This is a genomic window from Streptomyces sp. NPDC127114, from assembly GCF_042677525.1.
Lineage (GTDB): Bacteria > Actinomycetota > Actinomycetes > Streptomycetales > Streptomycetaceae > Streptomyces.
In genome coordinates this window covers 57,547-113,071 of record NZ_JBHXTJ010000019.1, presented here as the reverse complement: position 1 = coordinate 113,071, position 55,525 = coordinate 57,547, and the positions used below count along the sequence as shown (strand labels likewise).

52 protein-coding genes (2 of these 52 running past the window's edge) are annotated in these 55,525 nt (G+C 72.7%); 32 read left to right on the top strand and 20 right to left on the bottom strand.

Going from position 1 to position 55,525, the window contains the following annotated elements:
- The 4 genes in view from ACFVGS_RS20640 to ACFVGS_RS20625 are tightly spaced (at most 46 nt apart) and all read left to right on the top strand, a layout consistent with a single transcriptional unit that may run on beyond the window.
- A protein-coding gene (locus tag ACFVGS_RS20640; RefSeq protein ID WP_384418855.1) for a sugar kinase crosses the window boundary here: on the top strand, positions 1 to 946 show its 3' portion. The gene continues 62 nt to the left of window position 1, outside the view; the window shows 946 of its 1,008 coding nt (coding positions 63-1,008); its start codon lies off the left edge, out of view; its stop codon occupies positions 944 to 946.
- Entirely contained in the window at positions 943 to 1,716 is a 774-nt protein-coding gene (locus ACFVGS_RS20635; protein WP_384418786.1) for an IclR family transcriptional regulator, read from the top strand. Before ACFVGS_RS20640 ends, ACFVGS_RS20635 begins: the two co-directional genes overlap by 4 nt.
- Positions 1,713 to 2,123, top strand: a complete 411-nt coding sequence (locus ACFVGS_RS20630) for a RidA family protein (RefSeq protein WP_384418783.1) — start codon at positions 1,713 to 1,715, stop codon at positions 2,121 to 2,123. Before ACFVGS_RS20635 ends, ACFVGS_RS20630 begins: the two co-directional genes overlap by 4 nt.
- A 46-nt stretch (positions 2,124 to 2,169) precedes the next feature.
- Positions 2,170 to 2,748, top strand: a complete 579-nt coding sequence (locus ACFVGS_RS20625) for a hypothetical protein (RefSeq protein ID WP_385693271.1) — start codon at positions 2,170 to 2,172, stop codon at positions 2,746 to 2,748.
- Here the strand turns inward: ACFVGS_RS20625 and ACFVGS_RS20620 are convergent.
- Both ACFVGS_RS20620 and ACFVGS_RS20615 read right to left on the bottom strand, forming a co-directional pair.
- A complete protein-coding gene (locus ACFVGS_RS20620; protein WP_384418777.1) occupies positions 2,745 to 4,088 on the bottom strand; it encodes a M14 family metallopeptidase in 1,344 nt (447 codons plus the stop codon). The two genes, ACFVGS_RS20625 and ACFVGS_RS20620, sit on opposite strands and share 4 nt — an antisense overlap.
- A 232-nt stretch (positions 4,089 to 4,320) precedes the next feature.
- Entirely contained in the window at positions 4,321 to 6,003 is a 1,683-nt protein-coding gene (locus tag ACFVGS_RS20615) for a chitinase (RefSeq protein ID WP_385693270.1), read from the bottom strand.
- Between the two features lie 278 nt (positions 6,004 to 6,281).
- On the opposite strand from ACFVGS_RS20615, the gene ACFVGS_RS20610 reads away from it, so the two are divergent.
- The 13 genes from ACFVGS_RS20610 (at position 6,282) to ACFVGS_RS20550 (ending at position 17,076) form a co-directional block, all read left to right on the top strand.
- Positions 6,282 to 7,142 (top strand): hypothetical protein, encoded by an 861-nt coding sequence (locus ACFVGS_RS20610; protein ID WP_385693269.1) that lies wholly within the window; start codon positions 6,282 to 6,284, stop codon positions 7,140 to 7,142.
- A 62-nt stretch (positions 7,143 to 7,204) separates the two neighbouring features.
- Positions 7,205 to 7,909, top strand: a complete 705-nt coding sequence (cpaB, locus tag ACFVGS_RS20605) for a Flp pilus assembly protein CpaB (protein WP_384418769.1) — start codon at positions 7,205 to 7,207, stop codon at positions 7,907 to 7,909.
- Positions 7,910 to 7,915: 6 nt separating this feature from the next.
- Positions 7,916 to 9,175, top strand: coding sequence for a CpaE family protein (locus ACFVGS_RS20600; protein ID WP_384418766.1), 1,260 nt, complete (start codon positions 7,916 to 7,918; stop codon positions 9,173 to 9,175).
- Positions 9,176 to 9,177: 2 nt separating this feature from the next.
- Positions 9,178 to 9,669 (top strand): TadE/TadG family type IV pilus assembly protein, encoded by a 492-nt coding sequence (locus ACFVGS_RS20595; RefSeq protein ID WP_385693268.1) that lies wholly within the window; start codon positions 9,178 to 9,180, stop codon positions 9,667 to 9,669.
- Positions 9,666 to 10,052: a TadE/TadG family type IV pilus assembly protein gene (locus ACFVGS_RS20590; RefSeq protein ID WP_385693267.1), complete on the top strand. Its 387-nt coding sequence runs from the start codon at positions 9,666 to 9,668 to the stop codon at positions 10,050 to 10,052. Before ACFVGS_RS20595 ends, ACFVGS_RS20590 begins: the two co-directional genes overlap by 4 nt.
- Positions 10,049 to 11,395 (top strand): CpaF family protein, encoded by a 1,347-nt coding sequence (locus ACFVGS_RS20585; RefSeq protein WP_385693266.1) that lies wholly within the window; start codon positions 10,049 to 10,051, stop codon positions 11,393 to 11,395. The genes ACFVGS_RS20590 and ACFVGS_RS20585 overlap by 4 nt, the downstream gene beginning before the upstream one ends.
- A 13-nt stretch (positions 11,396 to 11,408) precedes the next feature.
- Positions 11,409 to 12,353 carry a type II secretion system F family protein gene (locus ACFVGS_RS20580; RefSeq protein WP_384418755.1) on the top strand — a complete coding sequence of 315 codons (945 nt, stop codon included), beginning with the start codon at positions 11,409 to 11,411 and terminating at the stop codon, positions 12,351 to 12,353.
- A 14-nt stretch (positions 12,354 to 12,367) separates the two neighbouring features.
- Positions 12,368 to 13,255 carry a DUF5936 domain-containing protein gene (locus ACFVGS_RS20575; RefSeq protein WP_384418752.1) on the top strand — a complete coding sequence of 296 codons (888 nt, stop codon included), beginning with the start codon at positions 12,368 to 12,370 and terminating at the stop codon, positions 13,253 to 13,255.
- A gap of 253 nt (positions 13,256 to 13,508) precedes the next feature.
- Positions 13,509 to 13,775: a Flp family type IVb pilin gene (locus ACFVGS_RS20570; protein ID WP_385693265.1), complete on the top strand. Its 267-nt coding sequence runs from the start codon at positions 13,509 to 13,511 to the stop codon at positions 13,773 to 13,775.
- A gap of 53 nt (positions 13,776 to 13,828) precedes the next feature.
- Positions 13,829 to 14,452: a hypothetical protein gene (locus ACFVGS_RS20565; protein ID WP_385693264.1), complete on the top strand. Its 624-nt coding sequence runs from the start codon at positions 13,829 to 13,831 to the stop codon at positions 14,450 to 14,452.
- 28 nt (positions 14,453 to 14,480) lie between these two features.
- Positions 14,481 to 15,062, top strand: a complete 582-nt coding sequence (locus tag ACFVGS_RS20560; RefSeq protein WP_385693263.1) for a hypothetical protein — start codon at positions 14,481 to 14,483, stop codon at positions 15,060 to 15,062.
- A 9-nt stretch (positions 15,063 to 15,071) separates the two neighbouring features.
- Positions 15,072 to 15,686 (top strand): OmpA family protein, encoded by a 615-nt coding sequence (locus tag ACFVGS_RS20555; protein WP_384418740.1) that lies wholly within the window; start codon positions 15,072 to 15,074, stop codon positions 15,684 to 15,686.
- A gap of 7 nt (positions 15,687 to 15,693) precedes the next feature.
- Positions 15,694 to 17,076, top strand: coding sequence for a hypothetical protein (locus tag ACFVGS_RS20550; RefSeq protein WP_385693262.1), 1,383 nt, complete (start codon positions 15,694 to 15,696; stop codon positions 17,074 to 17,076).
- Between the two features lie 81 nt (positions 17,077 to 17,157).
- On the opposite strand, the gene ACFVGS_RS20545 is transcribed toward ACFVGS_RS20550, so the two are convergent.
- Complete coding sequence (locus ACFVGS_RS20545; protein WP_385693261.1) at positions 17,158 to 18,093, bottom strand: endonuclease domain-containing protein; 936 nt, start codon at positions 18,091 to 18,093, stop codon at positions 17,158 to 17,160.
- A gap of 378 nt (positions 18,094 to 18,471) precedes the next feature.
- Between ACFVGS_RS20545 and ACFVGS_RS20540 the strand changes: the two genes are divergently transcribed.
- Positions 18,472 to 18,816, top strand: a complete 345-nt coding sequence (locus ACFVGS_RS20540; protein WP_384418732.1) for a hypothetical protein — start codon at positions 18,472 to 18,474, stop codon at positions 18,814 to 18,816.
- A 36-nt stretch (positions 18,817 to 18,852) separates the two neighbouring features.
- Entirely contained in the window at positions 18,853 to 20,043 is a 1,191-nt protein-coding gene (locus tag ACFVGS_RS20535; RefSeq protein ID WP_385693260.1) for a hypothetical protein, read from the top strand.
- Between the two features lie 166 nt (positions 20,044 to 20,209).
- Here the strand turns inward: ACFVGS_RS20535 and ACFVGS_RS20530 are convergent, their stop codons facing one another.
- Positions 20,210 to 20,617, bottom strand: a complete 408-nt coding sequence (locus tag ACFVGS_RS20530; protein ID WP_385693259.1) for a DUF192 domain-containing protein — start codon at positions 20,615 to 20,617, stop codon at positions 20,210 to 20,212.
- 38 nt (positions 20,618 to 20,655) lie between these two features.
- On the opposite strand from ACFVGS_RS20530, the gene ACFVGS_RS20525 reads away from it, so the two are divergent.
- Positions 20,656 to 21,393 (top strand): prepilin peptidase, encoded by a 738-nt coding sequence (locus tag ACFVGS_RS20525; protein WP_385693286.1) that lies wholly within the window; start codon positions 20,656 to 20,658, stop codon positions 21,391 to 21,393.
- A 24-nt stretch (positions 21,394 to 21,417) separates the two neighbouring features.
- The gene (locus tag ACFVGS_RS20520) at positions 21,418 to 23,094 is read left to right on the top strand and encodes a DUF2079 domain-containing protein (RefSeq protein WP_385693258.1); all 1,677 of its coding nucleotides are present in this window, start codon (positions 21,418 to 21,420) and stop codon (positions 23,092 to 23,094) included.
- Positions 23,095 to 23,428: 334 nt separating this feature from the next.
- Here ACFVGS_RS20520 and mgrA read toward each other — a convergent pair whose 3' ends face one another.
- On the bottom strand, positions 23,429 to 24,466 hold the full coding sequence (mgrA, locus tag ACFVGS_RS20515; protein WP_384418718.1) for an L-glyceraldehyde 3-phosphate reductase: 1,038 nt from the start codon (positions 24,464 to 24,466) through the stop codon (positions 23,429 to 23,431).
- A 110-nt stretch (positions 24,467 to 24,576) separates the two neighbouring features.
- On the opposite strand from mgrA, the gene ACFVGS_RS20510 reads away from it, so the two are divergent.
- The 5 genes from ACFVGS_RS20510 to ACFVGS_RS20490 all read left to right on the top strand — a co-directional run bounded on the left by ACFVGS_RS20510 (position 24,577) and on the right by ACFVGS_RS20490 (position 30,358).
- Positions 24,577 to 25,338: an isoprenyl transferase gene (locus ACFVGS_RS20510; protein WP_384418715.1), complete on the top strand. Its 762-nt coding sequence runs from the start codon at positions 24,577 to 24,579 to the stop codon at positions 25,336 to 25,338.
- A gap of 335 nt (positions 25,339 to 25,673) precedes the next feature.
- Positions 25,674 to 26,996, top strand: coding sequence for a PhoH family protein (locus ACFVGS_RS20505; RefSeq protein WP_384418712.1), 1,323 nt, complete (start codon positions 25,674 to 25,676; stop codon positions 26,994 to 26,996).
- A 373-nt stretch (positions 26,997 to 27,369) separates the two neighbouring features.
- Positions 27,370 to 28,065: a transglycosylase SLT domain-containing protein gene (locus ACFVGS_RS20500; protein ID WP_384418709.1), complete on the top strand. Its 696-nt coding sequence runs from the start codon at positions 27,370 to 27,372 to the stop codon at positions 28,063 to 28,065.
- Positions 28,066 to 28,190: 125 nt separating this feature from the next.
- Positions 28,191 to 29,657, top strand: coding sequence for an AI-2E family transporter (locus ACFVGS_RS20495; RefSeq protein WP_384418706.1), 1,467 nt, complete (start codon positions 28,191 to 28,193; stop codon positions 29,655 to 29,657).
- Entirely contained in the window at positions 29,654 to 30,358 is a 705-nt protein-coding gene (locus ACFVGS_RS20490) for a hypothetical protein (RefSeq protein ID WP_385693257.1), read from the top strand. The genes ACFVGS_RS20495 and ACFVGS_RS20490 overlap by 4 nt, the downstream gene beginning before the upstream one ends.
- An 86-nt stretch (positions 30,359 to 30,444) precedes the next feature.
- On the opposite strand, the gene ACFVGS_RS20485 is transcribed toward ACFVGS_RS20490, so the two are convergent.
- Positions 30,445 to 30,978, bottom strand: coding sequence for an alkyl hydroperoxide reductase (locus ACFVGS_RS20485; RefSeq protein ID WP_384418701.1), 534 nt, complete (start codon positions 30,976 to 30,978; stop codon positions 30,445 to 30,447).
- A gap of 2 nt (positions 30,979 to 30,980) precedes the next feature.
- Entirely contained in the window at positions 30,981 to 31,535 is a 555-nt protein-coding gene (locus ACFVGS_RS20480; protein WP_384418698.1) for a peroxiredoxin, read from the bottom strand.
- A gap of 152 nt (positions 31,536 to 31,687) precedes the next feature.
- On the opposite strand from ACFVGS_RS20480, the gene ACFVGS_RS20475 reads away from it, so the two are divergent.
- Positions 31,688 to 32,632, top strand: coding sequence for a hydrogen peroxide-inducible genes activator (locus tag ACFVGS_RS20475; protein WP_385693256.1), 945 nt, complete (start codon positions 31,688 to 31,690; stop codon positions 32,630 to 32,632).
- Here the strand turns inward: ACFVGS_RS20475 and ACFVGS_RS20470 are convergent.
- The 3 genes from ACFVGS_RS20470 to ACFVGS_RS20460 are packed head-to-tail and all read right to left on the bottom strand — an operon-like array spanning position 32,619 to position 36,168.
- On the bottom strand, positions 32,619 to 34,967 hold the full coding sequence (locus ACFVGS_RS20470; protein ID WP_385693255.1) for an FtsX-like permease family protein: 2,349 nt from the start codon (positions 34,965 to 34,967) through the stop codon (positions 32,619 to 32,621). The two genes, ACFVGS_RS20475 and ACFVGS_RS20470, sit on opposite strands and share 14 nt — an antisense overlap.
- A complete protein-coding gene (locus tag ACFVGS_RS20465; protein WP_385693254.1) occupies positions 34,964 to 35,647 on the bottom strand; it encodes an ABC transporter ATP-binding protein in 684 nt (227 codons plus the stop codon). The genes ACFVGS_RS20470 and ACFVGS_RS20465 overlap by 4 nt, the downstream gene beginning before the upstream one ends.
- Positions 35,644 to 36,168 carry a PadR family transcriptional regulator gene (locus tag ACFVGS_RS20460; RefSeq protein WP_385693253.1) on the bottom strand — a complete coding sequence of 175 codons (525 nt, stop codon included), beginning with the start codon at positions 36,166 to 36,168 and terminating at the stop codon, positions 35,644 to 35,646. Before ACFVGS_RS20460 ends, ACFVGS_RS20465 begins: the two co-directional genes overlap by 4 nt.
- Positions 36,169 to 36,430: 262 nt before the next feature.
- Between ACFVGS_RS20460 and ACFVGS_RS20455 the strand changes: the two genes are divergently transcribed.
- Positions 36,431 to 38,620, top strand: a complete 2,190-nt coding sequence (locus ACFVGS_RS20455; RefSeq protein WP_384418679.1) for a transglycosylase domain-containing protein — start codon at positions 36,431 to 36,433, stop codon at positions 38,618 to 38,620.
- Between the two features lie 95 nt (positions 38,621 to 38,715).
- Here ACFVGS_RS20455 and ACFVGS_RS20450 read toward each other — a convergent pair whose 3' ends face one another.
- The 3 genes from ACFVGS_RS20450 to ACFVGS_RS20440 all read right to left on the bottom strand — a co-directional run bounded on the left by ACFVGS_RS20450 (position 38,716) and on the right by ACFVGS_RS20440 (position 42,996).
- Complete coding sequence (locus ACFVGS_RS20450; protein ID WP_384423235.1) at positions 38,716 to 40,569, bottom strand: SpoIIE family protein phosphatase; 1,854 nt, start codon at positions 40,567 to 40,569, stop codon at positions 38,716 to 38,718.
- Positions 40,570 to 40,870: 301 nt separating this feature from the next.
- Positions 40,871 to 41,536 carry a DUF402 domain-containing protein gene (locus ACFVGS_RS20445; protein WP_385693252.1) on the bottom strand — a complete coding sequence of 222 codons (666 nt, stop codon included), beginning with the start codon at positions 41,534 to 41,536 and terminating at the stop codon, positions 40,871 to 40,873.
- A gap of 65 nt (positions 41,537 to 41,601) precedes the next feature.
- Positions 41,602 to 42,996 carry a class II fumarate hydratase gene (locus ACFVGS_RS20440; RefSeq protein ID WP_385693251.1) on the bottom strand — a complete coding sequence of 465 codons (1,395 nt, stop codon included), beginning with the start codon at positions 42,994 to 42,996 and terminating at the stop codon, positions 41,602 to 41,604.
- A 140-nt stretch (positions 42,997 to 43,136) separates the two neighbouring features.
- Here ACFVGS_RS20440 and ACFVGS_RS20435 point away from each other — a divergent pair, with 140 nt between their 5' ends.
- Positions 43,137 to 44,666 (top strand): ricin-type beta-trefoil lectin domain protein, encoded by a 1,530-nt coding sequence (locus tag ACFVGS_RS20435; RefSeq protein WP_385693250.1) that lies wholly within the window; start codon positions 43,137 to 43,139, stop codon positions 44,664 to 44,666.
- A 112-nt stretch (positions 44,667 to 44,778) separates the two neighbouring features.
- Here ACFVGS_RS20435 and ACFVGS_RS20430 read toward each other — a convergent pair whose 3' ends face one another.
- A complete protein-coding gene (locus tag ACFVGS_RS20430) occupies positions 44,779 to 45,468 on the bottom strand; it encodes a lipoprotein (RefSeq protein ID WP_384423227.1) in 690 nt (229 codons plus the stop codon).
- 96 nt (positions 45,469 to 45,564) lie between these two features.
- Here ACFVGS_RS20430 and ACFVGS_RS20425 point away from each other — a divergent pair, with 96 nt between their 5' ends.
- Positions 45,565 to 46,062 (top strand): hypothetical protein, encoded by a 498-nt coding sequence (locus ACFVGS_RS20425; protein WP_384423225.1) that lies wholly within the window; start codon positions 45,565 to 45,567, stop codon positions 46,060 to 46,062.
- A gap of 99 nt (positions 46,063 to 46,161) precedes the next feature.
- On the opposite strand, the gene ACFVGS_RS20420 is transcribed toward ACFVGS_RS20425, so the two are convergent.
- The 5 genes from ACFVGS_RS20420 to ACFVGS_RS20400 all read right to left on the bottom strand — a co-directional run bounded on the left by ACFVGS_RS20420 (position 46,162) and on the right by ACFVGS_RS20400 (position 53,501).
- Positions 46,162 to 46,803 (bottom strand): HAD family acid phosphatase, encoded by a 642-nt coding sequence (locus ACFVGS_RS20420; protein ID WP_385693249.1) that lies wholly within the window; start codon positions 46,801 to 46,803, stop codon positions 46,162 to 46,164.
- A 280-nt stretch (positions 46,804 to 47,083) separates the two neighbouring features.
- Positions 47,084 to 47,902, bottom strand: a complete 819-nt coding sequence (locus ACFVGS_RS20415) for an MBL fold metallo-hydrolase (RefSeq protein ID WP_384423222.1) — start codon at positions 47,900 to 47,902, stop codon at positions 47,084 to 47,086.
- Positions 47,895 to 48,767: an NAD-dependent epimerase/dehydratase family protein gene (locus ACFVGS_RS20410; RefSeq protein ID WP_385693248.1), complete on the bottom strand. Its 873-nt coding sequence runs from the start codon at positions 48,765 to 48,767 to the stop codon at positions 47,895 to 47,897. Before ACFVGS_RS20410 ends, ACFVGS_RS20415 begins: the two co-directional genes overlap by 8 nt.
- Positions 48,768 to 48,944: 177 nt before the next feature.
- A complete protein-coding gene (locus ACFVGS_RS20405) occupies positions 48,945 to 51,710 on the bottom strand; it encodes an AAA family ATPase (protein WP_384423218.1) in 2,766 nt (921 codons plus the stop codon).
- Positions 51,711 to 51,833: 123 nt separating this feature from the next.
- Positions 51,834 to 53,501, bottom strand: a complete 1,668-nt coding sequence (locus ACFVGS_RS20400; protein ID WP_385693247.1) for a fumarate hydratase — start codon at positions 53,499 to 53,501, stop codon at positions 51,834 to 51,836.
- Between the two features lie 230 nt (positions 53,502 to 53,731).
- On the opposite strand from ACFVGS_RS20400, the gene ACFVGS_RS20395 reads away from it, so the two are divergent.
- Together ACFVGS_RS20395 and ACFVGS_RS20390 are read left to right on the top strand one after the other, a co-directional pair.
- The gene (locus ACFVGS_RS20395; protein ID WP_384420014.1) at positions 53,732 to 54,430 is read left to right on the top strand and encodes a DUF1707 domain-containing protein; all 699 of its coding nucleotides are present in this window, start codon (positions 53,732 to 53,734) and stop codon (positions 54,428 to 54,430) included.
- 154 nt (positions 54,431 to 54,584) lie between these two features.
- Positions 54,585 to 54,962, top strand: coding sequence for a WhiB family transcriptional regulator (locus tag ACFVGS_RS20390; protein ID WP_385693246.1), 378 nt, complete (start codon positions 54,585 to 54,587; stop codon positions 54,960 to 54,962).
- A 181-nt stretch (positions 54,963 to 55,143) separates the two neighbouring features.
- On the opposite strand, the gene glpX is transcribed toward ACFVGS_RS20390, so the two are convergent.
- Positions 55,144 to 55,525, bottom strand: the end of a protein-coding gene (glpX, locus tag ACFVGS_RS20385; RefSeq protein ID WP_384420020.1) for a class II fructose-bisphosphatase. 650 nt of this gene lie beyond the right edge of the window; the window shows 382 of its 1,032 coding nt (coding positions 651-1,032); its start codon lies off the right edge, out of view; its stop codon occupies positions 55,144 to 55,146.

Here is a 55,525-nt window from a genome sequence, read left to right as displayed (position 1 = left end):
CGTCGGCGGCGCCGAGTCCAACGTCGCCTGCGCGCTCGCCGCCGCCGGACACCGCGTCCGCTGGGTCGGCCGGGTCGGCGCCGACGGCTTCGGCGACCACCTGCTCGCCGCCATCGCAGCGTACGGAGTCGACACCGGCGCCGTCCGCCGCGACCCGCACCGGCCCACCGGCGTCTACTTCCGCACCGACGCCGACCGGGCCACCGACGCCCACGAGGCCGTCTACCACCGGGCCGGCTCCGCCGCCTCCGCGATGTCGCCCGACACCGTGCCGTACGACTCCGTCACCGACGGCCGGATCCTCCATCTCACCGGCATCACCGCCGCGCTCTCCGGCGACTGCCGGGCGCTGCTGTACGAACTGACCGCGCCCCGCCCCGGCCGCCCCCTGGTCTCCTTCGACGTCAACCACCGGCCCGGCCTGTGGCGCGACGGAGCCGCCGCCCCCGAGGTCCTCCTCGACCTCGCCAACCGCGCCGACCTCGTCTTCGTCGGAGCCGACGAGGCCACGGCGCTGTGGGGCGTGAAGGGCATCCGGGCCGTCGGCGACCTCGTCGACCGGCCCGGGACGCTCGTCGTCAAGCTCGGCAGGGGCGGCGCCCACGTCACCGACCGCCGCCCCGAGGCCTGCGCGGGCATGGAGGACGCCGACGCCGTGGGCCACCTGGAGCGCCCGCCCCGCGTCGACGTCGTCTCGACCGTCGGCGCCGGCGACGCCTTCGCCGCCGGATTCCTCTCCGCGACCCTCCGCGGTCTCGACACGCGCGCACGGCTCCGCCACGGCCACCTCATGGCCGCCGCCGCCCTCACCGCCCCCGGCGACCTCGCCCGCCCGCCCCGGCGCGCCCACGCCGACCGGCTGGCCCGGCTCGACGACCGGGCCTGGGAGAGACTGCACCTCGGCCCCGGCTGGACGGGGGAGGACCAGGAGGTACGCACGCCATGAGCCAGACCGTCGACCGCGCCCTCAGCATCCTGCCGTTGCTCGCGCAGGGCCCCGCCGACCTCGGTCAGGTCGCCGAACGGCTCGGCGTCCACAAGTCCACCGCCCTGCGCCTGCTGCGCACCCTCCACGAGCACGGCCTCGTCTACCGCCAGCAGGACCAGCGCTACCGCCTCGGCGCCCGCCTCTTCGCCCTCGCCCAGGAAGCCGTCGAGAACCTCGACGTCCGCGAGATCGCCCACCCCCACCTCGCCGCCCTCAACGAGCGGACCGGCCACACCGTCCACCTCGCCGTCCACGAGGAGGGCGAGGTCCTCTACATCGACAAGGTGGAGAGCCGATACCCGGTCCGCATGTACTCCCGGATCGGCAAGCCCGTCGCCATCACCGTCGCCGCCGTCGCCAAGCTGCTCCTCGCCGACCTGCCCGAGGCCGAGCGCCGCGCCCTCGCCGCCAGGCTCGACTACCCGATGTACACGCCCCGTTCGACCCCGAACGCCGCCGCCTTCCTCGAGGAGCTGGCGACCGTACGCGAACAGGGCTGGGCCAGCGACCTCGGCGGCCACGAGGAGTCCATCAACTGCGTCGCCGCGCCCGTCCGCGGCGCGGACGGCCGGGTCGTCGCCGCCATGTCGGTCTCGGCGCCCAACGTCGTCGTCACCGCCGACGAACTCCTCGCGCTGCTCCCGCTGGTGCGCCGCACCGCCGACGACATCAGCCGTGAATACTCCGGAACGACCAGGACCGACCCCGAGGACAAGGACCGCGCATGACCGAGAAGACCGCCCTCACGCCGCCGACCCACACCGCCCCGCCCGCGAGGTTCTCCCACGGCGTCAGGAAGGGCAACATCCTCCAGGTCGCCGGTCAGGTCGGCTTCCTGCCGGCCGTCGAGGGCCGGCCCCCGACCCCGGCCGGCCCCACCCTGCGCGAGCAGACCCTCCAGACCCTCGCCAACGTCAAGGCGATCCTGGAGGAGGGCGGCGCGACCTGGGACGACGTGATGATGATCCGCGTCTATCTGACGGACGTCGACCACTTCGCCGAGATGAACGAGATCTACAACGCGTACTTCGACGAGCAGGAGCTCAAGGCCCCGGCCTCGGCGCGTACGACGGTCTACGTCGGCCTGCCCGCGGGGCTGCTGGTCGAGATCGACGCCCTGGCCGTACTCGGCTGACCGGGGCGGCTCGAACGCTCACAGGATCATCGGCCATACTTCCGCCGTGGAGCAGCGCACAGGACCCAGCATTCAGACGGTGCACGGCGCCGCGGCGGACCCGGCGTTCGTCCCGGGCATCACGGGAGTCACGGGCCTTGGCCCGGTGCCCCCGGTGGTGCCGGAGGAGCCGGCGGACGCCGAACCCCGGGACGCCGTCCCGGTGGACGCGGCGGGCGAGGCCGAAGTGGCCGGGGCGGAAGGCGAGTCGGAGGCGGACGCGCCCGAGGCCGATGCCGACGCCGCGCCCGAGGCCCAGGCGCCCGACGCCGATGCCGCGCCCGATCCCGACGGGCCCGTCTTCGAGGCCGCCGACCGGCGTTCCCGGATCGTCGCCGACGCCCAGGGCGTTCGTCTCGGCCTCGACGAGGAGAGCTGCGAGTTCCGCTGGGACGAGATCGGCGCGGTCGAGACCGCGACGGCCCGCTTCGGCAAGCGGTTCAGGGTGGTCGTGCACACCCCTGACCGGCGCTGGTACCCGATCGAGATCGACGCGCCGGCCAAGGCGCGCGTCCAGGAGTGGGAGTCACTCCTGGACGCGGTGCTGGACGCGTACTTCGACGAGGGCGGGAGCGAGCCCGCCTAGCAGTACTGCGCGGCCTTGCCGATCGAGCGGTACATGCAGTCGGCGTTCTCCATGAGCTGGAGGACGGCGTCCCGGTTGCGGGAGGTCTCGCGCTCGATCACCTCGTCGGGCGGGTAGAAGCCGCCGTTCCAGGACGAGGTCGGGTACATCTCGAAGGTGTACGCGAAGATCTTGTGTGCGCCCCAGAGGTAGTCGTCGATGGACCCGTCGGTGATGTACAGGTCGCTGGACTGCTCGGGGGTGTAGCCGTTGCTCGACGCCATCTTCTGGCCGACCGTGGCGAAGGCGTCACGGTCGTCCTGCGTCATGCCGGTCGTGGTGTCGGCGTTGGTGTAGCCGAAGGGCCACAGGACCAGCTCGCTGTAGGTGTGGAAGTCGATGCCGGCCGTGATCTGCTGCTTGCCGCCGACCACGCGCGAGCGGACGAAGTCGGAGACGACCTTCACCTCGGGCGCGGACTCGGGGGCGGTGCCGCGGTAGGTCTCGGAGCTCTTGGAGCCGGAGGAGCCGCCGCAGCAGCCCCACTTGTAGTCCCAGTTGCGGTTCATGTCCGTACCGACGTACGTGGAACCGGAGTTGGGCTGGCGGTTCTTGCGCCAGCTGCGGTAGGAGCCGCTCGCGATGTCGTACTCGCCGCCGTCCGGGTTCAGGTCGGGCACGATCCAGATCTCGCGGCTGTTCACCATGTTGGTGACGCGGCTGTCCGTGCCGTACCCGGCGCCGAGTTCGCGCAGCAGGTAGAGCGCCATCTCGACGGTGAGGTGCTCGCGGGCGTGCTGGTGGTGGGTGAAGAGGATCTCGGGCTCGGCCTCGTCGGTGCCGACGTTGTCGCTGATCTTGATGGCGACGATGTCGCGGCCCTGGTAGCTCTTGCCGATCACCCGCTTGCTCATGATGGACGGGTAGGCGGCGAGCCGCGTGTTGATCTCGGCGTTCATCTCCGCGTAGTTGTGGTACTTGGAGTCGGCGGAGGGGAAGTCGAGCGGTCCCACGGCCGAGGCGGCGGCCTTGCCCCGCTCGGGAGGGGCGGGCAGGGCGACCGGCCGGTAGCCGAGGCTCTTGAGGTGGGCCAGCTGGCGGGCGTCGGCGCTGACGACGACCGAGCGGGCGTCGACCTCGTCGATGGAGACGCCGGTGGCGGTGAGGGCGGAGCGTTCGGCGGCGGTGGCGGGTCCGGCGATCTCGTACTGCCGGATCACCTCCTCGCCGTCCCTGGCGGCGGCGGTCGGCGCCGGGTCGGCCCCGGCGGGAGTCGTGAGCGCGGAGACGGGCGCCGCGAGGGCGAGCGCCAGGAGGGCCGCCAGGGCGGCGGACCTCCGTCCGCGGGTACGAAGTCGCATGCTGTCTCCTGGGTGGGGAGTGTGGGGAGTGCGACAGACGGTCGTTCGTCGGAAATCGGACGTCGTACGGTGCTGACATGGTGAGGGTGTGACATGAACGGGTCAAGCAGTCAAGTTCGGCCACATTCTCCCGCTCCCGGCCGCCGGAAACGGCGCAGCGCCGCCGGGTGAGCGGCGGCGCTGCGAGGGGATTCCTCCGAAGGGCGTAGGGACGCCGGGCTCACGCGAGCGCTTACGGCAGGCCGTGGACGTGCGGGCCGACCGCGTTCGACCAGGCGTTGCCCGCCGTCGCGTCCCAGTTGGTGGACCAGGTCATCGCGCCGCGGATGTCCGGGTACGTCCGCGACGGCTTGAACGTGCCGCAGCCGGTGCCCTTGGCGAGGCAGTCGAGCGCGTTCTTCACGACCTGCGGGTCGACGTAGCCGCTGCCCGCGCCCCGCGTCGAGGCGGGCACGCCGAGGCCGACCTGCGAGGCGTCGAGGCCGCCCTGGAGCTGGATGCAGGCGAGCGCGGTGAGGAAGTCCACCGAGCCCTGGCTGTACACCTTGCCGTCGCAGCCGAGCATCGAACCGCTGTTGTAGTACTGCATGTTGACCACCGTGAGGATGTCCTTCACGGCGAGCGCGGTCTTGAAGTACTCGGTGCCGGTGTTCTGCATGTCGATGGTCTGCGGGGCCATCGTCAGGACCAGCGACGAACCGGCCTTGGCGGACAGCTGACGCAGCGCCTTGGTCAGGTACGTCGCGTTGATGCCGTGCTCCAGGTCGATGTCGACGCCGTTGAAGCCGTACTCCCGCATCAGGGCGTACGCGCTGTCGGCGAAGGCGGTCGCGGAGGCGTCGCTGTTGACGGTGACGTTGCCCTTCTCGCCGCCGACCGAGATGATCACGGACTTCCCGGCCGCCTTCTTGGCGGCGATGTCGGCCTTGAAGTCGGCGACGGAGGCGTAGCCGACGGCCGGGTCGAGGTTGAACGTGATCTGCCCGGGCGTGGCCGTCGAGTCCGCGAAGGAGACGGCGATGATGTCGTACTGCGACGGGACGTCGCGCAGCTTCTGCACCGTGGCGCCGTTGTCGAAGTTCTGCCAGTAGCCGGTCAGCGCGTGCTTCGGCACGGCCGGGCCGGGGCCGGGGTCGGTGACCTTCGCGGTGCGCGCGGTGACGGCGGCCGACTTCGCCGACTCGCCCGCGGCGTTGGCGGCCGAGACCTGGAACTGGTACGCGGTGTCGGCGGCCAGGCCGGTGACGGTGGCCGAGGTGGTGTTCACGGTCGTCGCGAGGGCGCCGTTCTTGTAGACCTTGTAGCCCGTCGCGCCGGAGACCGCGCCCCAGGTGAGCGAGACGGAGCTGCTGGTGACGGTGCCGGCGGCGAGGCCCGCCGGGGTGGCCGGGACGGTCGGCTCCGGGTCGGTGCCACCGCCGCCGTCGGGGCCGAAGACGCTCACGTCGTCGACGGAGTAGGCGGCCGTGCCGTACCAGCCGTGCGTGTAGATCTGTACCGAGGTGGTGTTGGCCCCGGTGGTGAAGGTGGTCGTCAGCTGCTTCCAGCTCGTGGAGTCCGGCGTCCAGGTGGAGACGTCGGTGGTGCCGGTGCCGCTCGCGCCGAGGTACGCGTAACCGCCCTGGACCCACGCGCTGAGGGTGTACGTGGAGCTCGGCTTCACGGTCACCGTCTGGGTGCACCGGGCGTTGTCGAGGCCGGCGGGGGTGGCGCGCAGGGCGCCCGCTCCGGTGCGTACCGGCGAGGAGACGACGGCGCCGCTGCCCGCCGAACAGGACCAGTTGGCAAGGCCGTTCTCGAAGCCCGCGTTCCTGGCGACGTTGACGTCCGCGGCCTGGGCGGTGCCGGCGCCGCCGACGAGGACGAGGCCGGCGCTCAGGGCCAGGCCCAGCGCGGCTCTGGTGGTGCGGTCCACTTGCTGCCTCCGGGGGTGGGGGATGGGAGGGGGAGGGGCGGGGAGGTGCTGAGCGGTGGCCACCGTCGGCAGACAAGTTGGTCCAGACCAATTGGGTTGTCAAGGCCTCTGGAAGGAAGCGCAGTTCAGAGCCGTCCGCGACGACCGAGAAAGTGACGGAGCTTGAAGGATTGTCTGTTCACCACCCCGGCCGACGTGGATAAAGTGCAGGGCGGCGGTAACGCTGCGAACGCAGCAAGTGATCAACGAGTGGTCAGTGAGGGATCGGGGGAGCCCGAGTGCCGACAGCGATTGCGGTCACCAGCGCCGACCTGGTGCTGCCACCGACCGACCCGCAGACACCTCCCGCCGCCGTCCTGCCCGACCCCGGGATCCGGCCGCTCGACGCCTCGCTCGCCGACGTCCAGCTCCTGCTCGACCGGTACGGTCATCTGATCGTCGTCTGCCCGGGACACGTGCCGCCCGCGACCGCCCGACGGCTCCACTCGGTACGGTCCCTGCTCGAATCCGACCGGATCGCGATCGTCAGGACCGCACTGCCGCCGCTCGGCGCCGCCGTACTCGTCCGCCAGCTCCGCCAGCTGTCCGCCTGCGACTTCAGCCCCGGCGTCCTCGCCTCCGCCGCCCGGCTGCTCGCCCACTACGTGTACGCCGGTGCCGTCCTCGGCTCCGTGGCCCGGCTCGACCACGTACCCGTCGGACTCACCTCCCACGTCAAGGGCTGGCTCCCCGGCGCCCAGTTCGCCGTGCTCGCGGGACCCGCGCCCCAGCTCGTACGGCTCGGGTCCGGCGGCTCCGAGGAACTGGCCGGGCCCGAGTTCACCACCGACCTCGTCCTCGCCCGCGGCCAGCTCCAGACCGAGTGGCCGACGACCGCCCTCGCCCCCCGCTGGCGGGTCCGCGCCGTCCAGGAGGCCACCCTGCCCGAGTCGTCGCCCGGCTGGTGGGGCACGGGCAAGCTCGTGGAGTTCGCCGCGTACCTGCCCGACCTGCCCGTCCTCTACCAACTCGTCGCCTCCGTACGGCGCGAGACCTGCCACTGGTGCCGCATGGAGCTCATCGGCGACCGCTGCGGCTTCTGCGGGGCGCCCCTGGCCGGTGCCGCGCCCGCCGAACCGGCCGCGTCAGCGACCGGCTGACCCGCGCTCCGCTCCCGCCCCGTCCGCCGCCCCACCCGTCCACGATCGAGGTAGTACGGCCCATGAACTCCCGTCAGCGCCGCGGCGTGATCCTCCTGCTGCTGTCCGTCCTGTGCGCGCTCGGCGCGTTCGCCGGCGTCCTCTCGGTGATCAGCGACGTGAACTCCAAGGTCGGACCCGAGGTGACCGCGTACCGGATCAAGGACGACATCGCGCCCTACACGCCGCTCGGGCCCGGCGACTTCGAGAAGGTCAGCATGCCCGAGCGCTGGCTCCCCGCCACCGCCGTCACCGACCTCGCCCGCACCCGCGGCAAGATCGCCGTCACCACCCTCAAGGCCGGCTCCCTGCTGCAGAGCGACATGATCGTCGACCGGCCCGCGCTCGAACCCGGCCAGCAGGAGATCGCCATCATGATCGACGCCGCCACCGGCGTCGCCGGCAAGATCACGCCCGGCTCCGCGGTCAACATCTACGCCACCTTCGCCGGCGAACGCGGCGGCCGAGCCGACCAGTCGAAGCTGATCGTCGCCGGCGCCCGCGTCCTCGCCATCGGCAAGCTGACGCCCGTCGAGGACACCGACGACCGTGGCGGCCGCGCCACCGCCGCCGTCCCCGTCACCTTCGCCCTCTCCACCGCCGACACCCAGCGCGTCGCCTACGCCGAGTCCTTCGCCGAGCACGTCCGCCTCGCCCTCGTCGCCCCCGGCACCACCACCGCGCCCGACCCGCGCGACCGCACCTACACGCTCGACAAGGACAAGTGAGGCCGAATGACCACGAGGATCCTGCCGGCGGTCGGCGACCCGGACGCGGCCCGCGCCGTCACCACCCTCATCGGCCAGCTCCCCGACGCCGAACCCGCCGGGCCCGTCGCCGACTCCACCCAGCTCCTCGACACCCTCGCCCGGCTCGCCGCCGAGTCCCTCGACGAGCTCCCCGAGGTCGTCCTCGTCCACGAACGCATCGGCCCCGTCCCGGCGCTCGAACTCGTCCGCGAGGTCGCCCTCCGCTTCCCCGCCGTCGGCGTCGTCCTCATCACCGCGGACGCCAGCCCCGTCCTGTTCTCCGCCGCCATGGACTCCGGTGCCCGCGGCCTCGTCACCCTCCCGCTCGGCTACGAGGAGCTGGCCAGCCGCGTCCAGGCCGCCGCCCAGTGGTCCGCGGGCGTCCGCCGCCACCTCGGCGCCGGGGCCGACACGCCCACCGGGCCCGGCGGCACCGTCGTCACCGTCAGCGGCGCCAAGGGCGGCGTCGGCACCACCGTCACCGCCGTCCACCTCGCCCTCGCCGCCCGCGCCTCGGGACACACCGTCGCCCTCGTCGACATGGACCTCCAGGGCGGCGACATCGCCTCGTACCTCGACGTGCAGTTCCGGCGCTCGCTCGCCGACCTCGCCACCATCAACGACATCACGCCCCGCGTGCTCCAGGACGCCGTCTACGTCCACGAGACCGGCCTGTCCCTGCTCCTCGCCCCCGGCGAGGGCGAGCGCGGCGAGGACGTCACCGACCGTGCCGCCCGCCAGATCATCAGCGCCCTGCGCAGCCGCCACGAGGTCGTCGTCGTCGACTGCGGCACCCACCTCGACGCGGCCGGCGCGGCGGCCGTGGAGACCGCCGACACGGCCCTGCTCGTCACCACGCCGGACGTCGTCGCGGTACGGGCCGCCAAGCGCGTCGTACGGATGTGGGACCGGCTCCAGATCCGCAAGCCCGAGGAGAGCACCGTCCTGGTCAACCGCCACCAGCGCGCCACCGAGATCCAGCCCGCCCTCGTCCAGAAGATCACCGGCACGCGGATGGCGGGCGTCGCGGTCCCCGCGAACTTCAAGGAGCTCGCGGCCGTGGTCGACGCGGGCCGGCTGCACGACCTGGACGCACGGTCGTCGGTCAAGCAGGCGCTGTGGTCGCTGGCGGGCGAGCTGGGCCTGGTGAAGGCGCCGTCGGGCACGCCGGCCTCGGGCAAGGAGCTCGTACGCGGCGGGGACCGGGGCGCGCTCGGGCTGCGGCGGCGCGGGGGAGGGCGATAGCGGTGCGTGCGTCGCCGTGGAGGGGCGAGCGGGAGCGGGAGGAGCGGCATCCGGGCGAGCGGGGGCCGGGCGAGCGTGGGCCGGCCGAGCGGGGGCCGGGAGAGCGCGGGTCCGCCGAGCGGGGGCCGGGCGAGCGAGCCGGCGACAGCGGGCAGGTGGCCGTCGAGTTCGTCGGCATGCTGCCGCTGATCCTGCTCACGCTGGTGCTGCTGTGGCAGTGCGTCCTGATCGGCTACACGTACACGCTGGCGGGGAACGCTGCGGACCAGGCGGCGCGGGCGGGAGCGGTGGGCGACGACTGCGCGGCCGCCGGGAAGCGGCACCTGGAGGGCGCGTGGGCCTCGAACGCCGACGCGGGATGCGACCGGGGCGCGGACGGACTGGTGCGGGCGAGGGTGACCCTGCGCGTGCCCGTGCTGTTCCCCGGCGCGGTCAGCTTCCCGTGGCAGGTGGACGGCGAGGCCGCGGCGGTGTGGGAAGGGGACGAGCGATGAGAAGCCTCCTGCGCAGGGGCACGGGCCCGGGCCGGGACCGGGGCCAGGTGGCCGTCGAGTACCTGGGCTTCCTGCCGCTGCTCCTGCTGATCGGCCTCGTCGGCGTCCAGCTCGGCATCGTCGCGTACGCGGCCCAGCAGGCCGGCACGGCGGCCCGGGCCGCGGCGCGGGCGGCGAGCGTGGACGACGAGGACTCCGTACCGGACCCGGAGACGGCGGGGAAGGCGGCGATGAGCGACTGGATCGCACGCCGGAGCGACGTCGACGAGGCCGGCGGAGTCGCCACCGTCACCGTCGAGATCCCCTCCCTCATCCCCTTCTGGGACTTCGAGGACATCCGGAAGACCGCCACCATGCCCGTGCCCGAGGAGGACCAGCCATGAGCCTGCGGGCCCGCATCCACACTCCCGAGGAGAACCGGGCGGGCGGCGCCGGACGGGAGGACGGCCACCTCGTCGCCGCGTTCCGCGCCAAGCTCCTGGAGGAGATCGACCTCACCGAGATGTCCGCGCTCGCCGCCGCCGAGCGCCGGGCCCGCCTCGAACGCGTCCTCGGCCACATCATCAGCCGCGAGGGCCCCGTCCTCTCCACGGCCGAACGCGCCCAGCTGATCCGCCGCGTCGTCGACGAGGCACTCGGACTCGGCGTCCTCGAACCGCTCCTCGAAGACGCCTCCATCACCGAGATCATGGTCAACGGCCCCGACCAGATCTACGTCGAGCGGGCCGGGCGCGTGGAACTGCTGCCGCTGCGGTTCGCCTCCCACGAGCAGCTCATGCAGACCATCGAGCGGATCGTGTCGACCGTCAACCGCCGCGTGGACGAGTCGAACCCGATGGTCGACGCGCGCCTGCCGTCCGGCGAGCGCGTCAACGTCATCATCCCGCCGCTCTCCCTCACCGGCGCCACGCTCACCATCCGCCGCTTCCCCCGCGCGTACACCCTGCACGAGATGATCGGCCTCGGCTCCCTCGACGAGCAGATGCTGCTCCTGCTGTCCGGACTCGTCCAGGCCAAGTTCAACGTCATCGTGTCCGGCGCCACCGGCACCGGGAAGACCACCCTGCTCAACGCCCTGTCCGGGCTCATCCCCGACGGCGAGCGGGTCATCACCATCGAGGACTCCGCCGAACTCCAGCTCCAGCAGTCCCACGTCATCCGCCTCGAAGCCCGCCCGCCGAACATCGAGGGCCGCGGCCAGGTCACCATCCGCGACCTCGTCCGCAACTCGCTGCGCATGCGCCCCGACCGCATCGTGGTCGGCGAGGTCCGCGGCGGCGAGACCCTCGACATGCTCCAGGCCATGTCCACCGGCCACGACGGCTCGCTCGCCACCGTCCACGCCAACTCGGCCGAGGACGCCCTCATGCGCCTGCAGACCCTCGCCTCCATGTCGGAGGTCAAGGTCCCCTTCGAGGCGCTGCGCGACCAGATCAACAGCGCCGTCGACGTCCTCGTCCAGCTCACCCGCCACCCCGACGGCACCCGTCGCGTCACCGAGATCGCGATCCTCGCCTCCAACGGCCGCGAGAGCTACCTCCTCGCCACCGTCTGCCGCTTCGACGCGCGGCCCGTCTCCGCCGACGGCCGCGTGCACGGCGAGTTCTCGTACCACCCGCTGCCGCGCCGCGTCGCCGAACGGCTCTACATGGCGGGCCAGCCCATCCCACAGGCCTTCGGCGTGGCCGCGACCGACGCACAACTCGCCACGCGGGAAGCGAAATAGGGGGAGACCGACCGTGAACCCGACCCTGCTGACCCTGGGGGCCGCACTCGTCTGCTGCGTCCTCGCGGTGGCCGGCGTCCAGCTGTACGCGAGCGGCGCCGCCCAGCGGACCGCGCTGATCGCCCGCCTCTCGCAGACCGCGGGCGAGGCGGCCGAGGGCACCGGCCGGCGCAGGCGGCCCTTCCGGGGCATCGACCGGCGGGTACGGCGCACCCGCCTCGGCCGCAGGCTGGAACTCCGCATCTCCGCCACCGGACTCGACATCACCCCCGGCGAGTTCGTCGTCTCCATGACGCTCACCGTCGCCGTCCTGTGGGCCGCGGGACACGCCTTCCTGTCGCCCTTCTTCGGGCCGATCAGCGGCTTCCTCGGCGTCTGGATCGCGATGGGCTTCCTCAACTGGCAGCGGCAGAAACGCATCGAGAAGTTCATCAACCAGCTCCCCGAACTGTCCCGCATCCTCGCCAACGCCACCCAGGCCGGACTCGCCCTGCGCATGGCGCTCTCGATCGCCGCCGACGAACTGGAGGCGCCCGCCGGCGACGAGCTGGAGAAGGTCGCCCAGCAGCTCGCCGTCGGCACCTCCGTCGACGACGCCCTCGGCGAACTCGCCGAACGCCTCCCGTCCCGCGAACTCGTCGTCCTCGTCACGACCCTGGTCCTCGCCAACCGGGCCGGCGGCACCGTCGTCTCCTCCCTGCGCAACCTCACCGAGACCCTGGAGGAACGCAAGGAGACGAGGCGCGAGGTCCGTACCCAACTGTCGCAGGTGAGCATGACGGCGTACGCCGTCCCGGTCATCGGCGTCGGCTCGCTGCTGCTCATCGACAACATGCAGCCGGGCGCGCTGGACCGGATGACGGGCTCGGGGCTCGGACAGTTCGCCGTCGTCGCGGCCTTCGCGCTGTACGTCGTCGGCTTCGTCGTCATCCGTCGCCTCGCGAAGATCGACGTGTAGGGGCGGCGACGACCATGGACCTCCTCCTCGCGCTGCTCGCCGGCCTCTCCGTGGCCGGCGCCGCCTACGGCATCCGCCTCTACCGCGCCGACGCCAAGCTGCCCACCGACCTCCAGCTCGCCCTCGAGGTCGGCGCCACCCGCACCGGCGCCGTCGACTCCGCCGTCGACCGGCTCGGCATGCGCTGGTCCCCGGCCGTGCTCCGGCTCATGGGCCCCAAGCGCGTCAACTCCGTGCGCCGCCGCATCGACCTCGCCGGCAACCCCGGCGGCCTCACGATCGACCGCTACGGCGCCCGGCGCGCCGTCTACGGCTTCCTGGGCGGCCTCGGCGGACTGCTGATGCTCGGCAGGGGCTCCGTCCTGGTCGCGCTGCTCCTCTTCGCCTTCGGCGCGTTCTGGACGGAGGTCGGCATCTGGTCCGCCGTCCGCATCCGCAAGGACCAGATCGAGCGCACCCTGCCCGACTTCCTCGACGTCCTCGCCGTCGTCGTCTCCGCCGGACTCGGCTTCCGGCAGGCCCTGGAGCGCGTGGCCGACAAGTACGAAGGGCCGTGGGCGGACGAACTGCGCATCACGCTACGGCAGATGGACATGGGCGTCAGCCGGCGCGAGGCCTTCGACGAACTGCGCCGCCGCAACGACTCCGAGCAGGTCGCCCAGTTCGTCACGGCCCTCCAGCAGGGCGAGGAGCTCGGCGCCCCGATCGTCGACACCCTGATCCAGATCGCCAACGACATGCGCCGCACCGACGCCCAGAACGCCCGCCGCAAGGCCGCGAAGGCCGTCCCCAAGGCCACGATGGTCATCACCACCCTCATGGTCCCCGCCACGATGATCCTGCTCGGCGCCGGCCTGTTCCTCGGCACGGGCACGGACCTCGGCTCGGTCACGGGCGAGTGAGGAGGTGCGGGATGCGGTATTCAATGCGTGCGACTGCACATGCTGGCGCCCCGGCAACTGTCGCCCATACACTGCCCCTAGGGAATTCAGCTTCGCGAATGCAATCGAACGGGTGTCGTTCCGGATCGAGCGTGAGGGAGGCGAGACCGTCTCATGAGCCCGACTACACACGGTGATTGGTTCTACGGGCCCTGTGAACAGCACACCCAAACGGCGTACTCTGCCCCCGTCGCCGGACACGGAGGGGAACACCATGAACGACGCGATGCTGAAGGCCCTGACCAAGGCCCAGGCGCACGCGAGTACTTGGTCCGCCAAGGGCGCCGCCCGCGCCCGCTCCCGCGCCGCACGCCGCGGCGACCGGGGGCAGACGGCGGTGGAGTACCTGGGCATCATCGTGGTGGTGGTGGCGATCGTGGTCGCGATCTCGGGGACGAGCATCGGTCAGGACATCAAGGACGCCATCTCGCGCAAGATCACCAGCCTGACCGGCGGTGGGGGCGGTGGCGCGGCGCACTGACGGGACGCCGGCGGAACGACGCAGGGCAGGCGTTTCCCGTCTACATCACGGTGATGGCAGGGCTGCTCTTCCTCGCCTTCGTCTACTTCGCCGTGGCGCAGGCGGCCGTCACCCGCAGCGGCGGACAGACGGCAGCGGACGCCGCCGCGCTCGCCGCGGCACAGGACGCGCGTGAGCAGCTGCGTGACGGCTGGCGCGAGGTGATCCTCGACCCGGAGGCGTGGGACGACTACCTGCGAGGACGGCTGTACGTCCTCGATTCCGCGTGCGACCGGGCCGCGAGGTTCGCGGCCGACAACGGAGCCGCGCTGGCCGAAGGCGACTGCACGGACCGGCCGTCGGGCGGGGACGTGGAATTCCGGGTCCGGGTCAGCACCCTCGGCACCGTGGGCAGCTCGCTCGTACCAGGCACGGAGGACCAGCATGCCGAGGCCACGGCCACGGCCGTCCTGGAACCCCGCTGCCACTTCGAGGCACCCGAGCCGACGCCGGCCCCGCCCACGCCGAGCCAGCCGACTCCTACGGGCTCGGCCACACCTGAGCCGACTCCCACGCCGAGCCCCGAACCGGAGCCGATCACCGGTCTCGTCTGCGGCGACCTCGAGTGGACGATCGACCCCGAAGACCCACAACTGCCGGATGCCGAAGACCTCTTCACCGTTCGACTGACTGACTGACTGAACGACGAGCGAAGGACCTTGGACCATGAATGTTCAGTACGCGAGGAAGGCCCGCAGGGGGGCGGCCGTGGCCCTGGCGGCTGGACTGGCGCTCGTCGTGACCGGGTGCGGCAGCGAGGAGGAGCCCAAGAAGGGACCGGTGGCGGCAACCTCCGCGACTCCGAAAACGGCCGGCCAGGATGCCAAGCCGTCCCCCCCGGCCGATCCCACCGAAGTCCTCGCTGTCCTGAAGGGTCAAGAGGGCCTGGAACTGACGGTGAACGCGGCCACGCGCGACGCCGGTGGCTTCCTGACGGTCAGCGGCCAGCTCAAGAACACCTCGGATGCCGCCGCCCTGATCTCCTCCCACCTCAGCGGAGACGAGACGGAGATCATCAAGCACGGCAATTCACTCGGGGGCGCCACCCTCCTCGACTCCGTCGGCAAGAAGCGCTACTACGTCCTCCGCGACACCGAAGGGCGACCGCTCACCACCACGAGGCTCTCCAGCCTCGAGCCGGGTGCGACGACCAACGTCTTCATGCAGTTCCCGGCCCCGCCCGCCACCACGGCCGAAGTCTCGCTCCAGCTCCCCACCTTCACCCCCGCCACCATCAAACTCTCCTGAGGCGCAGTCATGACGACGACCACACCGCGCCGCCTCGCCGCCCTCTCGGTCACCGTGCTCCTCCTCGCCGGCGGCGTCGGCGGCACCGCCCGTGCCGACGATCCGCCCGGGTCCACGTCCAACGGCGGGCCGCCGCCCGTCATCGACGCGAACTCGCCCGCGCTGATGCTGCCCGACGGTGCCACCCTCGCGCCCGCGAAGGTCCTCGACATCAAGCAGATCGTGGAGGAGGAAGGCGGCGAGCAGCGGCGCGAGGACACCAACGTGGACGTGACCTTCGCCCTCCAGGCAGAGGTCCTCTTCCCCAAGGACAGCGCCAGGCTCAGCCCCGCCGCCACCGCCCGCATCGCCGCCATCGCCGCGGAGATCAACAAGCAGGCCTCGCGGCGCGTCCGCGTCTTCGGGTTCACCGACGACCTCGGCACGTACGAGCACGGTCTGAAGCTCTCCAAGGAGCGCGCCGACGCCGTCCAGCAGGAGCTCGCCAAGAACCTCGACCCGGGCACGACCTTCGACATCCGTGGATACAGCGAGGACTATCCCATCGCCGACAACTCCACCGAGGAAGGGCGGAAGAAGAACCGACGGGTCGAGGTGTCCTTCCCGCGCACCTCCGGCGGGTAGCGGGGCGATGCGCAGGCTCGCGGCCGCCGCGCTCGTCCTCGGGATGCTCGCGACTCCCGCCTCCGCTCCTTCCGTCCCTTCTGCTCCTTACGGCCCTTCTGCTCCTTCAGGACCTCCGTCCCCTTCGCCTGCTCCGACCCGATACCAGGCCGCCCCCGACACCCAGCGCACCCGCACGGGCGCGCTGCTGCCCGGGCCCGGCACGTACGCCGACGACATCGTTAAGGGCGAGACCCGCTCGTACCGCGTCCGTCTCGACGGCAGCACGAACATCTACCTCTCCGCCGTCCTCACCCCCGCGCCCGGCGCCGCCGTCGACGTCGTGGACGGCATCTCGCTGTCCCTGCGCACGCCCTCCGGACTCGCCTGCGGCCTCCGCACCGACGTCCGCTTCTACGGCGACACCGCGCGCCCCGTCGCCGACTACGTCAGCCGGCGCGTCGAACCGGGGCGGGACTGCCAGGAGCCGGGGGAGTACGTCCTCGACGTCGAGGGCGTCGGAAGGGACACCGGCTCCCAGGGGAAGCCGTGGCGCTGGCCGGTGGAGATCGGTTACGTCGAGGAAGCGGCGCCCGGGAGCGATGTCCCGGCCCCGCTCCCGCCCACGGCGTGGTCCACGGAACCGCCCGCCGGAGCGTTCCGCGACGGCGAGACGCGCCCGGTGCGCGGCGGCACCGGGTTCAACGACGCCCCGCCGCTCGCCGGTCCCGGGACCTGGCGGGACGAACTGCGGCCGGGGGAGAGCCGGTTCTACCGGGTGCCGGTCCGCTGGCGGCAGCAGCTCTTCGCGCGGGCACGGTTCGGCAACGCGGAACCGCCGCCCGGCGGCTCCGCCCTGCCGGACGGGCTGCGGCTCGCGCTGTACAACCCGGCGCGCGGAGCCGTCGACGAGCGCAAGGGCCTGTACACGGGCGAGCCCGCCAGCCTCCTCCTCGGTACCGCGCCCGCCGCCTACGCCAACCGCACCCAGGGCGCCACCGAGTCCGTCGGCGCGATGCGCTTCGCCGGCGACTACTACCTCCAGCTCACCCTGGACCGCCGGGCTCCCGCGCCCGTCCCTCTGGCCCTCGACCTCACCGTCGCCACGCCGTCCCCGGCACCCGGCCAGCCCGCCGGTCCCGCCTCCGGCCAGTCCGCCGGTCCCGCCTCCGGCGCGGATTCCGGCCCGGCACCCGGCCTGGATTCCGGCCCGGCTTCCGGCCCGGCTCAGGGCGGGGCCTCGGCAGCCGGTCCGGATCCGGTCCTGCGTGCCGTGGGCATCGCCGGTGTCTCCACCGGAACCGCCCTCGTCGCCTCCCTCGCCGCCTGGCCCCTCCTCTCCTCCCGTCGTCCGCGTCCCCGCTCCCGTCCCCGCTCCCGTCCCCGTGGGCGACACGCGCGCGGGGCGTGACGCCCGGTCCGTCCGGCCGGACGGAGGGGTCAGGTCATCGGGGACCGTGCCCGTCCTCGCCTCCTTTGCCCCCCGCGCCTCCTACGCCCCCCGCGCCTCCAGTGCCGCCAGCGCCGCCCGGATCGTGGCCGTCATGCGGTCCGGGTGGTCGAAGACCTCTCGCGCCGTGAAGCGCAGGACCCGGCGGACGCCCGGGCAGTTCTGCAGCTCGTTGAAGCGGCGGACGTCGCGTTCGTGTGCCGCGCGGGTGCCGTGGTACGCGAAACCCTCGATCTCGACGACGAGGCCGGCGGCGCGGAAGTAGAAGTCGGGGTGCAGCGGACGACCCGTGACGGTGTGCAGGGTCGGCTGGGTCTCGGGGCGCAGTCCCGCGTCGCGCATCCGGAGCCGGGCGACCGTCTCCGCGGGCGAGCCGGAGCCGGCCACCGCGAGCGGCAGCCAGCGGCGGGCCGAGGGGCCGCCCGGGAAGCGGGGCGCGGCGAGTTCGGCGGCCAGCGCCTCGGGGCGGACGAGGGGCGCGCGGTGGAGCCCGGCGACGAAGCGGTGGGACAGCGCCGAGTCCGCGACGACCACGGCCGCCTCCCGGCTGCCGGCCGCCCGTATCAGGTCGCCGACCGTGCGCGCCGCGCTCGTCACCCGCAGCCCGCGCCGGAACGCGCAGTCCTGTTCGGCGAGCCGGGCCGTGCCGTGCACGCGTATCCGGCCATGAACGACTCGGCCGTGACGGGCGCTGAACTCGAGGACGTCGGCGCCGTCCCCCTCCGTCCGCCCGCCCCCGAGGAGTTCGATGCGGTGTGCCGCCGCGGCCGTGCGGTGGCTGCACACCAGCTCGGGCCTGAGCAGTTGGGCCGCCCTGGCCCGCGCCCGCCAGTCCACTTCCTTTCCCGGGACCGCCCACGCGCCCCGCCAGATCCGCTGCCAGCCCTCCACACGCAGCCTCCGGTCGAGCCGCCCCCGCGGCCAGCCCGCGGCGAGCGCCCACACCGTGAGCAGCACCCCGCCTCTGGCGAGGTTCATCAACTCGTACATACGAGCAACGATCCACGGAAGAGCGACACTTCGCACCCCCTGTGGAAAACCCGTCGAAAGACGTCGTCAGGAAAGCGCAAAAGCGGCGGGACGGGGTACTTCGGCGGGAGCATCCTGGTGCCTGGAGCTCTCCTTCGCCGGCTCTCCTGGCCGGCTCCGCTTCGTTTCCGGAATGGGCAGCCGATGACGACCCCGATCCCCGCCACTCCGATCCCCGCGACTCCGATCCCCGCGACTCCGATCCCCGTGACGCCGGTCTCCGCGACTTCGATCCCCGCGACGCCGGTCTCCGCGACCCCGATTCCCGCCACGCCGGTCTCCGCCGAACCGACCCCCGCGAACCCGACTCCCGCTCCCACTCCCAGCGTGCAGCTGGTCAGTGACCTCGTCGCCCGGGTCCCGGAGTTCCGGCCCGCGTTCGACGCGCACGTCTTCCGGCAGGGAGGCGTCCTGCCGCACGTCTTCTTCTGGGACGTCGTGCAGGGCACGGTGGGCGCGTTCCTCGGAGAAGAGGACTGCGCCGTGGACTGGCGGCGGACGCTCGACTTCCTCGAGGAGCAGTGCCGTCGCGGCGAGGTGGGTGTCGACGAGGTGATCGTGACGTCCTTCCTCGGTGACCTGCCGCACCCCCACGAGCCGGGGTACGGGATCGTGCGGCAGCTGGGGCCGGTCATGGCGGCCAGGTTCCTGCGGCTCCGGCCGGGCGGCTGACGGGCGGCTGACGGACGGGGCCGCATAATCGACCGCATGCCCCGCACCACCCCCGGTCCGACCCCCACATCGCCCACCGCACCGCCCCCCGCCACGGCTCCCACCCCGGCCCCCGCCCCGGATTCCGCTCCGGTTCCTGCGCCGTCGGGTCCGCCCTGGGCGGCCCTGGGCGGCTACGCGGCCACCCGTCTCCTCGGGCTCGCCGCGCTCGCGGTCGTCGCGGCGGTCATGGGCAAGGACGGGCTGCACCGGCTCAAGGGGCGCTGGGACGCGGTCTGGTACTCCCGCATCGCCGAGCACGGCTACGGCCACGAGGTGACGCTCCCGAACGGCGACGTCCACTCCGACCTGGCCTTCTTCCCGCTCTTCCCGGCCCTGGAGCGGACGGTCTCGGCCGTCCTCCCGGTCGACACGGCCACCGCCGGGCTGCTCGTCTCGTGGGCCGCCTCGCTCGCCGCGGCATGGGGGATCTACGCGGTGGGCGCGCACGTGGCGGGGCGGCGCGCCGGGGTGGTGCTCGCCGTCCTCTGGGGCGTGTACCCGACGGCGTTCGTGCAGTCGATGGCGTACACGGAGACGCTGTTCACGGCCCTCGCCGCCTGGTCGGTCCTGGCGGTGCTGCGTGGGCGCTGGATCCTGGCGGGCGCCCTGTCGGTGTCCGCCGGGCTGACCCGTCCGACCGCGGCCGCGCTGATCGCGGCGATCGGGGTGACCGCACTCGTCACCGTCGTGCGCGAACGGCGGTTGCGGGGGCCGGTGGTGGCCGGCGCGCTGCTGGCGCCGCTGGGCTGGCTCGCGTACATCGTGTACGTCGGTGTCCGTCAGGGCAGCGTCACCGCCTACTTCGACGTCCAGGCGGCCTGGGGCAACTCCATCGACGGCGGCGTCGCGCTCGCCCGCTTCATCGCGGGTCTGCCGTGGCCCGCGGCGCTCGGCCTGTGTGCCGCGCTCGGGCTGCTCGGCCGGCTGGTCGTGCTCTGCGTGCGGCAGCGGCAGCCGCTTCCGCTGCTGGTGTACACGGTCGCCGTCGTGGTCGTCTCGCTGGTCGGCGCCGCGTACTTCGGGTCCAGGCCGCGGCTGATGATGCCGGCGTTCGGGCTGCTGCTGCCGCCCGCCGTGGCACTCGCCCGGCTCCGTACGCGTACGGCGGTCCCGGTGCTCGGCGCCCTGGCGCTCGCCTCCGCGGTGTACGGGGCCTTCACCCTGCTCGGCTCCGGCCCGCCGTGACGGCCACCCGTCGTCTCCCGGCTCCGTCACCGGCCGGCCCGCCGTGACGGCCACCCGTGACCTGCCGGCCCGCCGTGCCGGTCACCCGTCGTCTCCCGGCTCCGTCACCTGCCGGCCCGCCGTGACGGACACCCGTCACCTACCAGCCCGTCGTGACCGTCACCCGTCACCTCCCGGCTCCGTCATGACCGTCACCCCTCCCCTCCCCTCCCCTCCCCTCCCCTCCCCGCTCCGCCGTCACCATCACGCCCCGTCGCAGCCCCCACCTCGCCATCGTGCCGCCCTCCGCCTCCAGGACGTGCCGGCCGCGCGGGCGGATCATGCCGAGCCGGCCCGGGCGCATGGTGACGACGTCGAGGACGGTCCACGAGCGGTCGAGGTAGGCCACGTCGATCGTGAGGCGCATCCCGAAGGTGTGGATGCTGTTGGTGGGCGTGATGAGCAGGGCGCCCTCGATGCCGTCGCGACCCAGCAGGCCGCGCCGCCGGGCCCGGTACGAGGCCGCGATCTCCAGCGGCACCGGCCCGGTCGGTGTGTGCAGCGTTCCCCGTCCGTCCCGCCAAGTCCTCCCCATGGGGCAGACCCTAGCCCTAGGGTCTGCCCGTGGACGCCCTGTCGCTCGCCCTCGTCGTGGCCGCCGCCCTGTGGGGCGGGGCGGCCGGGCTGCTCGTGCCGCGCGCCGCGTACCGTCTCGCCGTCGCGCCGGAGGAACCCTGGCGGGACGCCTGCCCGGCGGGGCATCCGTTCGCGGGGCCGGCCCGGGGCTGGCTGGGCGGTCCGGGGCGGGCCGGCTGCGCGACCACCCCGGCGCCGCTCACCGCGCCGCTCCTGACGGCGGCGGCCTGCGCCGCGCTCGCCGCGGCGAGCGGTGTGCCCCGGCCGGAGCTCCTGGTGTGGCTGCTCGCGGCACCGTTCGGGACGCTGCTCGCCTTCGTGGACGTACGGGTGCACCGGCTGCCCGACCGGCTGACGCTGCCCCTCGCCGTGGCGCTGCCGCTGTCGCTCGCGGTCGCCGCGCTCTCGCCGTACGCGGCCGGCTCCTGGCCGAACGCCCTGCTGGGGGCGCTGGTACTCGGCGGCGGCTATCTCGTGCTGTTCCTCGTCCACCCCGACGGGATGGGCTTCGGTGACGTGAAGCTGGCGGTGTCGCTGGGCGCGGCCCTCGGCTGGTACGGCTGGGGTGTGCTCTTCCTGGGGGCCTTCGCGGGGTTCCTGCTGGGCGCGCTGTACGGGTTCGGGCTCGTCCTGACCGGCCGGGCGGGGCGTGGGGCGGCGATCCCGTTCGGCCCGTTCATGATCGCGGGCGCTCTCCTGGGGCTGCTGCTCGGCGCGTTCACCGCCCTCCCGTGAGGGCACTCCCTAACATCACCCTATATGCCCCATATGTCGCATGCGCGGACCACCGACGAGAACGTGCCCCTCGACCGGCCGGAGCCCGCGCCGCCCGACCTGGCCGACCCCGCTGACCGGGCCCACCAAGCCCACCGGGGCGACCAGGCCGACCCCTCGGGCCCGCCCGCACGCCGGTACCTGCGGACCGCGCTCATCCCCTGGGTCTGGGCCGCGGGACTCTGCCTCCTGTACGCGACCGTCGCCGTGCGCCGCCACGTCCTCATGCGCACCACCGGCTACGACCTGGGCATCTTCGAGCAGGCCGTCCGTGCCTACGCCGAGCTCCGTGCGCCCGTCGTCCCGCTGCGCGGCGAGGGCTTCAACCTCCTCGGCGACCACTTCCACCCGCTGCTCGCCGTCCTCGCCCCGCTCTACCGGCTGTTTCCCTCGCCGCTCACCCTCCTCGTGGCCCAGTCCGCGCTCCTCGCGCTCGCCGTCGTCCCGCTGGGCCGCTGGGCCGTACGCGTGGTCGGCCCGCGCGGCGCCCACGCCGTCGCCGCCGGATACGGGCTGAGCTGGGGCATCGCCTCCGCCGCCGCCTTCGACTTCCACGAGGTCGCCCTGGCCGTACCGCTGCTCGCCTTCAGCCTGGAGGCGCTCGGCCGGCAGCGGTGGCGGGCCGCCGTCGCCTGGGCCGCGCCGCTGCTCCTCGTCAAGGAGGACCTGGGACTCACCCTCGCCGCCGTCGGCGCGTACATCGTCCTCAAGGGCCGTACGGGCGGGCGCGGCAAAGCCCTCGGCCTCGCCACCGTGGCCGCCGGGCTCGGCGGATCGCTCCTGGAGATCAAGGTCCTGCTGCCCGCCCTCGGCCCCACCGGCGGCTACGCCCACGGCGGCCAGCTCGCCGCCGCCCACGGCTCGCTCCTCTCCGCGCTCGCCCACGGCCCGCTCGACCTGCTGCGGCCCGACATCAAGGCGACCACCCTGATCCTGGTCTTCGCGCCGTCCGCGCTGCTCGCGCTGCGCTCACCGCTCGCGCTGATCGCGCTGCCCACCCTGGGCTGGCGCATGGCATCCGAGAACGGCTTCCACTGGGGCACGGCCTTCCACTACAGCGCGGTCCTCATGCCGGTCGTGTTCGCGGGGCTCCTCGACGTCCTCGGCCGCGAGACCGGCCGGGACAAGGGCCGCGACACCGATCGGAACCAGGGCCGCGGCACCGGCCGCGAGGCCGCCCGCCGCCACGTCCGCGCCGCCCTCGCCACCGTCCTCGCCGTGACCGCCGTCCTGATCCCCTCCTTCCCGCTGGCGCAGCTCGCCCAGCGGGCCACCTGGCGGTCCACCCCGCACCTCGATGCCGCCCGCGCGCTGCTCGCGCGGATCCCCGACGGCGCGACCGTCGCCGCCTCCAACAGGCTGGCCCCGCAGCTCACTTCGCGCTGCACGGTGGTCCTCTTCCCGACCTTCCCGGTCGACGGACGGCTCTACGAGTACCGCCGCGAGGACCTGCCGCGGCCCACCGCCGAATGGATCGTCCACGACCCGCGGACCCCCGAGGCGTGGCCGTACAAGGAAGGCCACTGGCCCTATCCCCTGGAGCAGCAGCGGAAGGAGCTGGCGGCCGCCCGCGAGAAGTACGGGTACGAGGTGGTGGCGGTGCGCGACGGGATCACCCTCCTGCGCCGCGCTGCCGGCCGGAGCGCCGGAACAGCGCCCTGACCTGTGGGGGCGCCCGTGTCGTGCGTCAACCGGGCGACCCGGAGGACGGGTCCCCCGTGGGAGGTACCGATTCCGCCGCCACGCCCGGGCGCAAACCCGCCACAGGCCCTCACAGCCCTTGTGCCGCTTGGGCTCCGGCGAATCCGACGGCGATCGGTCGGCGCAGCGGGCACACAGCACGACTAATGAAGGGTTATGGTGGAAACCCCCCCTCGGGCCGGTCCGTATCCCCCCCACGGACCGGCCCGTTTTCTTGCCTGCCGACCGCCGACCGCCGACCGCCGACCGCCGACCGCCGACCGCCGACCGCCGACCGCCGACCAGCGGGCGGGCGTCAGCCCCGGCCGGCCCAGATGTTGGTGCCCGCGGTGTCGACGGCGAAGGAGTCGATCTCCTTCAGCTCCTCCTCCGACAGCGGCGCCCCGGCCAGCGCGGCCACGTTCTCCTCCAGCTGCGCCACGCTGGACGCGCCGATCAGCGCCGACGTCATCCGCGGGTCGCGCAGCACCCACGACAGCGCCAGCTGGGCCAGCGACTGCCCGCGCCGCTGCGCGATGTCCGCCAGGCCGTGCAGCCGCCGCAGCACCTCCTCGGACAGCAGGCCCGGGTCGAGGGACTTGCCCTGGGTGGCCCGGGAGCCCTCAGGGATGCCCGTCAGGTACTTGTTCGTGAGCAGGCCCTGCGCGAGCGGCACGAAGGAGATGCAGCCCATGCCGGCCGCCTCCAGCGTGTCGAGCAGGCCGTCCTCCTCCGTCCACCGGTTGATCATCGAGTAGGACGGCTGGTGGATCAGGGCGGGGACGCCCATCTCCCGGAGGATCCGGGCGGCCTCGGCGGTCTGCTCGCTGGTGTACGAGGAGACGCCGACGTACAGCGCCTTGCCCTGCTGCACCGCGGAGGCCAGCGCGCCCATCGTCTCCTCGAGCGGGGTCTCCGGGTCGAAGCGGTGCGAGTAGAAGATGTCGACGTAGTCGAGGCCCATCCGCTTCAGGGAGGCGTCGAGCGAGGACATCAGGTACTTGCGGGAGCCCCACTCGCCGTACGGCCCCGGGTGCATCAGGTAGCCGGCCTTCGTCGAGACGATCAGCTCGTCCCGGTACGGCGCGAAGTCCTGGGCGAAGATCTTGCCGAAGTTCAGCTCGGCGGAGCCGGGCGGCGGTCCGTAGTTGTTGGCCAGGTCGAAATGGGTGACGCCCAGGTCGAAGGCGCGGCGCAGGATCGCGCGCTGCGAGTCGAGGGTGCGGTCGTCGCCGAAGTTGTGCCAGAGGCCCAGCGAGATCGCGGGGAGCCTGAGGCCGCTGCGGCCCGTACGCCGGTACTCCATGGCGTCGTAGCGCTCCGCGGCGGCGCGGTAGAGGGGGGAATCAGTCACGTATCTCTGCTTATCACGGACTTGTGACAGTCCCGGGCTGGGAGCCGGTCACCCCTCCGCAGTAATGTGGCGGCTTCGGGGGCCGACACTGCATGGAGGGGTAAAGAACAGTGAACCTGCGCGACCTGGTGTACGGGCTCTACGCACGCCGGGTGGAAGGCCGCCTCGACCACGCCCAGGTGCCCAAGCACATCGGCGTCATCCTCGACGGCAACCGGCGCTGGGCCAAGGCCTCCGGCGGTACCCCCGAGCAGGGTCACAAGGCCGGCGCGGACAAGATCCAGGAGCTGCTCGGCTGGTGCGCCGAGACCGACGTCGAGGTCGTGACGCTCTGGATGCTCTCCACCGACAACCTGAACCGCCCCGAGGAGCAGCTGGTCCCGCTGCTCGCAATCATCGAGGACGCGGTCCGGGCGCTCGCCGCCGACGGCCGCTGGCGGGTGCACCACGTCGGCACCCTCGACCTGCTGCCCGCCCGCACCCAGTCCGTCCTGAAGGAGGCCGAGCAGGCCACCCTGGACAACACGGGGATACTCGTGAACGTCGCCGTGGGCTACGGGGGCCGCCAGGAGATCGCGGACGCGGTCCGCTCGCTGCTCCTGGAGCACGCCGAGCGCGGCACCAGCTTCGAGGAGCTGGCGGAGATCGTCGACGTCGAGCACATCTCCGAGCACCTCTACACGCGCGGCCAGCCCGACCCCGACCTCGTGATCCGCACCAGCGGCGAGCAGCGCCTGTCCGGGTTCATGCTGTGGCAGAGCGCGCACTCCGAGTACTACTTCTGCGAGGTGCACTGGCCGGCCTTCCGCAAGGTCGACTTCCTGCGGGCGCTGCGCGACTACGCCGCCCGGCACCGCCGTTTCGGCAACTGAGCCGAACTGACGCGACCTCACGCCCCCTCCGGCAGGTACGTCACCCTCCGTTCACGAACCAGCCGTCATATGCCATGGCATGACGGCACGTGTTCGAGGGCATATCCCAGGTGAAGTGAGCGGCACGGAGACCGCCACCCGGGAGGCCCTTTGCACCAGGACGACCGTGCAGACCGTGCACGGACGAAGCGGAGGGCCGGAGCTCGGCCCGCGCATCGTGGCCAGAGCCCGGTCCCATTCCGCCGTGACACCGGTTCCGCCCATCGCTCTTCCGCCGGGGCGGACCTGTCGCAACCCCGACCTCTCAGGGGTCCTCGAAGGGGGTCTGTCCTTCCGTGGTGACCAGCACTAAGCGCCGCTTGTCCGACAGGCGCACCTATGTTCTCGACACCAGCGTCCTGCTGGCCGACCCCAAGGCGATGTCCCGGTTCGAGGAGCACGAAGTGGTGCTCCCGATCGTCGTCGTGACCGAGCTGGAGGCCAAGCGCCACCACCCCGAGCTCGGCTACTTCGCGCGGCAGGCGCTGCGCCTCCTCGACGACTTCCGGGTGCGCTACGGGCGGCTGGACGCCCCGCTCCCCATCGGGGACCTGGGCGGCACCCTGCGCGTCGAGCTCAACCACTCGGACCCCGGTGTCCTGCCGGCCGGCTACCGGCTCGGGGACAACGACTCGCGGATCCTCGCGGTCGCCCGCAACCTCCAGGCCGAGGGATACGACGTCACGGTCGTCTCCAAGGACCTGCCGCTGCGGATCAAGGCCTCCTCGGTCGGCCTGCTCGCCGAGGAGTACCGGGCGGAACTCGCGATCACGGACTCCGGCTGGACCGGAATGTCCGAAGTCGCCCTGTCCGCCGACCAGATCGACCTCCTCTACGACCAGGAGACGCTGTACGTGCCGGAGGCGGCCGAGCTGCCCGTGCACACCGGTCTCGTGCTGCAGTCCGAGCGCGGCAAGGCGCTCGGCCGGGTCGCCTCCGACGGCTCGGTGCGGCTGGTCCGCGGCGACCGGGAGGCCTTCGGCATCCGGGGCCGCAGCGCCGAGCAGCGGATCGCGCTCGACCTGCTGCTCGACCCGGACATCGGCATCGTGTCGATGGGCGGCCGGGCCGGCACCGGAAAGTCGGCGCTCGCGCTGTGCGCGGGCCTGGAGGCGGTCCTGGAGCGCCGTCAGCACCAGAAGGTGATGGTCTTCCGTCCGCTGTACGCGGTGGGCGGGCAGGAGCTCGGCTATCTGCCGGGCACCGAGGCCGAGAAGATGAGCCCGTGGGCCCAGGCGGTCTTCGACACCCTCTCGGCCGTGGCGGGCCGTGAGGTGATCGAGGAGGTGCTGAGCCGCGGGATGCTGGAGGTGCTGCCGCTCACTCACATCCGGGGCCGCTCGCTGCACGACGCGTTCGTCATCGTCGACGAGGCCCAGTCCCTCGAGCGGAACGTACTGTTGACCGTTCTGTCCCGGATCGGGGCGAATTCCCGGGTCGTGCTGACCCATGACGTCGCCCAGCGCGACAACCTGAGGGTCGGTCGGTACGACGGAGTCGTCGCCGTCGTGGAGAAGCTGAAGGGGCATCCGCTGTTCGCCCACGTCACGCTGACCCGTTCCGAGCGTTCGCAGATCGCCGCGCTCGTGACCGAAATGCTGGAGGATGGTCACATCTGACCTGATCTGCCCCCTTGTGGGGCAAAGGAGTTGGCGCCGCCCGGCAAAGCGCGAGAGCTTAGCCGGGCGGCGCCGCGCTGTCCGCCGTATCGGCCAAATCCCGTGCGTCCACCCAGGTGTGAGCTTTCACACGCAACGTGGAATTGCCTTGCGGCGTCGCCGTCCGGCAGAGTCTTGCTTCCGTCAGGCCCCGCATACGGCACACGTGCACCTCCAGAGGTGCTGCACCACACAACTCAACAGCCGTTCGCCGTATGCCGCCCACAGCACCACGGGCCCGTGTCTTCTGTGACCCAGTAGTTCGGAGACCAGCGTCAGGGGCAAGATTTCGCCCGCGTGGTCACCTGTGCGGGCGATGCTGGAAGGAAACCGTGTGAGCCGGATCTCGGTCCGGGGATTCGCGGTGGCTTCGGCCACTGCGGTCACCACTGTCGGCGCCGTCGTCGGTGTTGCCTCGGGCAACGCCGCGCAGGCCTCGGACGACAACTTCGAGGCCACCGCGGCCGACACGACGCTGCTCGCGGACATCCCCGCGGGCGAGCAGGCCCAGGTACAGGTCTCCTCCCTCGCGGAGCAGGCCGACGTCCAGGCCGCCGCCGCCGACTCCCTCGCGCGCAAGTCCGCCGAGGAAGCCGCCCGCATCCAGGCAGCCAAGGACGCCGAGGCCAAGAAGGCAGCGGCCGACAAGGCCGAGAAGGAGCGCAAGGAGGCCGAGGCCGAGCGCGCCAGCCGGTCCGCCCTGCGCGACGCCTCGAGCTTCTCCGCCCAGGGTTCGTACACCATCGCCGAGGTCAAGGCCATCGCCCGGCAGATGATCCCGGGTGACCAGTTCCAGTGCTTCAGCAACATCGTGGACCACGAGTCCGGCTGGAACTACCGCGCGACCAACCCCTCCTCGGGTGCCTACGGCCTCGTCCAGGCCCTGCCGGGCTCGAAGATGTCGTCCGCCGGCGCCGACTGGCAGACCAACCCGGCCACCCAGATCAAGTGGGGCCTCAGCTACATGGACGGCCGCTACGGCAGCCCCTGCGGCGCCTGGTCGTTCTGGCAGGCCAACCACTGGTACTAGGAGCCGCGCCCGGTATCCGTACCGGCCCCCGCTCAACCCCGTGAAGCCCCTCGCCGTCCTTCGGTGGGGGGCTCACGCGTGCGCGGGGTGTAGGTTCGAGGGCCCGAGGGGGGAGAGGGAAGAGCATGTCGAGACTGCCAGGATGGCTGCACCGGCTCGGTGACGGTCTGAGCCGCATGGGCGAACGCCTTGACGAACGCCGGGCGCAGGCCGAGCGCGAGTCCGCCCCCCTGGGTCCGCCGCCCGCGGCCCCCGGACCGGAGGCGCACACCGCGCCGAAGGCCGCCACCGGGCCCGCCGCGCAACCCGCCCCCGCCAGCGCCCCTGCCCCGCTGCCCGCGGCGGCGGCCGTCGAACCGACGTTCGTCGAGCCGCCGTCCCCGGAACCCGCGTCCGTACCCGCGCCGCCCGCCTACGCGCCCGCCGTCGCCGCGCGGCCCGACCCGGTCGCCGCCATCCCGTGGGGCATGCGGGTCGCCGCCGAGGCCGGCTGGCGCCTGCTCGTCCTGGCCGGCACCGTGTGGGTGCTGATGAAGGTGATCAGCTCCGTCCAGCTGGTCGTCCTCGCCTTCGTCGCCGCCCTGCTCATCACCGCGCTGCTCCAGCCCACCGTCGCCCTGCTGCGCCGCAAGGGCCTGCCGCGCGGGCTCGCCACCGCGGTCACCGCCGTCTCCGGCTTCGTGATCATGGGCCTGGTCGGCTGGTTCGTCGTCTGGCAGGTGCTGGACAACGTCGACAGCCTGTCCGACCGCGTCAAGGACGGCATCGAGGAACTCAAGCGCTGGCTGCTCGACAGCCCGTTCCACGTCACCGAACAGCAGATCAACGAGATCGCCAAGAACCTCAGCGACACCATCGGCGCCAACGCCGAGCAGATCACCTCCGCCGGACTCCAGGGCGTGACCGTGGTCGTGGAGGCGCTGACCGGCATCCTCCTCGCCATGTTCTCCACCCTCTTCCTGCTCTACGACGGGAAGAAGGTCTGGGAGTGGACCCTCAAACTGGTGCCCGCCCAGGCCCGGCCGGGTGTCGCCGGCGCCGGCCCCCGGGCCTGGCGCACGCTCACCGCGTACGTCCGCGGCACGGTCCTCGTCGCCCTGATCGACGCCGTCTTCATCGGTCTCGGCCTGTGGTTCCTCGACGTGCCGCTGGCCGTGCCGCTCGCCGTGTTCATCTTCCTCTTCGCGTTCATCCCGCTCGTCGGCGCCGTGGTCTCCGGCGCCCTCGCCTGCGTCGTCGCGCTCGTCACCAACGGGGTGTTCACCGCCCTGATGGTGCTCGTGGTGGTGCTCGCCGTCCAGCAGATCGAGGGCCACGTCCTCCAGCCGTTCATCCTCGGCCGGGCCGTACGGGTCCACCCGCTCGCCGTCGTCCTCGCGGTCGCCGCCGGCGGCCTGACCGCCGGCATCGGCGGCGCCGTCGTCGCCGTCCCGCTGGTCGCCGTCACCAACACGGTCGTCGGCTACCTCCGCGCCTACAGCGGCGAACAGGCCCTGCGCGCCGCACCCGAGCCGCGCGGCGCGACCGCGTACGAGGTGGCGCCCACCCCGGCGCCCGGTGCGGCCGGACGGCTCCCGGGAGGACAGGCGTGATCTCCGAGCCCGAACTCGTCGGCGGCGGAGGCTTTCCCGACCCCGTCGCCCCGCCGCTCCCGCACCCGCCGCCCCCGGCCGGGCAGGACACGGCCGCGCCCCGCGCCCGGCGCCCCTGGACGTGGGCGCTGGGCGGCGCGATGGTCGCCTCCGCGGTGTGGGCCGGCGGGCTCTACGCGTACGAGCGAGGGCAGGACGGCGGCCCGGACCTCGGCGGCTACCGCACCGACCGCGACCCCTGCCAGGTGGCCAAGGCCGAGGGTCTCGCCGCGGCGTTCGGGCCCAAGGGCGTGTCGCCGGACGAGCCGCTGAAGGTCGACCACCCCGCCCTGTTCCAGTGGAGCTGCAGCGTCACGCTGGCGTCCAAGCCGATCACGTACACGCTGCACATCTCCTACGACCTGCACCGGGTGACCGACCCGGGGCCGGAGTTCCTGGCCGTGCGGGAGGACCCGCAACTGCTCGGCGGCGGTGAGCGGATCTCCGGCATCGGCGAGGTCGCCTACTTCGGCGGCGCGTACGAGGAGAACTCGCTGACCGTCCTGGACGGGCAGGCCGTGCTCTCGATGTCGCTCCAGCCGATGGACGACTTCGACGAGGACACGAACCAGCCCATCGAGGCGCCGGAGCTGGACCCGGCCGCCATGCAGACGTACCTCGTCGAGGACATGCGGCAGCTGATGACGGCGCTCAGGAGCTGAGCCGGCGCCGCCCGCGCATGCCGAAGGGCCCCGGGGTTCCGTGAACCCCGGGGCCCTTCGGCGTACGTGTCGCGGTACGGCCGGAACTACTCGGCCAGGACCGCCTCGGCGTCCAGCGTCACGCCGACGGCCTGGATGACCGCGGCGATCTTCACGGCCTCCTGGATCGTCTCTCGGTCGACACCGGCCTTGCGCAGGACCTGCTCGTGCGAGTCCAGGCACTGGCCGCAGCCGTTGATCGCGGACACGGCCAGCGACCACAGCTCGAAGTCGACCTTCTCGACACCCGGGTTGCCGATGACGTTCATCCGCAGACCGGCGCGCATCGTCCCGTACTCCGGGTCCGACAGCAGGTGCCGGGTCCGGTAGAAGACGTTGTTCATCGCCATGATCGCGGCGGCCGACTTGGCGGCCTGGTACGCCTCGGGCTTCAGGTTGGCCCGGGCCTCCGGCTCCAGCTCCCCGAGGACCTTCGGCGAGCGGGAGGCGATGGCGCAGGCCAGCACCGTGCCCCACAGCTGCTGCTGCGGGAGCTCGCTGTTGCCGATCACCGAACCGAGGTTCAGCTTCAGGTCCTTGGCGAAGTCCGGTATGGCGGCCTTCAGCTCATCGAGCGCCATGCTCACTCACCGGCCAGGAGCTTGCCGGCGTCGAGGGTGTCCTCGCCCTTGTTCCAGTTGCAGGGGCACAGCTCGTCGGTCTGCAGGGCGTCGAGGACCCGCAGGACCTCCTTGGGGTTACGGCCGACGGAGCCCGCGGTGACCATGGTGAACTGGATCTCGTTGTTCGGGTCCACGATGAAGACGGCGCGCTGGGCGAAGCCGTCCTCGCCCTCGACGCCGCAGTCGCGCATGAGCTCGTGCTTCGAGTCGGCGAGCATCGGGAAGGGCAGGTCACGCAGGTCGGCGTGGTCCTTGCGCCAGGCGTGGTGGACGAACTCCGAGTCACCGGAGACGCCGAGGATCTGGGCGTCGCGGTCGGCGAACTCGTCGTTCAGCTTGCCGAACGCGGCGATCTCGGTCGGGCAGACGAAGGTGAAGTCCTTCGGCCAGAAGAACACCACGCGCCACTTGCCCTCGTAGGACTTGTGGTTGATCTGCTCGAACTCCTTGCCGCTCTCCAGCGACACGCAGGCGGTCAGGTCGTAGGCGGGGAACTTGTCACCGACAGTGAGCACGCGCTCTCCTTGCAGGGTCGGAAGGGTCCCTTTTGGGGTCTTCCGTGAGGGGTTGGACGTCTCACATCCTGGCACGGAGTGCATTGATCAGTGAAATAGCTAGACTCGGTCGTGTTGATCGAAGGTGGTTATCAGTGGTTCCCGTGCGGCGTGTGAAGCAGCCCAGCCTGTCCCAGCTCAGAGCGTTCGCGGCGGTCGCGGAGCATCTGCACTTCCGGGACGCGGCGGCGGCCATCGGGATGAGCCAGCCCGCGCTCTCGGGCGCGGTTTCGGCTCTCGAAGAGGCACTCGGTGTCCAGCTCCTCGAGCGTACGACGCGCAAGGTGCTGCTCTCGCCCGCCGGGGAGCGGCTCGCGGTGCGGGCGCACGCCGTGCTCGACGCCGTGGGGGAGCTGATGGAGGAGGCGGAGGCGGCGCAGGCGCCGTTCACGGGAGTGCTGCGGCTCGGCGTGATCCCGACCGTCGCGCCCTATCTGCTGCCGACGGTGCTGCGCCTCGTGCACACCCGGTATCCCGAGCTCGACCTCCAGGTGCACGAGGAGCAGACCTCCTCGCTGCTGGAGGGGCTGGCGGCGGGCCGGCTCGACCTGCTGCTGCTCGCGGTCCCGCTCGGTGTGCCCGGTGTCACCGAACTTCCCCTGTTCGACGAGGACTTCGTGCTCGTCGCGCCCGAGGGGCACGCGCTGGCGGGGCGCACCGACATCCCTCGCGAGGCGCTCAGGGAGCTCAAGCTGCTGCTCCTCGACGAGGGGCACTGCCTGCGGGACCAGGCCCTCGACATCTGCCGGGAAGCCGGGCGCACCGAGGGAGCGCCGGTCACCACCACCGCGGCGGGCCTGTCGACGCTGGTGCAGCTGGTCGCCGGAGGCCTCGGCGTGACCCTGCTGCCGCGCACCGCGGTGAAGGTCGAGACGGCCCGTAACAGCGCCCTGTTCACCGGGGACTTCGCCGATCCGGCGCCGTCCCGGCGGATCGCCCTCGCGATGCGGACGGGAGCGGCCCGCCAGTCCGAGTTCGAGGAGCTGGCGGGCTCGCTCCGGGACGCGATGAGGCGTCTTCCGGTACGGATCGTCCCGGCGGCCGCTATTCCGTCCTGAGGCCGTCGGCCCGCATCAGCCGCCACAGCAGCGGCATGCTCAGCGCGGTCACCAGGGCGACCAGCGCCGCGCCGACTCCGGCGACCGGCAGGAAGACCCACCAGTCCTCGACCTGTTTGCCGATCATCCGCAGCAGGACCAGGCCCAGGGCGAGCCCGCCGGCCACCGCCAGGACCAGGCCCAGGGTGATCGGCACGGCCGTCTGCCACAGCACCGACCAGCCGAGGGTGGAGCGGCGGGTGCCGAAGGCGACCAGCGAGGAGAGCAGCCGCTTGCGTTCCCGCAGCTGCTCCAGGGTGGTGACCAGGAGCGACATCGCGACGAGCAGCATGGTGAGGGTGGCGCCGGCCAGGATGCCGGTGCGGACGCTGGTGAACTGGGCGTCGCGCTCGATGTCCTGGAGGGTCCGCACCCGGGTCAGCGGGTCGAGGGCGGCGACCCTGTTCCGTACGTGCTCGGCGGCGTCCGGCACCGCCGGGTCGAGGCGGATCATGGCCTCGGCCTCGGGTGCGTCGAGCCGGCCGGCGTCGACGGCCTTCGGTGTGGCCATCACGCCGAACCGGATCCGGCCCATCGGGTCGGGGCGCGCGTCGACCGTGCGGGCCGACTCCGGGATGCGCCAGGTCGGCACCGGCCCGCCCTTGTGGGTCTGCGGGTCGCGCAGGGCGACCCGCGCGCCGGGCCGGGCGGTCTCGGCGACCCAGGCGTCGTCCGGCCCGTCCGTGCCGTGGGCGAGGACGACGAAGACGTCGCCGTCCGTGCACGAGGGCAGTCGGGCGAACTCCTGCAGGGAGGCGCAGTCGCCGACGGCGATCTCGGTGATCGGGGCGAAGTCCTCGCCCTTCTTCGGCGGGCCGGGGCGCCACACGTTCGACTCGATGGTGCCGACCACCGACGTGACGCCCTTCGTCCGCGACAGCGCGTCGATGGCCCGGCGGGCGTCGTCGGCGGTCCTGGCGTCGACCTTGGTCTCCAGCTGGGCGCGGGCGGTGTCCATGTTCGTGGGCCGCATGAAGTCGTTCTGCATCGCCTGGAACAGCATCTGCAGGGCGATCGCGCCGGCCGCGGCGACGACGATGCCGCTGACGGCGCGGGCGGCGGTGCCGCTGCTCAGCTGGAGCCTGCGGGTGGCGAGCTGCCAGGCCACCGGGCCGCCGCTCAGCCGCTTCACCAGGGCTTCCACCAGCCAGGGCAGCAGGGTGGTGAGCCCGACGAGGGAGAGCGTGGCGCCGAAGGCGATGCCCACGGTGTCGATCTCGGTGCCGCTGACCTCGACGCCGCCGGCGGACGGTACGAGCACGGCGGCGCCGGCGGCCACGAGGAGCAGCCGCCAGATCAGCCGGCGCGGCTTCGGCGTGGCGGTGCGGACCACGCCGAGCGGTTCGACGGTCACCCCGCGCAGCGCGAAGAGACTGACGAGGACGGCCGAGACCGGCACGGCGGCGACGATCACGGCGGCGAGCCAGGGCACCGGGGACACGTCGGAGGGGAACGCGTTGACGTCCCAGATCCGCACCGTGCCGGCGAGCTGCCGGGCCACGGCGAAGAACCCGGCGCCGAAGGCGAGTCCGAGCAGCGCGCCGGCCAGGGACTCGCCGGCCGAGATCCGGCGGGTCATGGCGGTGTCGGCGCCGACGAGCCGGAGCGCGGCGAGCCGCCGGTCACGCTGTTCGCCGCCGAAGCGGACGGCGGTCGCGACGAAGACGAGGACGGGGAGCAGCAGGACGACGCAGGCGATGACGACGAGCAGCAGCAGGAACGCGTTCATGGGTTCGCCGGGCACGGACCAGCCGTAGCGCGCGCCGCGCCCGCCGTGGTCGTCGGTGGTCAGGACGTCCGTGCCGGCGACGTAACGCAGTTCGGCCGGGCCGATCAGCCCCGCCTCGCCGAGGGTGCCGGTGACCTCGTACGGGAGGCGTTCGCGCAGGAGCGCGCCGTCGGGGGAGTCGAGCAGCTCGCGAAGGGCGGGGGAGACCAGCATCTCGCCGGGCGCGGGCACCTTCGCCGCTCCCGGCGGGACCGCGGGCCTGTCGCCCTCGGGCCGCAGCAGGAGCCCGGTGATCGTGTCGCCGCGGTAGAGCGTGGACTGGTCGGCGTAGAGAAAGGTCTCCGGGCCGGGCCGCTCCACCGGCTCGCTCGCGTCGACGGAGCGGGCCGACTCGCGCACCTCGCGCTGGAACAGCATCTGCGGCATGGAGGCGGCGACGAGCAGCAGGGCCACGCCGAGGCCGATGCCGGTCGCGGTCAGGGCCGTACGGAGCCGGCCGCCGCGGCCGCCGGTGACGGCGAAGCGCGCGCCGAGCGCCAGGTCGCGGGTCCAGGTCCGCACGCTCATGCCGCCCACTCCGTGTCCCGTACGGAGCCGTCGCGGACCACGATCTCGCGGTCGGAGTAGGCGGCGACCCGGGCCTCGTGGGTGACCAGGACGACGGCGGCGCCGGTGTCGCGCGAGGCGTCGGTCAGCAGCGCCATGACGCGCTCGCCGTTGAGGGAGTCGAGCGCGCCGGTCGGCTCGTCGGCGAAGATCACCCGAGGGGCGGTGACGAGCGCGCGGGCCACGGCGACCCGCTGGCCCTGGCCGCCGGATATCTCCCCGGGGCGCTTTCCGGCGACGTCGGCGACCTCCAGGCGTTCCAGCCACTCGCGGGCCCGGCGCTCGGCGTCCTTGCGCCGCTCGCCGTCGAGGCGCAGCGGCAGGGCCACGTTCTCGACGCAGGTCAGTTCGGGCACGAGCTGGCCGAACTGGAAGACGAAGCCGAAGTCGGAGCGGCGCAGGGCGCTGCGCTGTCCGTCGGTCATGGCGGTGAGCTCGCGCCCGTCGTAGTGGATGGTGCCGGCGTCGGGGCGGACGATGCCGGCGAGGCAGTGCAGCAGGGTGGACTTGCCGGATCCGGACGGGCCCATCACGGCGACGACCTCGCCGGCCCGCAGGCTGAAGTCGGCGCCGGCGAGGGCGGGCGTCGGCCCGTACGCCTTGTCGAGCCCGCTCGCCCTGAGCAGAGGTGTGGTGGTCATCGGCGGATCTCCTCGGCGAGCCGGTCGAGGCGGGCGGCGGTGAGCTCCAGCCAGCGCAGGTCGGCCTCCAGGTGGAACAGGGCGTGGTCGCAGATGAGCTGGTCGGCGAGGTCGCCGTCCTTCTTGCGCCGGGTGAGCTCGCGCATCAGGCGCAGGTGCTCGGAGCGCTGGGTGTCCAGGATCCCGGCGGCGCCGCGCCCGGTGAGCAGGGCCAGGACGACCTTGGTGTAGAGCGTGGACTGCAGGTACGGCTCGGGCTTCTCGGGGGTGGCCAGCCAGTGCGCGACGTCGGTGATGCCGGCCTCGGTGATGGCGTACCGCTTGCGCTCGGGGCCGCCGCCGGCCTCGATGCCGTCGACCTCGACGAGGCCGTTCTTCAGGAGCCGGGACATGGTCGAGTAGACCTGCCCGTAGTGCAGGGGCCGGTCGTGGCCGAAGCGCTCGTCGAAGGCCCGCTTGAGGTCGTAGCCGTGGCGCGGGCCGGACTCCAGGAGTCCGAGAAGGGTGTGACCGATGGACATGCCGGTCACTGTACACGGGGTGTATACGCACGATGTATAGAGCCTCGGAGTGTTCGCCCGAAGAGCCGGGCGCGCCGTGACACCCCTCGAACGAACGGGCTGTGACCGGCGGCACACAACCATCTCCGCCTCTGGAGCGTCGGTTCCGTCGGGAGTGGGTGCTGATTCTCACGCCCTGAAATGCCGGATCGATCGCCCTTTGTCGTATTGGGCGGTGTTAGCTTTCTGAGCTGATTCGACGACGAGCGGAGCGAACGCGGACATGGGCCGGAACGGCAAGGGACAGGCGAAGAAGGGCGGGCGGATACGCCGCCTCTTCACCTGGAAGAAACTCCTGGGCACGTTCTTCGTGGGCTGCCTGCTCGTCATGGGCGCCTTCTACGTGCTCTACCTGATGGTCCCGGTGCCCTCCGCCAACGCGGACGCGACCCTCCAGAGCAACGTCTACAAGTACGCCAACGGCAAGGTGCTCGCCCGCACGGGCAAGATCAACCGCGAGATCGTGGGCCTGGACAAGGTGCCGCTCGACGTCCAGCACGCCTTCGTCGCCGCCGAGAACAAGACCTTCTACAAGGACAACGGCGTCGACATCAAGGGCACCGTCCGCGCCGCGTGGAACACCCTCACCGGCAAGGGCAAGCAGGGCGGTTCGACGATCACCCAGCAGTACGTCAAGAACTACTACCTGAGCCAGGACCAGACCGCGACGCGCAAGCTCAAGGAAATGGTCATCGCGCTCAAGGTCGACCGGAACATGTCCAAGCCGGAGATCCTCGCCGGCTACATGAACACCAGCTACTACGGCCGCAACGCCTACGGCGTCCAGGCCGCCGCCCAGGCCTACTACGGCGTCGACGCGACGAAGCTCACCGTCGGCCAGGGCGCCTACCTCGCCTCCGTCCTCCAGGCCCCCAGCCAGTACGACTGGACCTCGGCGGGACCGGAGGGCCGCAAGCTGGTCGAGCAGCGCTGGAACTACGTCCTGGACAACATGGTCGAGGAAGGCTGGCTGGACGCCGGCAAGCGCGCCGGACTGAAGTTCCCCGCCCCGCAGAAGCCCAAGGCCCCCAAGGGTCTGAGCGGCCAGAGCGGTTACATCGTCGAGGCCGCCAACCAGGAGCTCATGCGCCAGGGCGTCAGCGAGGAGGACCTCAAGGCCGGCGGCTGGACGATCACCCTCAACATCGACGAGAAGAAGCAGAAGGCCCTGGTCAAGGCCGTCGACAAGCAGCTCGAGGACAAGATCGACCGCAAGGGCGACAAGAAGCAGGCCACCGTCCAGGCCGGCGCCACCTCCGTCGACCCGAAGACCGGCGCGGTCGTCGCCATGTACGGCGGCGTCGGCGCCACCGAGCACTGGACCAACAACGCCACCCGGCGCGACTACCAGCCCGCCTCGACCTTCAAGCCGCTCGTCCTCGCCTCCGCGCTCGACAACGGCGCCGAGACCCAGGACGGCCGGAAGATCGGCCTCGGCACGGTCTACGACGGCACCAGCAAGCGCCCGGTCGTCGGCAGCGCCATCCCCTTCGCCCCGGAGAACGAGGACAACCAGAGCTACGGCCCGGTCACCGTCCAGAAGGCCACCAACAGCTCGATCAACTCGGTCTACGCCCAGATGATCGTGGACGTCGGCCCCACCAAGACCAAGCAGACCGCCATCGCCCTCGGCATGAAGGACGGCCAGGACTTCGGTGCCACCCCCGCCATGTCGCTCGGCGTCATGGGCGCCTCCACCCTGGACATGGCCGGCGTCTACGCCACCCTCGACAACCACGGCGTCAAGGTCACGCCGACCCTCGTGAAGTCCGCCGAGCACAAGGACCGCAAGGCCGACCCGGTGAAGTCCGTCGGCGAGCGCGTCATCAGCCGCGAGGCCGCCGACACCACCACCAAGGCCATGCAGGGCGTCGTCCAGTCCGGCTCCGGCTTCCGCGCCGCCGGCGACTACCAGGCGGCCGGCAAGACCGGCACCTCCGAGAACAACCGCTCGGCCTGGTTCGTCGGCTACACGCCCGAACTCGTCACCGCCGTCGGCCTCTTCGGCGAGGACGCCAAGGGCAACCAGGTGACCCTGACCGACACCATCAACCCGGGCCGCGCCAACGGCGGCCGCACCCCGGCCCAGATCTGGGGCGCGTACACCACCGCCGCGCTCGGCGGCGGCTCGGACGCCACCTTCGACCTGGAGACCGACGGCACCTCGGGCGGCGACACCGTCCCGACGCCGACGGCCACCACCGGCTCTCCGTCGCCGACGCCGACGGAGAGCGGGGGCACCACCACCCCGACGCAGCCGCCCACGTCGACCGCGACCACGCCGACCCAGCCGCCCACGTCGACCGCGACGACTCCGCCGGAGCCGACGCCGACGAAGCCGACCGAGCCGACGATCGTGCCCACTCCGGACGGCGACACGGGAATCGTCGACGGCGGCCGGGGCGGCCAGTGACACCGGGCCGCTGACGGACGACGACGGCCGGACCCCGAGGAGGGGTCCGGCCGTCGTCGTACGTACGGGATGACGGTTCGGGTACGGGTACGGGCTCAGCGCGTGGCCAGCTCGAACCACACCACCTTGCCGCCCGAGAGCCGCGTCGCGCCCCAGCGCCGGGCCAGCCTGTTCACCAGGAACAGCCCGCGCCCGCCCTCGTCGGTGTCCCGCGCCCGCCGCTGCCGCGGCAGCTGGGGCGAGTCGTCGCCCACCTCGCAGCGCAGCACGTCCGTCTTGAGCAGCCGCAGCGTCACCGGGCGCTCCGCGTACCGCACCGCGTTGGTGACGACCTCGCTGATCAACAGCTCCACCGAGTCCGTCAGGTCCTCCAGGTCCCAGCGCGCGAGCGCCCGCCGGGCGAGCCGTCGGGCCCGGCCCGGGGCCGCGTCCTCCGGTTCCAGGAACCAGTACGCCACGTCGCTCGGCGCGATCCCGTCGAAGCGGGCCGCGAGCAGCGCGATGTCGTCGTCCCGGTCGCCCGGGCCGAGCATGTCGAGCACGTCGTCGCACAGCGCCTCCAGCGGAGGCGAGTGGTCCGGACCGGTCAACTGGGCCGTCGCCGCGAGCCTTTCCCGCAGCTGCTCGATGCCCGTCCACACGTCACGCAGCCGGGACTCCACCAGGCCGTCCGTGTACAGCAGCAGCGTGGCACCGGCCGGCGCGTCCAGCTCCACCGCCTCGAAGTCCACGCCGCCCACGCCGATCGGGGCGCCCGGCGGCACCCGCAGCACCTCGGCCCGGCCGCCCAGGTGCAGCAGTATCGGCGGCGGATGGCCCGCGTTGGCGATGGTGATCCGGTGCGAGACCGGGTCGTACACCGCGTACATGCAGGTGGCCATGCGGTTCTCGCCGAGCCGCTGGGCCTGCTCGTCCAGGTGGTGCAGCACCTCCTGCGGCGGCAGGTCGAGGCCGGCCAGGGTCTGCGCGGTGGTGCGCAGCTGGCCCATGATCGCCGCCGACGTCATCGAGTGACCCATGACGTCGCCGACGACCAGCGCGACCCGGCTGCCGGGCAGCGGGATCGCGTCGTACCAGTCGCCGCCGACCCGGGCCGTCTCCGCCGCCGGCAGGTAGCGCGAGGCGAGCCGCACGCCGGTCGGCTGCGGCAGCGAGTCCGGCAGCATGGTGCGCTGCAGCTCGTCCGCGATGTACGCCTCGCGCCCGTACAGCACGGCCTTGTCGATGCCGAGCGCCGTGTGGGTCGCCAACTGGGCCGCCACGAGCAGGTCGTTCGGCTCGAAGCCGGCCCGCTCGGGACGGCGCAGGAACACCGCCGCACCGATCACCCGGCGCCGCCCCCGCAGCGGCGCGAGTATCGCCCGCTGCCCGCCGGGCACCGGGTGGTCCGGGCCGAGCAGCTCCGGCAGCGCGGCGCGGGCGGCGGGGGAGTCGCCCGGCACCGGACGCACCCCGCGCAGCACCTCCGCCAGCGCGCCGCCCGAGCGGACCTCGCACAGTTCCGCCGCGGGCGTCGGGTCGGGGTCGGGGACGAGGACCAGCTCCTCGCCCTCCACGTCCGCTAACCGCAGCCGGTCGGTGCGGCGGAGCCGCAGCACGAACGGCTCGGCCGGCCGCTCGTCGCCGACCGGCAGCGGGTCGCGCAGATAGACCAGGATCGCGTCGGAGAAGGTGGGGACGGTCGCCCGGCACAGACCGAGGACGATCTCGTCGAGGTCGAGGCCGCGCGCGATCCGCCGCGTCGCGGCGCCCACGAACCGCAGCCGCTCGCCCTCGCGGCGCGCCGCCGCGCCGTCAGGGCCCGCCATGCCGCCGCCGGGCGCCGGTGCGGGCACGGCGACGGCGGCCGCGGGCGCCGCCGCCGCCGTCTCCTGCCGGGGGCGGGTGCGCTCCTGCGGCCGGTCGGCCATCGCCTTGCGGCCTTCGTGGGAGGTGGGATGCTCCGTCACGCCTGGGATTCCGTCCGTCCGGGCCGGTGGTGCGTTGCACGCGCTCTTCTCGCCGATGCCGCGCCTTCGGCGGGGCTAAACCACCGGCACGAGGTCGATGTGGAGGAGGGGGGCGGGGCGTCCGCGCGCAGGTCCGGCACTGCTCTTCCCCCTCATGAAGCAATCTGGATGACGTGTGGTCAGGTCCTGCGCCGTGCCGGGTGTATGACGTGCCGTCGGATCGACCGGGTGCGGTCGGGTCCGGTCGGCCGACTTGCGGAGGACGATCCTACGTTTGCCCCCTGGGGGCGCATCAAGAGTCTCATGGAGCCGTGTGCGCCGGAGTGCGATCCCAGTCGGCGGGCAGTTCGGGGACCGGCCAGGCCGGGTCCGGACGCCAGTCCTCCCAGCCGTCCGAGAACGGCGGTCCCCAGGCCCGGATCAGCTCGACGGCGGCGCTGCCCGCCTCCTTCACCCGGGCGGCCAGCGCCGGGTCCATCAGGCCGGCCCGCTGCGCCTGGGCGAACTCGTCCTCGTCCCGCCACAGCCAACTGCGGTCGGGGTAGACGGAGATGTCGAGGAAGTGGTCCTCGGAGTCGATGCCGCCGGACCAGCGGGTACGGGGCTCCTCCAGGTTCACGTACCAGCTGCGGAAGCGCCAGCCGCGCTCCCAGAACAGCCACACCGACCACGGGTCGCCGGGCCTGGCCAGTTTCAGCACGCCGGTGCCGTGCCAGTGGGCGCGGACGGTGGTGCGCGGCGCCGTGTACCGGGTGGCCAGCGGCTCCTCGTGGACGGGCGTGCCGTCGGCCAGGACCGGTTTCACGCACTCGGTGCCGGGCGCCATCCAGACCGCGAGCAGCTCAGGGGTGTCCTGGACCACGGTCACCGGGCGGCAGATGTGCACGTCGCCGGTGCCGTTGTCGCGGTAGCGCCAGAGGATGTGGTCCCCTGGCGCCCAGTGCTGAGGGCGGCCGGATCCTGTCATGCGCAGATCTTAGGGGTGGGTTCCCGGCGCCGCTGCGGTGAAGGTCACGGATCGGTCAGCGACGGTCACGGGCGGGTCATGCGCAGGACGTCGAGGGCCTCGTCGAGCTGCTCGGGCGTGAGGTCGCCGCGCTCCACGTAACCGGACTCCAGGACGACCTCGCGGATGGTCTTGCGCTCGGCCAGCGACTTCTTGGCCACCTTCGCGGCCTCCTCGTAGCCGATGTACTTGTTCAGCGGCGTGACGACGGAGGGCGAGGACTCCGCGTACTCGCGGGCCCGCTCGGCGTTGGCGGTGATCCCGTCGACGGTGCGGTCGGCGAGCAGCCGGGCCGCGTTGGCCAGAAGGCGTACGGATTCCAGCAGGTTCTTGGCCATGACCGGCAGCATGACGTTGAGCTCGAAGTTCCCGGCCGCGCCGGCCACCGCGACCGTGGTGTCGTTTCCGGTCACCTGCGCGGCGACCATGAGGACGGCCTCGGGGATCACCGGGTTGACCTTGCCCGGCATGATCGACGAGCCCGGCTGGAGGTCGGGGAGGTTGATCTCGGCGAGGCCGGTGCGCGGGCCGCTGGCCATCCAGCGCAGATCGTTGGCGATCTTCGTGAGCGACACGGCGATGGTCCTGAGCTGCCCCGAGGTCTCGACGAGACCGTCCCGGGCGCCCTGGGCCTCGAAGTGGTCGCGGGCCTCGGTGAGCGGCAGTCCGGTGGTGCGGGCGACCTCGGCGATCACGGCGGCGGAGAAGCCGGGCGGGGTGTTGATGCCGGTGCCGACCGCCGTGCCGCCGAGGGGGAGTTCGGCGAGCCGCGGCAGCGCGCCGCGCAGCCGCTCGATCCCGTACCTGACCTGGGCCGCGTAACCGCCGAACTCCTGGCCGAGGGTGACGGGGGTGGCGTCCATGAGGTGGGTGCGGCCGGACTTCACGACGCTCGCGAATTCGGCTGATTTCCGCTCCAGGGAGGCGGCCAGGTGGTCGAGGGCCGGGATCAGGTCGTGGGTCACGGCGGCGGTGGCCGCGATGTGGATGGAGGACGGGAAGACGTCGTTGGACGACTGCGAGGCGTTCACGTGGTCGTTGGGGTGGACGTCCCGGCCCAGGCGCTCGCCGGCGAGCGTCGCCAGCACCTCGTTGGTGTTCATGTTGGAGGAGGTGCCCGAGCCGGTCTGGAAGACGTCGACCGGGAAGTGCTCGTCCCAGCGGCCGTCGGCGACCTCCTCCGCCGCCTCCTGGACCGCCCGCGCGACGTCCTCGTCCAGCACGCCGAGCTCGGCGTTGACCTTGGCCGCCGCGGCCTTGATCCGGGCGAGGGCCTCGATGTGGGCGCGCTCCAGGCGCTGGCCGCTGACCGGGAAGTTCTCCACCGCGCGCTGGGTCTGCGCGCGCCACTTGGCATGGGCGGGGACCCGGACCTCGCCCATGGAGTCGTGCTCGACGCGGTAGCCGTCTTCGTTGCTCATGGTTCGTCAACCTCCTGCTGTGTCTTCCGGGGCGACCCCCGAACCCCCCGAAAAAGATGAGCACTTGTCTTGTTCGACGTATTCCCAAGTCGCTTACCGGCCAGTAAAAACCGTGGGTAACCCCACTTCCAGGAGGCGCAATGACGCGCACCAGGTACAGACTCCGCTGGCCGGTCGCGGCCCTCGCCGCTGCCGCGGCCGCCCTCGGCAGCATGACGGCCGCCGCCCCCGCCGGAGCGGCCGACACGAGTACCACGGCCGGAATCACCTCCGTACCGCTCCGCCCCGAGCTGGAGGCCATCCGGGCCGCCGAGGCCACCGCGATCTACGGAAGCCCCGAGGAGCGTCCGCTCGCGCAGCGCAAGAGCGGACTGATCTCCCTCGGCGACAGCGAGATCTCCGGCGAGGGCGTCGGCACCTACGACCCGGCGACGAACACCTCGTCCAACCAGTGCCACCGCTCGCCCGACACGGCCATCCACCGGACCGGGATCGCCGCCGACCTCACCTTCAACGTGGCCTGCTCCGGCGCCTACTCGGGGAACATCCGCATCGGCGGCTCGAAGCAGTACGCGGACGAGCTCGTCCAGAGCGACAGCCTCGCCGTCAAGGCCCGCAACACCCGGATCAAGATGATCGTGCTGGTCGCCGGGGCCAACGACGACCTGCAGTTCGGCCCCGTCATGACCGACTGCGTGACCCGCTGGGTCCTCAGCCAGGGCACCTGCGAGCCGAAGTACGCCCCCGGCTGGCAGGCACGCGTCGACGGGCTGCGCCCCAAGGTCGAGGCCACCATCGGCGACCTGCGCACGGTCATGCGCGACGCCGGCTACACCGACGACTCGTACAAACTGGTGGTCATGGGCTACCCGAGCCCGATCGGCCCCGACTTCTACGACAACCCGAACTTCCCCGGCAAGCTCCCCGGCGGCTGCGCCGGCTACGACTCCGACGCCAAGTGGGGCCGCAACCACGCCGTACCGGCCTTCGAGAAGGGCATGCGTGCCGCCGCCCGCAACACCGGCGCCGTGTACCTGGACAACTCGCGGCTCTTCCACGGCCACGAGGTCTGCATGGAGGACGCCTGGGCCCGCGGGCTCTACCTGGACCTCGCCGACCACTTCCCGTGGGACGAGAACACCGCCCGGCAGTCGTTCCACCCCAACTACCGCGGCCACGGCGCCTTCGCGTCCTGCCTCACCCAGATCTACGACTCCGGCCTGCGCGAGGCGAGCTGCGCGGACGTCAACTCGACCGGCAGCCCGAAGCTGTTCCCGCTCGCCTGGGACGACGCGTACAAGCCGCTGAAGAACGCGGCCACCGGCAACTGCCTCGACCTGAACGCCTCCGACTCCGCCAACGGCACCGCCGTCCTCGGCTGGGACTGCCACGGCGGCCGCAACCAGGGCTGGTGGTACGACTCCGCCCGCGGCACCCTCCACACCGAACTCACCCAGGACCGCTGCCTGGACGTCCCCGGCGCGGCCTACGAGGCCGGCAAGGCGCTCATCGTGTGGAACTGCAGCGGCGCCGCCAACCAGAGGTTCGTCCGCGACGGCGCCACCGTCCGCCCGGCCGCGGCGACCGGCCTCTGCCTCACCCAGGGCGCGGCGAAGGAGCCGATCAGGCTGCGCGCCTGCGACGGCTCGGCGAACCAGCGCTTCGCGTAGGGCGGCAGCAGGCCCTCACAGAACGCCGTGGCCCCTCGTCCGGTGCGGGACGGGGGGCCACGGCTCCGGGTGCGGCGCCGTCAGGAGGGCTTCCGGGCACCGTCAGGCGCCGTCAGGACGACACCTTCAGGGTCGACTTCGCCAGCTCGTACGCCGGCAGCATCGCCCGGTGCTCCTCCGAGTCGAGCCCGCCGAGGTGGACGATGACCACGCCTCCCGGGGTCGCGACGGCGAGGGCGCGCTTGTCGCTCGTCTCCTCCATGACCTCGCTGTGCACGGCGTACGTCACTTCGACGGCGGGGAGCGTGCCCGCCTTCGTCTCGGCGTAGACCGCCCCGCGGGAGCCGTCCTCCGCCTTCACGAAGGCCTCCAGCGTGCCGCGCACGGAGCCCTTCGGGGCCGTCCACACCCTCAGGAAGCCGATGTTGCCGGCCGGCTTGGCGTCCACCTCGCAGACCGCCGTGGCCGGGCCCTGGCGGTAGAGCCCCTCGAGGAGATCGGCGACCTCCGCGTTCGCGGGCGCGTCGATCGCCTTCGGCTTCCAGTCCGCGGCGAGCGAGAAGGTGACCGGCAGGACGCAGTCCGTCCCGGCTCCGCCCAGCGCTCCGGCGGGCGCGGCGGCAGCGGCGCCCTTCGCGGGGGCCGAACTCCGCGCGTCGGGCGCGGCCGCCGAGCTCTTCGCGCCGGACGCGGGGGTCGACGGACCGGCGGGGTCCGTCTCCGTCCCGCACCCGGTCAGCAGCAGCCCGGCCGTCAGCAGGGCGACGGAGGCGGCCGTACGTATCGGTGCTCTCTCTGGCATGCGCTCATCATCCACGACGGGGTGCGGCCCACCGCGGCGGGCCGGACAATGGTGGGCGGGCCTCGGGGAAGACCGCCATCCCACGGGAGGCAGGACATGATCCGCAGCTTCAGGAGGGCCGGCGCGCTCGGTGCGGCGGCCGTCGCGGCCGTCACCTTCGCCGCCGCCGCTCCGGCGTCGGCCGCCGCCGGCAGCAACGGGCTCGAGTTCACGCTCTACTCGAAGGAGGTCCCCGGCGAGGGCGAGGACCAGGGCGACCAGGCGCCCAAGGTCGGGGACTCCTTCGCCTTCGCCGACGACCTGTACAAGACCAAGGGCGGCGACAAGGTCGGCCGCGACGGCGTGACCTGCACGGTCGTACGCACCGGCGACCCGGGCGACATGATGTGCATCGGCACCTTCGCGCTGACCGGCGGTCCGGGAGGCCAGCTCACCGGGCAGAACCTGGTGTCGTTCGACCCCTCGGACGAGGCGCCCGCCGCCTTCGACATCGCCGTCACCGGCGGAACCGGCGACTTCAAGGACGTACGCGGCTGGATCCGTTCGACCCCCGACGGCGACTACTCGCGACTCGAGTTCCACCTCAGCCGCTAGGCCGTTCTTCCGGATCAGGGCCGGATAGGCCGTGCCAGGCGTCGCGGACCCGGCCAAGATCCGGAAGAGACGGCCTAGGCCGTCCGGCCCGCTGCCGGACTACGACAGCTTGCCGCCGTAGTCCGGCAGCTTGAAGGCGCGCTCCGCGTGGCCGCCGACCAGGTCGGTGGTGTTGTTGCCGATGTTGGCGATGATCGTGTAGCCCTTGGCCTCGATCTCCGCGCGCTTGGCCGTCTTGTAGGCGCTGACCTCGGCGAACAGGTCGGGCAGCGAGCGCACGTACAGGCCGTTCACCGGGTAGCCGGCCTGCTTCAGGTTCCAGTCCGTGAGGGAGTAGATGATCCCCGGACGGGCGGTGACGAAGAAGACGGCCACGCCGCGGTCGTGCGCGTCGCGCACGAGCTCGCGGATCTCGGGGATCGCCGGGGTCGGCAGTTCCCAGAAGGGGTGGAAGTCGGTCTCCAGGGAGCTGTTGTCGATGTCGAGGACGATCGCCTGCTTCTCCCCGTCGGCGTCCTCGGTGCGCTCCTCGATGTACGGGCGGGCCTCGGCGACCACGGCGGCCACGTCCTTGCGCCAGGTCGTGTAGTCGATGTCCTGGATGGCGGCCGTGGAGGTGTGGTGGCTGTCCGGATCCGAGGCGGACGCGGCGGGCGCGGGCCCGACGACGAGGAGGGCCGTCAGGCCGAGGGCGGCGGTGCTGCCGGCGGCGGCGCGCCTGATGAGGGGGGTGGAGGGCATGGGGGCTCCCGAGTGGTCGACCGGCTCAGTGGTTGACATGCTCGCGACCCATACTGGCTAGTAGGTGGCCGGAAGGCTACCGGTCGGTAGCGACTTTCTGAGCGCAGATCGACGAGAGGGGCCCGGGACCCCTCAGTGGCGCGCGGGCCGACGGCGACCGCCCGGGCGAGAGGCCGGCGACGCCCCGGCCGCACCAGACGCCGCGGACCCGGCCGAGATCCGGAAGAGACGGCAGCCAGGGCCTCTCCGGCGGATCACGGCCGGGTCCGCCGGACAGGCCCTAGCCGACGAGCCCCTCCTCGAAGCGCAGATAGCGCTCCACCGACCGGGCCAGGACCTCGTTGCCGCCCGAGGTCACCACGCGGTTCCACCAGGCGCCGTAGATCCGCTCGAAGCGGTAGCCGGCGAGCAGGCCCGCGGCGGCGCGCACGGCCTCCGGGCGCTCCGGTATGTGGTTGGCGTAGCTGTACATGACGGTCACCCAGCGCGTGTCCGGGCACACGTTGACCACGTCGCCGGTGAACAGGGCCCCCTGGCCCGCGCTCCAGTGCAGCACCGCGCTGCCCGGGAAGTGGATGCCCGGGTTGATCAGGGTCAGCTCGTCGCCCAGCCGGTGGGTGCGGCCGCTCCAGAACCTCAGCGCCGGGTCGGGCCGGCCGACCCACCGCCGGTCGGCCTCGTGCAGATGGACCGGCGCGTCGAAGGCGTGCGCCCACTCCACCATCGTCGAGTAGAAGTGCGGGTGGCTGATCGCGATGTGGTCGATGCCGCCGAGCTCCTCGACGGCCCGCACCATCGCGTCGTCGAGGTACGGCACGCAGTCCCACAGCACGTTCCCCGCGGAGGTCCGCAGCAGCAGCGCACGCTGCCCGATCGCGAAGCCCGGCGCGTAGCCGACGCCGAGCACGTCGGGCCCCTCCTCCTCGAAGCGGCCCGTCTGCCCTTCGGCGCGCAGCTCCTCCAGGGTCGTCCACCGCTGACCGTCCCGGCCCACGTACTGCCGCTCGTCGAGACAGACGGGACAGTCGGGGCGCGGCTCGGCGTACTGGGTGCCGCAGGTGCGGCAGATCGGGGGCGTGGGGATGCCGGAGTCAGCCACGGGTGCCCCCGGCGAGCTCGGTGAGGACGTACGGCCGGCTCGGACGCCAGCCGAGCACCTCGGCGGCCCGCTGCCCCGACACCACCTGGTGCAGCGCCAGCGCCTCGGCGAACGGGGCCCCGAGCGCCTCGGCCGCCTGCTCCACCGGCCACGGCTCGGCCCGGCCGGTGCCGCCGGCCGCGAGGTCCGCGGCCGCCGCGACCGCGGCGACCGGCACGGCCTCGTGCGCCACGCCGTGCAGCACCGCGCCCGCCTCGGCCTTGGCGAGGACCAGGGCGTACAGCTCGGCGAGGTCGTCCACGTGCACCATCGGCCAGCGGGTCGCCGCCGAGCCGACGTACCGGCCCGTGCCGTGCTCCTCGGCCCAGCCGGTCATCATCGCCGGGATGCCGCCCCCGCGGCCGTACACGATGCCGGGGCGCACCACGACCGCGCGGACGTTCTCCCAGGCCGCGGCCAGGACCCGCTGCTCGATCCGCGGCCGGTAGCCGACGATGGCGATCGGGTCGGTCGCCGTGTCCTCGTCCACCGGCGCCTCCTCGGTGGCGCCCAGCACCCAGACGCCGCTGGTGTACACGAACGCCCGGCCGGTGCCGCGCAGCGGCGCGAGCAGCGCGTCGAGCGCGGCCGTGTCCACGGCCTCGTCGCCGGTCGGCGTCGCCAGGTTCACCACCGCGTCCACGTCGGCGGTCACGGCCGCGCGCAGCGACGCCGGGTCCGCCAGGTCGCCGACCCGGACCGGCACATCGGGATCCCAGGCGGTCGCGTCCTTCACCAGCGGGACCACGTCGTGGCCCTCCAGCGTCAACCGCGCCACCACCGCGGAACCTATGTAGCCGGTCGCGCCCAGCACCAGCACCCTCATGACCTCTCCCCTCCGGCGGACCCGCCGGTCGCTCGTCGAACGTGGGCAACCGTACGAACACCGGCGGGTCCTGCGCATCCGTCAGATGACCTGGATGCCGTACCGGGGTCGGTCCGCCGGGCCGGTCACGGGGTCGGTCACCGGGCTCGCGGTGGGCAAGCGTTCCGCGGCCGTCCCTCAGCCCAGGTCGAGCGCCCCCAGGGCGGCCCGCGACGTCACGCCGAGCTTGGGGTACGCGTTGGACAGGTGGTAGCCGACCGTGCGCGGGCTGAGGAACAGCCGCGCCCCTATGTCCCGGTTGCTCAGTCCCGTCGCCGCCAGCCGGGCCACCCGCAGTTCCTGCGCCGTCAACCGGCCCGCGAGGTCCGGTACGGCACCCGCCGGGGCCGGAGCCGCACCCAGCGCCCGCAGCTCGGTACGCGCGCGGTCCGCCCACGCCCCCGCCTGCGTCCGCTCGAACGCGGCGAGCGCCACGGTCAACGCCTCCCGGGCGGCGCGCCGGCGCTTCGCCCGGCGCAGCCACTCCCCGTACAACAGCCGCGTACGGGCCTCCTCGAACGGGCGGCCGTCTCCCTCGTGCGCCGCGAGCGCCCGCGCGTACCACTCCTCCGCCGCCTCGTCGGCGGCGAGCAGGGCGCGGCAGCGCAGCTCCACCGCCCCGGCCCACGGCGTCCCGGTGGCCCCCGCCCAGCGCGTGAACCGCTCGGCCGCCGGAGCCGCGTCGGCGACCCGGCCGAGCCGCACGGCCGCCTCCACCTGGTCCGGCAGGCTGTGCACGGAGAGCATCAGATGCCGGTACGGGCCGCCGGTGAGCGCGTCGAACCGCTGCAGTGCGGCGTCGTAACGGCCGAGCCCGAGGTCGAGGAGGCCCTGCGCCCTCGTCAGCGAGGCCGGGTGCGACGCGACACCGGAGCACAGCTCGCCACCGGCCCGGCCGTCCGGATCGGCCCGGCGGCCCGGCTCCGTCACCCCGGCCTCGTCCCCGTCGAGCGCGGCGAGCACCGACAGGACGGAACACAGCAACGCGGCGAGGTGACGCTGCCCGGTGTCGCGGGCGATCTCCAGACCCTCGACCGCCGTCGTGTACGCGTCCCGGTGCCGGCCCAGGAACAGCCGGCAGCGCGCGAGGCGCAACAGCACACGCGGCAGCACGCCCACGGCACCCTCCGCACGGCACTCCTGCTCCAGGGCCACCGCTTCGTCGAGCACGCCCCGGTACTCGCCCAGCAGCATGTCCCAGCCGTGCAGCCGCACCTGGTCCGACAGACTGCGCTCGTGCCGGGTCCGCACCACGTACCCGGCGAACTCCCGGATGGCCGCCGCGCCGACCACCGGATCACCCGCCAGCGCGTCCAGCACTCCGCCCGCGCCCCGGTGCACCGGGCAGTCGCCGAAGTCCAGACCGGCGAGCCGCGCCCGGGTGTCCCGCACCGCCGCGACCGGGTCCGGCGCGTCCCAGGCCATCGCCGCCGACTCGAACAGCAGCCACGCCCCTGTGGCCGGCCGGTGCGGCGTCACCTCGCGGGCCGCCTCGACGAGCAGCAGACGCGCCGACTCCGGGCGACCCCCGCTGTGCTCCAGCGCCGCCCGCACGCTCGCGAGCCGGGCCACGGCCGGCGGACTGCTCACCGTGCCCGCCTCGTCGGCGAGCGCGGCCGCGAGCTCCACCTGCCCGGCCTCGGCGGCCGCCGCCGCGGCGGCGGCCAGCCGCAGCGACCGGGCCTCCGGATCCTCCGTCAGCCGCGCCGCCCGCCGATAGGCCGCGGCGACCGCCGCGCGACCGCCGCGGGAGCGGAACAGCTCGGCGCTGCGCTCCAGTTCGGCCGCCACCTCCTCGTCGTAGCCGACGGTCGCCGCTGCCAGGTGCCAGGCCCGGCGGCCCATGTCCCCGCCGGCCGGCGCCGCTTCGGCGAGTGCCCGGTGCGCGGCCGTCCGCTCGGCGAGCACCGCCCCCTGGTACGCGGCGGCCCGCACCAGCGGATGCCGGAAGACGAGCCGCCGCCCGGACACCCGCACCAGGTCCGCCGCCTCCGCGGGGCCGAGGTCCGCGGCGGCCGCGCCCACGAGTTCCCCCGCCGCGACCACCAGCGCCACGTCACCGGTGTCGTCGGCCGCCGCGACCGTCAGCAGTCGGCGCGTCGGCCCGGGCAGCGCCCGGATCCGCTGGTCGAAGATCCGCCGCACCCGCCACGAGGCCGGCAGCACGGCGATCTCCCGGGCGTCCAGCGGCTCGCTCCCGTCCCGCTGGGCCGCCGTCAGGGCACCGGCCAGCTCCACCAGCGCCAGCGGATTGCCCTGGGCGAGCCCGCGGATCCGGCTGCTCACCGCCGCGTGCAGATCGGGTGCACGCCCGGCGAGCAGCGCCGCGCCCTCCTCGTCGGTCAACGGGCCGAGGTGCAGCACCGGCAGGCCCGGCGTGCCGTCGAAGGACGGCGAGCCCTCGCGCGCGGCGAACACCATGGCCACCCGCCCCACACCGATCCGGCGGGCCGCGAACAGCAGGGCGTCCACGGTCTCCAGGTCCAGCCAGTGCGCGTCGTCGACCAGGACCAGGACCGGCCGCTCCTCGGCCAGCTCCCCGAGCAGGCTCACCGTGGCCGCCCCGACCAGGAAGCGGTCGCCACCCGGCGCGCCGTCCAGCCCGATCACCCCGCGCAGCGCACGCAGCTGGTGGCCCGGCAGGCGCCGGGCCCGTTCCAGCGTTCCCCGCAGCAGCACCTGCAGCCCGGCGTACGGCAGCGCCGCCTCCGACTCGACCCCGACGCACCGCAGCAGGGTGGCCCCGTCCGCCAGGTCCGCGACCCGTTCCAGCAGCGCCGTCTTGCCCGAGCCCGCCTCGCCCCGCAGCACCACGGCCCCGCCCCGGCACTCCGCCGCCCCCGCGAGCAGCTCCTCCAGAAACCGCAGCTCTCGATCGCGACCGCTCAGGCCCCCGTCGCTCATCGGTGTTCCCCCTTCACCCGGACGTCGTGACGATCACGCTGTCACCGGGGAGAACGCCGACGGGCCCCCGGCACGTGCCGGGGGCCCGTCGGCACTCGGAACCGAGTGCTCAGGGAGCGGGGATCAGAGGCCGGGGCCGCGCACCGGGATGTGCGTGAACGTCGGCTCCGGGGCCGGGTTCTGGAAGAAGTCGTTGCCCTTGTCGTCCACCACGATGAACGCCGGGAAGTCCTCGACCTCGATCTTCCAGACCGCCTCCATGCCGAGCTCCTCGTACTCGACGACCTCGACCTTCTTGATGCAGTCCTGCGCGAGACGGGCCGCCGGGCCGCCGATCGAGCCCAGGTAGAAGCCGCCGTGCGAGCCGCAGGCGTCCGTGACCTGCTTCGAGCGGTTGCCCTTGGCCAGCATGACCTTCGAGCCGCCCGCCGCCTGGAACTGCTCCACGTACGAGTCCATGCGGCCGGCCGTCGTCGGGCCGAACGAACCGGAGGCGTAGCCCTCGGGGGTCTTCGCCGGACCCGCGTAGTAGACCGGGTGGTCCTTCAGGTACTGCGGCATCTCCTCGCCCGCGTCCAGGCGCTCCTTGATCTTGGCGTGCGCGATGTCGCGCGCCACGACCAGCGGGCCGGTCAGCGACAGGCGGGTCTTGACCGGGTACTTGGTGAGCTCGGCGAGGATCTCGTCCATGGGCTGGTTGAGGTCGATCTTCACGACGTCGCCCTCGGTCTCGAGGTGCTCGTCCGTGGTCTCCGGCAGGAAGCGCGCCGGGTCGGTCTCCAGCTGCTCCAGGAAGACGCCCTCGGCGGTGATCTTCGCGACGGCCTGGCGGTCGGCCGAGCAGGACACGGCGATCGCGACGGGCAGCGAGGCGCCGTGGCGGGGCAGGCGGACCACGCGCACGTCGTGGCAGAAGTACTTGCCGCCGAACTGGGCGCCGATGCCGATCTTCTGCGTCAGCTCGAAGACCTTCTCCTCCAGCTCCTTGTCGCGGAAGCCGTGGCCGGTGGCGGCGTCGCCCTCGGTGGGCAGCTCGTCCAGGTAGTGCGCGGAGGCGTACTTCGCGGTCTTCAGCGCGAACTCGGCGCTGGTGCCGCCGACGACGATCGCCAGGTGGTACGGCGGGCAGGCCGCCGTACCGAGCGTGCGGATCTTCTCCTCCAGGAACTTCATCATGGAGGCCTCGTTCAGGACCGCCTTCGTCTCCTGGTAGAGGAAGGACTTGTTGGCGGAGCCGCCGCCCTTGGCCATGAAGAGGAACTTGTACGCGCCGCCGTCGGTGGCGTACAGCTCGATCTGCGCCGGCAGGTTCGAGCCGGTGTTCTTCTCCTCCCACATGGTCACCGGGGCCATCTGCGAGTAGCGCAGGTTGAGCTTGGTGTAGGCGTCGTAGATGCCCTTGCTCAGGGCCTCCTCGTCGCGGCCCCGGGTGAGCACGTTCTGGCCGCGCTTGCCCATGACGATCGCGGTGCCGGTGTCCTGGCACATGGGCAGGACGCCGGCGGCGGCGATGTTCGCGTTCTTGAGGAGGTCGAGCGCGACGAACTTGTCGTTGCTCGACGCCTCCGGGTCGTCGATGATCTTCCGCAGCTGGGCCAGGTGGGCCGGGCGCAGGTAGTGCTGGATGTCGTGGATCGCCTCGGCGGCCAGCTTGCGCAGCGCCTCCGGCTCGACCTTGAGGAACGTACGGCCGTCGGCCTCGAAGGTGGAGACACCTTCGGAGGTCACCAGGCGGTAGGGCGTGGTGTCCTCTCCCAGGGGGAGCAGATCGGAGTACGCAAACTCTGGCATGACGGCGGCCATTCCTCACTCGGCAGACAGCGGCGCCGCCTCCGTTGGCGGCGCGCACTCCAGCGTAAGACGCGACCGCGACACCGATCCTGTGAGGTAAGGCTCACTAGCGGGCAAGACCGCGCCGGAACGGCGCATGGCGCGTTTCCCGCCAGGGCCGTCCGTGTCGTCCGCGGGACACGACCGCTTCCCCTAGTCGCGATCTATCGCGTTTCGCTAGGCTGAGGCTCGTGGACCTCGAAAAGCAGCCTCAGCAGCCGCCCGCCTCCGCACCCCGGCAGCCCGACGTCGCCGATCCCCAGGGCTCGCTGCGTGCCTCGGACGCCGACCGGGACCGGATCGCGGACATCCTCAGGGACGCGCTTGCCGAGGGGCGGATCGACCCCGAGGAGCACTCGGAGCGGATCGACGCCGTCTACCGGGCCAAGACCGTGGGCGAGCTGGAGCCGATCGTGCGGGACCTGCCCGCCCACCGCTCCGGTCCGGCCTCGGCGGCCGCGCCGCAGTACGGCCCCGAGGAGGTCGAGGGCCCCGCGGAGAACATGGTCGCCGTCTTCTCCGCCTCGACCCGGAAGGGCCGCTGGCGGGTGAGCAGGCGGACCAACGCCTTCTCGCTGTTCGGCAGCATCGAGATCGACCTGACCGAGGCGATCTTCGCCCAGCGTCTCACCGTCATCAACGCGACCTCGATCTTCGGCAGCGTCGAGGTCCGTGTCCCGGAGAACGTGACGCTGCGCGGCAACGGCACCGGGATCTTCGGCAACTTCGAGGTGGTCACCCTGGAGGGCGTCGACCCGCAGGCCCCGGTCGTGGTCGTCAACGGGTACGCGGTGTTCGGCAACGTGGAGGCCCGGCCGAAGCGGGGCAAGTGGGTCACCGACCTGCAGAATCAGATTCAGGACAAGTTGCGCAAGCATCTCGGCCACTGACGGCCGCGTTCCACTTCTCCCGGTGACCGGAATTCGCCGTCCGCTGTCCGTCCTGCGGAACGGCGCGGCACGCAGTGCATAGGCGCGCGCACAGCGGGTAGGGCTGGTGCATCGTCGCTCGCTCGTCCACGGAAGCCGTCGTCAGGAGTAGACCGTGCTGCACTCGCCGCATCAGCCCCTCCGGGTCGCCGCCGCCGTGCCGCCCCAGGGCACCACCCCCGCTCGGGAGGACGAGGCCGGTCCCTGGCACACGGAGGCGGTGTGCCGGCGGGATGAGGCCGGACTCTTCTTCGCCCCCTCCAAGGAACCCACCGCCGCCCGGCTCTCCCGCGAGGAGGCCGCGAAGCGGGTCTGTGCCCGCTGCCCCGTGATGGTCGAGTGCCGCGAGCACGCCCTGCTCCAGCCCGAGCCGTACGGGGTGTGGGGCGGGCTCACCGCCGCCGAGCGCCGTGTCGTGCTGGCCCGGCGCCGCCGCCGGGAGGTCGAGCTGCGCAAGGCCGCCGCGGCCGAGCGCGCCGAGCGGATCGCCTGACGGACGCCTCCTGACGGGACGCCTCCTGGCTCCTGTCACCCCTGGCTCGCGTCACTCCCGGCTCGCGTCACCTTCGGCTCCCGTCCGGCCCGTCCGTCGGCCGGGTGCCCGTACGGGAAGGGGCGCCCCCACCGCACATGGGGGGCGCCCCTTTTCGTACCGTCGTCGGTCCCGGCAGGTGTTACTTCGCCCGGTCGAAGTCGATCTTGCTGTAGGCGCGCAGCTTCGACAGGCGGTGCGTGGAGTCGATCTGGCGGATCGTGCCGGACTTCGAGCGCATGACCAGGGACTGGGTGGTCGCCGTCTCGGAGCGGTAGCGCACGCCGCGCAGCAGCTCGCCGTCGGTGATGCCGGTGGCGACGAAGAAGACGTTGTCGCCGGCGACCAGGTCGGTGGTGGTGAGCACCCGGTCCAGGTCGTGGCCCGCGTCGAGGGCCTTCTGGCGCTCGGCCTCGTCCTTCGGCCACAGCTTGCCCTGGATCACACCGCCCAGGCACTTTATGGCGCAGGCCGAGATGATGCCCTCGGGCGTGCCGCCGATGCCCATCAGCAGGTCGACGCCG

What these genes read in the sequence shown, in the direction of transcription:
- ACFVGS_RS20635 (WP_384418786.1), top strand. Translation starts at nt 943, where the DNA reads ATGAGCCAGACCGTCGACCGCGCCCTCAGCATCCTGCCGTTGCTCGCG.
- ACFVGS_RS20630 (WP_384418783.1), top strand. Translation starts at nt 1,713, where the DNA reads ATGACCGAGAAGACCGCCCTCACGCCGCCGACCCACACCGCCCCGCCC.
- ACFVGS_RS20620 (WP_384418777.1), bottom strand. Translation starts at nt 4,088, where the DNA reads ATGCGACTTCGTACCCGCGGACGGAGGTCCGCCGCCCTGGCGGCCCTC.
- cpaB (WP_384418769.1), top strand. Translation starts at nt 7,205, where the DNA reads ATGAACTCCCGTCAGCGCCGCGGCGTGATCCTCCTGCTGCTGTCCGTC.
- ACFVGS_RS20600 (WP_384418766.1), top strand. Translation starts at nt 7,916, where the DNA reads ATGACCACGAGGATCCTGCCGGCGGTCGGCGACCCGGACGCGGCCCGC.
- ACFVGS_RS20590 (WP_385693267.1), top strand. Translation starts at nt 9,666, where the DNA reads ATGAGAAGCCTCCTGCGCAGGGGCACGGGCCCGGGCCGGGACCGGGGC.
- ACFVGS_RS20585 (WP_385693266.1), top strand. Translation starts at nt 10,049, where the DNA reads ATGAGCCTGCGGGCCCGCATCCACACTCCCGAGGAGAACCGGGCGGGC.
- ACFVGS_RS20575 (WP_384418752.1), top strand. Translation starts at nt 12,368, where the DNA reads ATGGACCTCCTCCTCGCGCTGCTCGCCGGCCTCTCCGTGGCCGGCGCC.
- ACFVGS_RS20570 (WP_385693265.1), top strand. Translation starts at nt 13,509, where the DNA reads ATGAACGACGCGATGCTGAAGGCCCTGACCAAGGCCCAGGCGCACGCG.
- ACFVGS_RS20565 (WP_385693264.1), top strand. Translation starts at nt 13,829, where the DNA reads ATGGCAGGGCTGCTCTTCCTCGCCTTCGTCTACTTCGCCGTGGCGCAG.
- ACFVGS_RS20560 (WP_385693263.1), top strand. Translation starts at nt 14,481, where the DNA reads ATGAATGTTCAGTACGCGAGGAAGGCCCGCAGGGGGGCGGCCGTGGCC.
- ACFVGS_RS20555 (WP_384418740.1), top strand. Translation starts at nt 15,072, where the DNA reads ATGACGACGACCACACCGCGCCGCCTCGCCGCCCTCTCGGTCACCGTG.
- ACFVGS_RS20550 (WP_385693262.1), top strand. Translation starts at nt 15,694, where the DNA reads ATGCGCAGGCTCGCGGCCGCCGCGCTCGTCCTCGGGATGCTCGCGACT.
- ACFVGS_RS20545 (WP_385693261.1), bottom strand. Translation starts at nt 18,093, where the DNA reads ATGAACCTCGCCAGAGGCGGGGTGCTGCTCACGGTGTGGGCGCTCGCC.
- ACFVGS_RS20535 (WP_385693260.1), top strand. Translation starts at nt 18,853, where the DNA reads ATGCCCCGCACCACCCCCGGTCCGACCCCCACATCGCCCACCGCACCG.
- ACFVGS_RS20530 (WP_385693259.1), bottom strand. Translation starts at nt 20,617, where the DNA reads ATGGGGAGGACTTGGCGGGACGGACGGGGAACGCTGCACACACCGACC.
- ACFVGS_RS20520 (WP_385693258.1), top strand. Translation starts at nt 21,418, where the DNA reads ATGCCCCATATGTCGCATGCGCGGACCACCGACGAGAACGTGCCCCTC.
- ACFVGS_RS20495 (WP_384418706.1), top strand. Translation starts at nt 28,191, where the DNA reads ATGTCGAGACTGCCAGGATGGCTGCACCGGCTCGGTGACGGTCTGAGC.
- ACFVGS_RS20485 (WP_384418701.1), bottom strand. Translation starts at nt 30,978, where the DNA reads ATGGCGCTCGATGAGCTGAAGGCCGCCATACCGGACTTCGCCAAGGAC.
- ACFVGS_RS20470 (WP_385693255.1), bottom strand. Translation starts at nt 34,967, where the DNA reads ATGAGCGTGCGGACCTGGACCCGCGACCTGGCGCTCGGCGCGCGCTTC.
- ACFVGS_RS20465 (WP_385693254.1), bottom strand. Translation starts at nt 35,647, where the DNA reads ATGACCACCACACCTCTGCTCAGGGCGAGCGGGCTCGACAAGGCGTAC.
- ACFVGS_RS20460 (WP_385693253.1), bottom strand. Translation starts at nt 36,168, where the DNA reads ATGTCCATCGGTCACACCCTTCTCGGACTCCTGGAGTCCGGCCCGCGC.
- ACFVGS_RS20455 (WP_384418679.1), top strand. Translation starts at nt 36,431, where the DNA reads ATGGGCCGGAACGGCAAGGGACAGGCGAAGAAGGGCGGGCGGATACGC.
- ACFVGS_RS20445 (WP_385693252.1), bottom strand. Translation starts at nt 41,536, where the DNA reads ATGACAGGATCCGGCCGCCCTCAGCACTGGGCGCCAGGGGACCACATC.
- ACFVGS_RS20440 (WP_385693251.1), bottom strand. Translation starts at nt 42,996, where the DNA reads ATGAGCAACGAAGACGGCTACCGCGTCGAGCACGACTCCATGGGCGAG.
- ACFVGS_RS20435 (WP_385693250.1), top strand. Translation starts at nt 43,137, where the DNA reads ATGACGCGCACCAGGTACAGACTCCGCTGGCCGGTCGCGGCCCTCGCC.
- ACFVGS_RS20430 (WP_384423227.1), bottom strand. Translation starts at nt 45,468, where the DNA reads ATGCCAGAGAGAGCACCGATACGTACGGCCGCCTCCGTCGCCCTGCTG.
- ACFVGS_RS20425 (WP_384423225.1), top strand. Translation starts at nt 45,565, where the DNA reads ATGATCCGCAGCTTCAGGAGGGCCGGCGCGCTCGGTGCGGCGGCCGTC.
- ACFVGS_RS20420 (WP_385693249.1), bottom strand. Translation starts at nt 46,803, where the DNA reads ATGCCCTCCACCCCCCTCATCAGGCGCGCCGCCGCCGGCAGCACCGCC.
- ACFVGS_RS20410 (WP_385693248.1), bottom strand. Translation starts at nt 48,767, where the DNA reads ATGAGGGTGCTGGTGCTGGGCGCGACCGGCTACATAGGTTCCGCGGTG.
- ACFVGS_RS20405 (WP_384423218.1), bottom strand. Translation starts at nt 51,710, where the DNA reads ATGAGCGACGGGGGCCTGAGCGGTCGCGATCGAGAGCTGCGGTTTCTG.
- ACFVGS_RS20400 (WP_385693247.1), bottom strand. Translation starts at nt 53,501, where the DNA reads ATGCCAGAGTTTGCGTACTCCGATCTGCTCCCCCTGGGAGAGGACACC.